The 47,029-nt window shown below is 61.6% G+C and carries 35 protein-coding genes; 8 read left to right on the top strand and 27 right to left on the bottom strand.

All coding sequences use genetic code 11. The features are described 5' to 3' along the window. Positions 1 to 202: EamA family transporter (locus tag OC610_RS01190; protein WP_264426149.1), on the top strand; the 202-nt coding region annotated here is incomplete at its 5' end. Positions 203 to 216: 14 nt separating this feature from the next. Here OC610_RS01190 and OC610_RS01185 read toward each other — a convergent pair. The 21 genes from OC610_RS01185 to OC610_RS01085 form a co-directional block, all read right to left on the bottom strand. Then, the gene (locus tag OC610_RS01185; RefSeq protein ID WP_264426148.1) at positions 217 to 1,842 is read right to left on the bottom strand and encodes an NADP-dependent glyceraldehyde-3-phosphate dehydrogenase; all 1,626 of its coding nucleotides are present in this window, start codon (positions 1,840 to 1,842) and stop codon (positions 217 to 219) included. Between the two features lie 156 nt (positions 1,843 to 1,998). Next, positions 1,999 to 2,901, bottom strand: coding sequence for an autotransporter domain-containing protein (locus tag OC610_RS01180; protein ID WP_264426147.1), 903 nt, complete (start codon positions 2,899 to 2,901; stop codon positions 1,999 to 2,001). 291 nt (positions 2,902 to 3,192) lie between these two features. Then, positions 3,193 to 5,613, bottom strand: coding sequence for an autotransporter family protein (locus tag OC610_RS01175; RefSeq protein ID WP_264426146.1), 2,421 nt, complete (start codon positions 5,611 to 5,613; stop codon positions 3,193 to 3,195). 168 nt (positions 5,614 to 5,781) lie between these two features. Further along, positions 5,782 to 6,582: an endonuclease/exonuclease/phosphatase family protein gene (locus OC610_RS01170; protein ID WP_264426145.1), complete on the bottom strand. Its 801-nt coding sequence runs from the start codon at positions 6,580 to 6,582 to the stop codon at positions 5,782 to 5,784. A 194-nt stretch (positions 6,583 to 6,776) separates the two neighbouring features. Further along, positions 6,777 to 7,541 (bottom strand): PIG-L deacetylase family protein, encoded by a 765-nt coding sequence (locus OC610_RS01165; RefSeq protein WP_264426144.1) that lies wholly within the window; start codon positions 7,539 to 7,541, stop codon positions 6,777 to 6,779. Positions 7,542 to 7,800: 259 nt separating this feature from the next. Beyond that, positions 7,801 to 9,960 carry a glycogen debranching protein GlgX gene (glgX, locus tag OC610_RS01160; RefSeq protein ID WP_264426143.1) on the bottom strand — a complete coding sequence of 720 codons (2,160 nt, stop codon included), beginning with the start codon at positions 9,958 to 9,960 and terminating at the stop codon, positions 7,801 to 7,803. Positions 9,961 to 10,109: 149 nt separating this feature from the next. Then, complete coding sequence (locus OC610_RS01155) at positions 10,110 to 10,463, bottom strand: DUF2934 domain-containing protein (RefSeq protein WP_264426141.1); 354 nt, start codon at positions 10,461 to 10,463, stop codon at positions 10,110 to 10,112. Positions 10,464 to 10,483: 20 nt separating this feature from the next. Beyond that, positions 10,484 to 13,270, bottom strand: a complete 2,787-nt coding sequence (locus OC610_RS01150) for a malto-oligosyltrehalose synthase (protein ID WP_264426140.1) — start codon at positions 13,268 to 13,270, stop codon at positions 10,484 to 10,486. Then, positions 13,267 to 15,345: a 4-alpha-glucanotransferase gene (malQ, locus tag OC610_RS01145; protein ID WP_264426139.1), complete on the bottom strand. Its 2,079-nt coding sequence runs from the start codon at positions 15,343 to 15,345 to the stop codon at positions 13,267 to 13,269. The genes OC610_RS01150 and malQ overlap by 4 nt, the downstream gene beginning before the upstream one ends. Then, positions 15,342 to 17,144 (bottom strand): malto-oligosyltrehalose trehalohydrolase, encoded by a 1,803-nt coding sequence (gene treZ / locus OC610_RS01140; protein ID WP_264426138.1) that lies wholly within the window; start codon positions 17,142 to 17,144, stop codon positions 15,342 to 15,344. The genes malQ and treZ overlap by 4 nt, the downstream gene beginning before the upstream one ends. A gap of 8 nt (positions 17,145 to 17,152) precedes the next feature. Further along, positions 17,153 to 18,724 carry a glycogen synthase GlgA gene (glgA, locus tag OC610_RS01135; RefSeq protein ID WP_264426137.1) on the bottom strand — a complete coding sequence of 524 codons (1,572 nt, stop codon included), beginning with the start codon at positions 18,722 to 18,724 and terminating at the stop codon, positions 17,153 to 17,155. A 619-nt stretch (positions 18,725 to 19,343) separates the two neighbouring features. Further along, positions 19,344 to 20,306 (bottom strand): D-2-hydroxyacid dehydrogenase family protein, encoded by a 963-nt coding sequence (locus tag OC610_RS01130; protein ID WP_264426136.1) that lies wholly within the window; start codon positions 20,304 to 20,306, stop codon positions 19,344 to 19,346. 11 nt (positions 20,307 to 20,317) lie between these two features. Continuing rightward, the gene (locus tag OC610_RS01125; RefSeq protein ID WP_264426135.1) at positions 20,318 to 21,349 is read right to left on the bottom strand and encodes an alpha/beta fold hydrolase; all 1,032 of its coding nucleotides are present in this window, start codon (positions 21,347 to 21,349) and stop codon (positions 20,318 to 20,320) included. An 86-nt stretch (positions 21,350 to 21,435) separates the two neighbouring features. Continuing rightward, positions 21,436 to 21,870 (bottom strand): YqaA family protein, encoded by a 435-nt coding sequence (locus OC610_RS01120; protein WP_264426134.1) that lies wholly within the window; start codon positions 21,868 to 21,870, stop codon positions 21,436 to 21,438. Further along, positions 21,870 to 22,316, bottom strand: a complete 447-nt coding sequence (locus tag OC610_RS01115; protein ID WP_264426132.1) for a DUF411 domain-containing protein — start codon at positions 22,314 to 22,316, stop codon at positions 21,870 to 21,872. Before OC610_RS01115 ends, OC610_RS01120 begins: the two co-directional genes overlap by 1 nt. A gap of 294 nt (positions 22,317 to 22,610) precedes the next feature. Next, positions 22,611 to 24,602, bottom strand: coding sequence for a methyl-accepting chemotaxis protein (locus OC610_RS01110; RefSeq protein ID WP_264426130.1), 1,992 nt, complete (start codon positions 24,600 to 24,602; stop codon positions 22,611 to 22,613). A gap of 105 nt (positions 24,603 to 24,707) precedes the next feature. Beyond that, positions 24,708 to 25,652: a GNAT family N-acetyltransferase gene (locus tag OC610_RS01105; RefSeq protein ID WP_264426129.1), complete on the bottom strand. Its 945-nt coding sequence runs from the start codon at positions 25,650 to 25,652 to the stop codon at positions 24,708 to 24,710. Beyond that, complete coding sequence (locus OC610_RS01100) at positions 25,649 to 26,923, bottom strand: phenylacetate--CoA ligase family protein (RefSeq protein WP_264426128.1); 1,275 nt, start codon at positions 26,921 to 26,923, stop codon at positions 25,649 to 25,651. Before OC610_RS01100 ends, OC610_RS01105 begins: the two co-directional genes overlap by 4 nt. A gap of 29 nt (positions 26,924 to 26,952) precedes the next feature. Then, positions 26,953 to 29,388 (bottom strand): acyl-CoA reductase, encoded by a 2,436-nt coding sequence (locus OC610_RS01095; protein ID WP_264426127.1) that lies wholly within the window; start codon positions 29,386 to 29,388, stop codon positions 26,953 to 26,955. Position 29,389: 1 nt separating this feature from the next. Beyond that, the gene (locus OC610_RS01090; RefSeq protein ID WP_264426126.1) at positions 29,390 to 30,517 is read right to left on the bottom strand and encodes a LuxE/PaaK family acyltransferase; all 1,128 of its coding nucleotides are present in this window, start codon (positions 30,515 to 30,517) and stop codon (positions 29,390 to 29,392) included. A gap of 25 nt (positions 30,518 to 30,542) precedes the next feature. After that, complete coding sequence (locus tag OC610_RS01085; RefSeq protein WP_264426125.1) at positions 30,543 to 31,778, bottom strand: MFS transporter; 1,236 nt, start codon at positions 31,776 to 31,778, stop codon at positions 30,543 to 30,545. Positions 31,779 to 32,105: 327 nt separating this feature from the next. Here OC610_RS01085 and OC610_RS01080 point away from each other — a divergent pair, with 327 nt between their 5' ends. After that, positions 32,106 to 32,294, top strand: coding sequence for a hypothetical protein (locus OC610_RS01080; protein WP_181290153.1), 189 nt, complete (start codon positions 32,106 to 32,108; stop codon positions 32,292 to 32,294). Between the two features lie 7 nt (positions 32,295 to 32,301). On the opposite strand, the gene OC610_RS01075 is transcribed toward OC610_RS01080, so the two are convergent. After that, entirely contained in the window at positions 32,302 to 32,679 is a 378-nt protein-coding gene (locus tag OC610_RS01075) for a fe2+ zn2+ uptake regulation protein (RefSeq protein ID WP_264426124.1), read from the bottom strand. A 281-nt stretch (positions 32,680 to 32,960) separates the two neighbouring features. On the opposite strand from OC610_RS01075, the gene pvdQ reads away from it, so the two are divergent. Next, positions 32,961 to 35,309 carry a bifunctional acylase PvdQ gene (pvdQ, locus tag OC610_RS01070; RefSeq protein WP_264426123.1) on the top strand — a complete coding sequence of 783 codons (2,349 nt, stop codon included), beginning with the start codon at positions 32,961 to 32,963 and terminating at the stop codon, positions 35,307 to 35,309. Between the two features lie 45 nt (positions 35,310 to 35,354). Here the strand turns inward: pvdQ and OC610_RS01065 are convergent, their stop codons facing one another. Continuing rightward, the gene (locus OC610_RS01065; protein ID WP_264426122.1) at positions 35,355 to 36,356 is read right to left on the bottom strand and encodes a FecR family protein; all 1,002 of its coding nucleotides are present in this window, start codon (positions 36,354 to 36,356) and stop codon (positions 35,355 to 35,357) included. A 158-nt stretch (positions 36,357 to 36,514) separates the two neighbouring features. Beyond that, the gene (locus tag OC610_RS01060; protein ID WP_264426121.1) at positions 36,515 to 41,326 is read right to left on the bottom strand and encodes a dermonecrotic toxin domain-containing protein; all 4,812 of its coding nucleotides are present in this window, start codon (positions 41,324 to 41,326) and stop codon (positions 36,515 to 36,517) included. 233 nt (positions 41,327 to 41,559) lie between these two features. Here OC610_RS01060 and OC610_RS01055 point away from each other — a divergent pair, with 233 nt between their 5' ends. Next, positions 41,560 to 42,591 (top strand): Ldh family oxidoreductase, encoded by a 1,032-nt coding sequence (locus OC610_RS01055; protein ID WP_264426120.1) that lies wholly within the window; start codon positions 41,560 to 41,562, stop codon positions 42,589 to 42,591. A gap of 54 nt (positions 42,592 to 42,645) precedes the next feature. On the opposite strand, the gene OC610_RS01050 is transcribed toward OC610_RS01055, so the two are convergent. Continuing rightward, positions 42,646 to 42,963: a DUF883 family protein gene (locus OC610_RS01050; protein ID WP_030142726.1), complete on the bottom strand. Its 318-nt coding sequence runs from the start codon at positions 42,961 to 42,963 to the stop codon at positions 42,646 to 42,648. A gap of 161 nt (positions 42,964 to 43,124) precedes the next feature. Between OC610_RS01050 and OC610_RS01045 the strand changes: the two genes are divergently transcribed. Further along, entirely contained in the window at positions 43,125 to 43,379 is a 255-nt protein-coding gene (locus OC610_RS01045) for a hypothetical protein (protein ID WP_030142725.1), read from the top strand. A 4-nt stretch (positions 43,380 to 43,383) separates the two neighbouring features. Here the strand turns inward: OC610_RS01045 and OC610_RS01040 are convergent, their stop codons facing one another. After that, positions 43,384 to 44,292 carry a LysR family transcriptional regulator gene (locus tag OC610_RS01040; protein WP_264426119.1) on the bottom strand — a complete coding sequence of 303 codons (909 nt, stop codon included), beginning with the start codon at positions 44,290 to 44,292 and terminating at the stop codon, positions 43,384 to 43,386. Positions 44,293 to 44,376: 84 nt separating this feature from the next. Here OC610_RS01040 and OC610_RS01035 point away from each other — a divergent pair, with 84 nt between their 5' ends. Beyond that, positions 44,377 to 45,300 (top strand): carbon-nitrogen hydrolase family protein, encoded by a 924-nt coding sequence (locus tag OC610_RS01035; RefSeq protein WP_264426118.1) that lies wholly within the window; start codon positions 44,377 to 44,379, stop codon positions 45,298 to 45,300. On the opposite strand, the gene OC610_RS01030 is transcribed toward OC610_RS01035, so the two are convergent. Beyond that, complete coding sequence (locus OC610_RS01030) at positions 45,301 to 45,771, bottom strand: LEA type 2 family protein (RefSeq protein WP_264426117.1); 471 nt, start codon at positions 45,769 to 45,771, stop codon at positions 45,301 to 45,303. A 142-nt stretch (positions 45,772 to 45,913) separates the two neighbouring features. Between OC610_RS01030 and OC610_RS01025 the strand changes: the two genes are divergently transcribed. Then, positions 45,914 to 46,630: a helix-turn-helix transcriptional regulator gene (locus OC610_RS01025; protein WP_264426116.1), complete on the top strand. Its 717-nt coding sequence runs from the start codon at positions 45,914 to 45,916 to the stop codon at positions 46,628 to 46,630. Positions 46,631 to 46,681: 51 nt separating this feature from the next. Beyond that, entirely contained in the window at positions 46,682 to 47,023 is a 342-nt protein-coding gene (locus OC610_RS01020; RefSeq protein ID WP_264426115.1) for a nuclear transport factor 2 family protein, read from the top strand. Positions 47,024 to 47,029 lie beyond the last annotated feature (6 nt).

The following is a 47,029-nucleotide window of genomic DNA, read 5'->3' as shown; positions in this document are numbered from 1 at the left end:
CAGCGCGATCCAACGGTTGCCGACTGCCGTGACGGGCGCGCTGTCCTTTATCTACCCGATCGCGGCGATCTTCGTCGACTGGTTCGCCTTCGGCCATCGTCTCGAATCGCTGCAATGGCTGGGCGTGGCGGCGATCCTGCTGGCGGCTGCCGGCATGCAGCAGGGCTGGGGCCTCAAGTGGCGCCGCGCAGCCCTGTCCTGAACAACGGAGGCGGGTCAGAAGATGTAATCGGTGGTCAGGAAGTTTGAATCCCGTTCCCGGATGATGTCGCTGATCAATGCCTTGTTGTTCTCCTGGAACTTGGTCGCCACCAGCGTACGGATCGAAAAGGTGCGCAGGGCATCGTGTACCGACAACGTGCCTTCGGCGGAGTTTTTCCGGCCATTGAACGGGAAGGTGTCGGGGCCGCGCTGGCACTGGGCGTTGATGTTGATGCGCCCGACCTGGTTGGCAAAGGTGTCCACCAGCTTGCCGACTTCGGCCGGGTTGGTGCCGAAAATGCTCAATTGCTGGCCGAAGTCCGACTCCAGTACGTAGTCGACCACGGTGTCGAGGTCGCGATACGGCACGATGGGCACCACCGGGCCGAACTGTTCTTCGTGATAGACCCGCATCGCCGTGTTCACCGGGTAGAGCACGGCCGGATAGAAGAACGAAGCCCTGGATTCTCCGCCGTGCTGGTTCATGACACCCGCGCCTTTGGCGATCGCATCGGCCACCAGCGAATGCAGATAATCGACCTTGCCGGCTTCCGGCAACGGCGTCAGGGCCACGCCGTCCTCCCAGGGCATCCCAGGTTTTAGGGCGGCGAGCTTGGCATTGAATTTCTCGATGAACGCCGGGGCGACGTCTTCGTGAACAAACAGAATCTTCAGTGCCGTGCAGCGTTGGCCGTTGAATGACAGCGAACCGGTCAGCGCCTCGCTGACGGCGTTATCCAGGTCGACATCACGCAGCACCAGGCCGGGATTCTTTGCATCCAGCCCAAGGGCGGCACGCAGGCGATGTGGGCGCGGATGAAGTTTCTTGAGGTCGCTGGCGGCTTTGTTGGTGCCGATGAACGCGAAGATGTCGATCTTGCCACTGGCCATCAGCGCGCTGACGGTTTCTCGCCCACTGCCGTAGATCACATTGATGACCCCGGCCGGAAAGCTGTCGCGAAAGGCTTCCAGCAACGGACGGATCAGCAGCACGCCAAGCTTGGCGGGCTTGAATACCACGGTGTTGCCCATGATCAGGGCGGGAATCAGCGTGGTGAAGGTTTCGTTCAGCGGATAGTTGTAAGGGCCCATGCACAGGGCGACGCCCAAGGGGACGCGGCGGATTTGCCCGAGGGTGTCCTGCTCCAGTTCGAAGCGGCTGGAGCGACGGTCCAGTTCCTTTAGGGCATTGATGGTGTCGACGATGTAGTCGCAGGTACGGTCGAATTCCTTCTGGGAGTCCTTCAGGTTCTTGCCGATTTCCCACATCAGCAGCTTGACCACGGCTTCACGTTGTTCGCGCATGCGCGCCAGGAAGGTTTCGACATGACGGATGCGTTCGGCGACGCGCATCGTCGGCCATGTGCCCTGGCCGCGATCATAGGCCCGGACGGCGGCGTCGAGCGCGGTGAGTGCTGTCTCGGCATCCAGCAGCGGGGTGCTGCCGAGGATTACCTGTTCATCGCCATTGGAGCCTGCCAGGTAAACCGGGCTGCGCACGGTGGCAAGGGGGCCTTGCCAGGTTCTCAGGACGCCATCGACCAGGTATTCCCGTTGTTCGACCGGGTCACCGAGACGGTAGGCCTCTGGAACGTCAGCGGCGCTGGGAAACAAATGGGCGAAGAGGTTGGCTGTGGTCATATCGTTACTCCATCAATGAAATGAGCCGTGGGCTGACAGTCTGCAGCGCTTTTAGCGTTATACGCCTTAATGGAGGTGTTTTCGAAGCGGCAAGGGGCGGGCGGCCAGGCTGCCTGCTCCCTCGCAGGGAATGCATCGAAGAGAAAGGCGGACGTTTTACCAACGCATCCGCACGCCCAGGCTGGCGATGACTCCGTTGAGGTCGTTGTCATCGACGTCACTGCTGTAGTCGGCGCTGACATACAGGCTTACCACCGGCGTCACCCGGGCGACCAGGCCCAAGCCGACTTCAACGGTGGAAGATTTGCGGCTGCTGCTGATCTTGTCGACCTTGTCCAGGGTCAGGGTGTCGGCGCTCTGGACCGTGTGCCAGAGGTTCGTGCGCACGTAGGGCTCGACGCCCAGGCCGTTGACCTGATAGTTGCCTTTGAGCCGGGCGCCGACGCGACCGCTCCAGGTGCTCAATTCATTGCTGTCACTCTTTTCACTGGAGGGCGTATCCAGGCTGACGCGTTGATTGATCAACTGTGCCTGGGGCTCGACCACCCAGTTGTCACTGATGCCGATGGGAAATCCACCTTCGACCGACAGTGTGACGGCACTGCCCTCGGTGGCTTGGCGCAGGCCCTGTTCGTTCAGGCTGAAGCCATTGACCCGTCCACCGCTTGCGCTCAGGTCGACGTGCCAGCCGGCGGGTCCGGTCAGGCTCCAATAAGCGCCAAGGTTTTCACCCTTCAGACTCAGGGAATCCTGGCCCGGCTCGGCCAGCGCAGGGGGCACAAGCATCCCGCTGCTATTGGCTGTGAGCTGGCTCTGGCCACTGATCAGACCCATGCGTTGGGTGTGGCCGCTGACGTTTCGCAAGGTGAACAGCGCGGGGCTTTTGCCCGGGACGGGGTCATTGCTCGCCTGGCTGCCGGTGGGTGTCCGGCCATACCAGGGGGCTGAGAGGGGATCTTCCAGTTCTGCCTGTACTTGCATCGACGAGCATAGCAACAAGGAAGTCGAGACGGTGCAGAAGGTGGTTTTGAATTCCTTTGGGCGGGGGGACGTTTTCATGGGGGTCTGCCTTGCAATCGCATGCATTTCTCGCTTAGGGCGTCTCTCCTACCCCGAATGAGGGGCGACCGAATGGGATGAGGCAAACCTCTGGCGGCCCGCGATGGCGGGTTCCAGAGGCCTGCCCCTGACTGTATTCCGGGGGGTAGTACGTTGTAGTCAAGAGGACCGTTGCGGTCACGTCAAGAAATTGGCCGACAAATGGCAGAGTGAAATCACCTAGGGCTAACTAAATGATTTTACAGCTATAAAATTGACCTGTTCTGGGCGTCAAGTCTTCGTCGTCTCGTCCTACCAACTAATCCGCACACCCACATTCCCAGCCACGCTGCGTTGTTGGTTGCTGTCCAGATTGTTGCTGTAGTCCACACCCGCATAGGCGCTGACTGAGGTTGCCAGGCTCACGTTAACGCCGACGCCCAGATCCGCCGTGGAGGCCCGCTGTTCGGTCTCGATGCGTTGGGTGTCGTCGAAGGTCACCGAATCGGTGCCGGAAAACGTATGCCAGAGATTGGCTCGCAGGTACGGCTCCACCGGTAAGCCACTGACCAGGTAACTGCCCTTGAGCCGTGCGCCGAGGCGGCCGGTCCAGGCGCTGTCCGAATCGAATTCGACCTTGGAAATCCCATCGTCCTGGCTGTCGAGGGAGATTCTCTGATGAATGACCTGGGCCTGGGGCTCGAAGACCCAGTCGCGAGTAACCGCGAACGGATAGCCAGCCTCCATCGACAGGGTCAAGGCTCGCCCGCGATTGTCGATTTTCATCCCGCGTTCGGATCGGTTATCGCCATTCAAGCGAGTGCCCATCACCACCGCATCGAGGTAGCCACCGGATGGGGCGATCAACGTCCAATAGAGCCCGTAGCTGTCGCCGTCGAGTTCGACCTTGCCGGCGCGTCGACCTTTGAAGCCGAGGTTGAAGCCGTCGACGTTCCCGTTCAACTCCGTATGCCCGACAAGGAAGCCGATGCGCTGGGTCTGGCCGTCGGAGGTCGGCGCAGCGTATAGGTCATTACCCACCTGAAAGCCCTTGATGGAGCCGTCGAAGCGCGGTGTCACCGTGCCGGCCCAGGTCTGGTCGAGGTCCTTTCCATAGGCTCGGCCCCAACCTGCGCCAAACGCGCCAGTTTCCGTCAGCAGGCGTTGATCGCCCTGGCGATCGTGGAACGTGCCCAGGGCCATCAGGGTCAGTTGCGCCGCCGCCGGAGGCAATACCGACCAGGTCGGTACTTCCGGACGGTACAGGGGAATGGGCGCGGCGCCTGGTACGGCAACCGGCAAGGGCGGCAGCCTTGGGCTGGGCGCGGCCACCGGGCCGGCCACTACCGTTGAGCGCAGGTACCAATTGTTGGCGTTGCCGGTCACGCCACCCTTGAACAGACGATAATCGAATGCCCCCGCCGAGACTGATTGCGCCAAGGAGAAGGCACTGCTGTTGCTGACGGCACCGCCCTGGGCCCGGACGAGCTCGATGCCGTCCCGGGCAGTCACGGCGCCGGCGCCCCCCAGGTTCGTGACGGTAATGGCCGTGCTGCCGGTGAGCGTGCCACCGTTGACGATCAGTTTGTCACTGGGTGAGTCATCGGCCCCGAGCACCGTTTGCAGGCGTAACTGGCCGCCGTTGCCTGCGTAATTGCCTTGCACCGTGAGGGTATCGTCAGCGCGGGTGTTGCCGTCGGCAAGGTCGATTGTCCCGGCGTTGTCGAGTGCGGCCATCTGCCCAGCGGTGAACGGCGCGACGACGCCTTGAGTCGCTGTCAGCACACTGCTGCTGTCGATATCGAGCACGCCTGTGCCGCTCGTGCTGTCGCCCAGGACAAGCGTATCGCTGAGGTCCAGGCGCGAGCCCTGGGAAAGCTTGATGGTTTCAAAATTGACATAGCGGGCGCCCATGCTCGTAGTGCTGCCCTCGAACGCAAGAGCGTCCTGGCCCAACCCGCCGTCTACCCGTGGCGTGACGCTCAACGCTGCCTCATGGAGGACACGCAACGTCGCTGTGTCGTTACCGTCGCCCATTAAAATGGCCGAGCGGATCAGACCGCCGCTCCACTCCAATCGGTCATCGCCAAGGCTGGTGCGGACTTCCCCATCGATCTCGCCGCCGCTTATGCTGATGCGGTCGTTGCCATCGCTGACGCTGACGTTGCCGCCAATGCGTCCTCCCGACACGATGATGGTGTCCTGGCCGAAACCCGTCACCAAGTTGCCAATGATCGTTCCGCCCGACATGTCGAAGACGTTGTCATCCAGCTTCATGTTCACTCGCCCGATGGTGCCACCGGTCATCTTGGCAATGTCGCCGTCTTCGAAGGCGTTGGTGATAGTACCGCCCGTCATCAGGAACCTGTCGATGCCATCACCCTGCGACAGCGACAGAATTTGGCCGCCGTTCATTTCGAACACATCTTCTTGGGAACCTTGCTCGACGTCACCGTTGATCACGCCGTTGGCATTGACCAGGATGCGGTCGGTTCCGGCATCGAAAGTGACATTGCCCTGGATAAGCCCCGTGCCGGAGACGGTCAGGGTATTGTTGCCGGACAGGTCTGTAAGCCCGGCTGCTTGGGTGCCGCTGTCACACACATAGGCGTCATTGCCTGCCGTGGGCGTCAACGTGCAAGCCGCCATGGTGGAGGGAACCGGCAACAGGAAGGGAGCCGCTCCCCACAAGAGCTTGAACAAAAGATGGGAACCCTGATCGCGCCGAATCATGTGCTATCCCTCTGCATGGGCATCCCTGGCATGCCGGTTCCAGCATGGGTTGCACGACAGATGGCACACAGGACCCGGCAACGCTCGCTGTATGCAAAGCACGCTAACAACGAATGAAAAGGGTCGCTACTGTCAGATCTTACAGGTGGATGCGCTCAGGCCTGGCCGCTACAGATGGACTTCCACCGACAGTGGAAGGTGATCGCTCAGGTGCGTCCAGGGTTTGTTGCCAAGTATCTGCGGGGCGTGGCTGGTGGCGTTGCGCAGGTAGATCCGGTCCAGGCGCAGCAGGGGGAATCGGGCCGGGTAGGTCCGGGCGGGGCGCCCGTGGTGCTGTTCGAAGGCCTCATGCAGGTATTGGCGACGGGCGAGGGTGACGTTGCCGCGCAATTGCCAGTCGTTGAAATCGCCAGCGATGATGACCGGAGCGTCTTCCGGCAGGGAGTCGAGGAGCTTGCAGAGCAAACTGAGCTGCAATTGGCGATGACTCTCCAGCAGGCTCAGGTGCACGCAGATGCCGTGGACTTCGGCGTGGCCCGGTACGTCCAGCACGCAATGCAGCAGCCCACGCCGCTCGGGGCCTGTGATCGACACGTCGAGGTTGCGGAACTGGCGGATCGGGTACTTGGAAAGCAACGCATTGCCATGGTGGCCGTCCGGATACACGGCGTTCCGACCGTAGGCGAAGTCGCTCCACATGCTGTCGGCCAGGAATTCGTATTGGGATGTCTGGGGCCAATTGTCATAACGCGTGGCATGACGATCATGTTCGCCCAGCACCTCCTGCAGGAACACCAGGTCAGCGCCTGTGCTGCGCACCGCTTCGCGCAGCTCGGGCAGGATGAAGCGGCGGTTCAGGGCAGTAAAGCCCTTGTGTGTATTCACCGTCAGAACACGCAGTCGATGAATCGCCGCGGGCGGTCCCAGCGGTACTGATTCTTCGGCCCGCCAGTCGGGATCGCGAGTCACGTTCACTCCTGAATCAGACGTCTCTGTTCATGCGACTGACGGCGGCTGCGGCAGTTCCGGAATTCTTGATGGGCAGGACCCTCGCAGGCAACAAAACTGTGTGGGAGCGAGCTTGCTCGCGATAGCGGTAGATCAGTCGAATGAGAGGCTGGCTGGGCTATCGCGAGCAAGCTCGCTCCCACAGGCCCTGGGGTTCAGATAAAGACGATTTCATAGGGCATGCCCATGCGGTCGAGGATGACCCGCGGCACGAGCGGTGCAATGCCGTTGGCGGGCTCGCCGTTCAGTTGGCTGGTGTAGGCATGCATGGCGTGACGCTTGCGGGCGGTGGTCCAGACGTCCAGGCGTAACTTGCGCGCTCGGTGCCAAGGAATCTTGTTCTGCTCGCGAACGGGCCAATGCCAGGCCCATACGGGTAGCTCGTTGAAAGCTGCACCGACAATTTCGGCGGCCTGGGCGCCTGCGCGACCGACCGTCTCGTGGTCGCTGTCGCCATCCATGCGCCAGGTGCTGAATACCACGTCGCCGGGTCGCAGGTGATGACGAATAAGGGCGGTCAGTTGCGCTTCATGTTCGGCCAGGCCTTTCTCCGGGAAACCGCCGCGCACCCATTGCAGACCGTGGGACGGCACGCCCAGGCGATGCAGGGCATCCACGCTTTCCTGGGGATGCGGACGGAATGTACGCAGTCGTTCATCGGACCATAATGGCGAGCCGGGATGGCTTGGGACGCCGTCAGTGACCGAGATCAACAGCATGGGTTGGTCCAGGTTGCTCAATAACTGGAGCAGGCCGCCGCACGCACCGACCTCATCGCCGGGGTGAGGGGCCAGGATGACCGCGCGGGCGCCTGGTGGAATCAGGGTCTGGGTACTGATGATGGGAATGTCGGCCAGTTGCGGCGAGCTGTTCCATATCTGCGGATGCTGTCGGCCTTGCGAATGAGAGGCTGGTTTCATCGAAGTACGTCCTTGTGGTGTTCAATCCTGCAGTCACACAGTGGGCCGACCGCCCATTGCTGCCCCTAAGGGCCTGACTGTGAGTTGCGCTGATCCGAGTCCTGGAGCTTCGCGCAGGGAAAGTATTGACCATGCCGGCGGTTTCGTCGCGTCGGAATGTGTATCTGAACCGCATTTTTTGCATTCGAACTGCGCTGCATTGCGACAGAAATCGCGTCCTTGCGGTTTCCGCCGTCTTGTCGCCGCCTATCGCATGCGCTTATTCCTCTTCTTCGCGTTGCAATTCGAACAACAATAGCGAACGTCCGGTCACTGAATATTCGCAATCAAATTCAAAACGTTCCTGGCCGCGCACCAAGGGTTGGTTGGTGTCCACCATGCAGGTCCAGAAACTGCCTTCAGGTACCTCCGGCAGGCGGAAATTGACGATGTCATGGTGCGCATTGACCACCAGCAGCAACGTGGCGTCGCCCCCTTTGCGGCGGATGCCGGTTTCCTGGGCGCGTCCGTCCATCAGCATGCCCAGGCAGCGACCGTGGCTGTCCTGCCATTGCTCGATGGTCATCTCGCTGCCATCCGGGGCCAGCCAGGTGACGTCCTTGACGCCGATGTCCTCGTTGTAATTGCCAACGAGGAAGCGTCCGCGCCGCAGGATCGGATAGGTCAGGCGCAGCTTGATCAAGCGCTTGACGAACTTGAGCAGCGCCTCGCCATCCTGGCTCAGGTCCCAGTTGACCCAGCCGATCTCGCTGTCCTGGCAATAAGCGTTGTTGTTACCGTGTTGGGTACGGGCAAATTCGTCGCCCGCGACAATCATCGGTGTGCCTTGGGCCAGCAGCAAGGTCGAGAAGAAATTGCGCATCTGCCGATGGCGCAGGGCGTTGATCTGCGGATCGTCCGTCGGGCCCTCCACGCCGTGGTTCCAGGACAGGTTGTTGTTGCTGCCGTCCTGGTTGTTCTCGTCGTTGGCCTCGTTGTGTTTATCGTTGTAGGAAACCAGGTCATGCAGCGTGAAGCCGTCGTGGGCGGTCACGAAGTTCACCGAGGCGTACGGACGACGCCCGCGCTGGTTGAACATCTCGCCCGAAGCAGTCATGCGGCTGGCGAAGTCGGCGAGTTGGCCGTCGTCGCCTTTCCAGAAGGCGCGCACGGTGTCGCGGAACTTGTCGTTCCACTCGACCCAGCCCGGCGGGAAACGCCCTACCTGATAGCCGCCAGGACCACAGTCCCAAGGCTCGGCGATCATTTTCACCTGGCGCAGCACGGGGTCCTGTCGACAGGCGACAAGGAAGCTGTGGCGTTCGTCAAAGCCGTCATGGTAACGGCCAAGGATGGTCGCCAGGTCGAAGCGGAAACCGTCTACATGCATTTCCGTGGCCCAATAGCGCAGGGAGTCGGTGACCATCTGCAACACGCAGGGGTGACTCAGGTCCAGCGTGTTGCCTGTGCCGGAATCGTTGATGTAATAGCGTTTGTCGTCGGGCATCAGCCGGTAGTACGAGGCATTGTCGATGCCGCGCATGGACAGGGTCGGGCCCTGTTCATTGCCCTCGGCGGTGTGGTTGTAGACCACGTCGAGAATGACTTCCAGGTTGGCCTCGTGCATGTGCGCGACCAGTTCCTTGAACTCGGCGATCTTGCCGCTGGCCAGGTAGCGCGGGTCCGGGGCAAAGAAGGCAATGCTGTTGTAGCCCCAATAGTTGGTCATGCCTTTGTGCAGCAGGTGCTGGTCGTTGACGAAGGCGTGGATGGGCAACAGCTCCACCGAGGAAACGCCCAGCTTGCGAATGTGTTCGAGCACATCGTCGACCATCAGGCCGGCGAACGTGCCTCGCAAGTTCTCCGGCACCGAAGGGTGGCGCATGGTGAAGCCGCGCACGTGGGTTTCATAGAGGATGGTCTTGTCCCACGGCACGGTGACCCGGTGATCATGGCCCCAGGTATGGGCCGGGTCGATGACCTTGCATTTGGGCACGAACGGGGCACTGTCGCGCTCATCGAAACTGAGGTCGCCGTCCGGGTGGCCGATGGTGTAGCCGAACAGTGCTTCAGACCACTTCAGCTCCCCGACCAGTTGTTTGGCATAAGGGTCGATCAGCAATTTGTTGGGATTGAAGCGATGGCCATTCTCTGGGTCGTAAGGGCCATAGACCCGGTAACCGTAGATAAGCCCGGGGTGCGCGTCGGGTAGATACCCATGGTAGATTTCATCGGTGTATTCCGGCAGTTCGATACGTTCGAGCTCGACTTCGCCGGTGTCATCGAAAATACACAGTTCCACCTTGGTCGCATTGGCTGAGAACAACGCGAAATTGACCCCCAGGCCATCCCAGGTCGCGCCGAGCGGAAACGGCAGCCCTTCACGAATCCGCGAGGCCTCGATAACGGGCGGCGGCGTGGTTTTCTTTGGACGGGTCATAGTTGCTCCTGCAAAAGACAGATTCGGTAATGCGGTTCACGCGGGGCAGGGTGGTGCCCGATGCTTGTGGCGAGGAGACAAATCCCCAGGCCACAAGCGAACCCCTTCGCTGAAAGAAGGACAGGATTGAGAACGATGAGTTCGGTGGATCAGACCGCTGGTGGCTTGCGCGCCGCTCGTGGCTTTTTAGCGGTGGCCTTGTCGGCAGGCGGCACCACCGCAGCGGTCGCCGCGGAAGGCTTCGCAGCAGGCTTGGCCTTGGGCGTCGTGCTTTTCGTGGCGGCCTTGGCAGCGGGGCTCTTGGCCGTGGCGGGCTTGGCGCCATCCGTTTTGCTGGCGGCGGACTTGCTCGCAGCCTTGGGCGGTTTGCTCGGTGCCAGGGCTTCGGCTTCCGCCAGTTTGCGCGCCATCTCCCAGTGACGCTTTTCCTCCCCGGCGGGCTTACCCTCGGACTCCCAGATCTGATAGGCAAATTCACGAATGCGTTTATCGTCGGTACTCATCGCAGTGCTCCTGACTTGACTCAAGATTGGATAAAGACATTGACCGGGAAATCCCCCAGCGCGGCGCTGACCATCAGCTCCCTTTGGGGTGTGACTGTTGCGCTTGCAAAAAGTCCCTTCAGTTTTTCGTCCTCGGCGGCAAACGGTAACGACACGCGGGTATCGCCCCAGTCCGATGCAGTGACCTGGGGCAGGGCACTGTTTTCCAGCAGGCTGGCCGCGTGAATCGGTACCACCACGATCGCCCGTTGCTGCTGGTGCTCGCGCATGAAGGCCAATACTCGCCCGGCTTGTTCGCCTTGCACCGACAGTGGCTGATAGCTGCCCTGGCGGAACAGTTGCGAGTACTCGGACCGCAGGGCCAGCGTGCGTGCGATCAGCGTTTGCTTGATCCGACCATCGCGCCAGTCGCGCAGCAGCGCCACGGGCGAGCTGTCGGCCTGCATTGCCTCGCGGCGGGCCGTGAAGTCCACCGGACGACGGTTGTCGGGATCCACCAGGCTGAAATCCCAGAACTCGTTGCCCTGGTACAGGTCCGGCACGCCGGGCACGGTCATGCGCAGCAAAGTTTGCGCCAGACTGTTGAGGGCGCCTGCCGGAGCAATGGCCTGGACGGCTTCGGCGATGGCGCAACGCAACGGCAGGCCTTCGTCGCACAGCAACAGCCGTTCAAGGAACATCTGGGTGGCTTGCTCATAGGCATCGTTGACCGCCGCCCAACTGCTTTGCAGCTTGGCCTCGCGCAGTGCCTTGCGTTGCCATTGCCACAGGCGTTCGGCGTAGTCGCTCAAGGCCTTGTGATCCTGCATGTCGAGGTCCAGGGGCCAACTGCCGAGCAGCGCCTGGTAGAGGATCAATTCGTCACCGGCCGATGGCGCCGCGGGGTCGCTGTGCAGCGATGGCGAGAGGATGCGCCATTGCTCCACGCACGTCGTGTACCAGTCCGGGCGTTCGCTGATTATCGCCAGCCGGGCACGAGTGTCCTCGCCGCGCTTGTGGTCGTGGGTGGCGGTGGTGATCAGGTTGTCAGGAAAATGCTTCAGCCGCTCGATGCACGCGTCGTGGAATTCCTGCGCCGGCGCGCTGAACCGTTCGGTGTTGTAGCCCACGTCGTTGCGTGAAAGCAGCACCGCCGAGCGATAGAGCGCGGTGTCCTCGACCGCCTTGGCGGCGGCTGGCGAGGTGAGTTGCTGGAAACGCACGCAGGCATGCCGCAAGCGTTTACGCTGGCTCCCTCTCGGGCGTTGGCGCCAAGGCATGCCGCCGAGCCAGTCGGCCAGGCAATCGAGCACCGGCCAGTCGGCTTCGCTGAGGGTTTGCCGGGCGCCTTCAAGGGCCTTCTGGAAAAATACCTCGTCCTCGGCGGAGCGACCCAAGGGGCTGATGTACGTGCGATACACCGGGAAATGCACGATCAATTCCTGCAATGCCCGGCGAATCGCGCCGAGGGTCAGGTCGCGGGTCATCACGTCGTCCCGGGCGACTTGCAACAGGGCCTGGGCGACGCTTTCGAAATCCCCCGCCAGGGATCCGTTGAGAATCTGCTGGCGGGCCAGGCGGGCTTCATCGATGAAATGCGCGGGCCGTTCGCTGTGTCGGCTCCAGAATTCGGCGAGGCGCTCGGCTCCGGCCGGGTCATGCTGCAACAGCGAAATCTGGTTCATGAACTCATAACCGGTGCTGCCGTCGACCTTCCAGTCGCGGCGCAGCGTTTCGTCATCGCCGAGGATCTTCTCGACGAAAATCGGCAGGTGCCGCGACGGTGAAAGCGAGTCGACGCGACGGCGCAGCTTGCGGCAGTAACCGCGAGGATCGGCCAGGCCGTCGATGTGGTCGATTCGCAGGCCGTCCACCAGTCCCTCGGCGATCAACTCGAAGATTTTCGCATGGGTCGCCTCGAACACTGCCGGGCGTTCGACCCGCAGGCCACCCAGTTCGTTGACATCGAAAAAGCGCCGCCAATTGATGTCGTCCGCCGCCGTGCGCCAACTGGCGAGGCGGTAGCTCTGGCGTTCCAGTAGCTGATGCAGGCGTTCGAAGCCGTCGGGCTCCAACGAATCATAACCGCGCAGGTTGTCTTCGATCGCGCCAAGGATGCCCGGCTGGGAAGCCAGGTCTCGCAGTTCCTGTTGCAGGGGCTGGGCCAGGGAATGGGCGTCGGTCTGGTAGTTCAGCGTGGTGAAACGCTCGGCCAGTGCCCTGAGCGAGTCGACCTGTTCCGGTGGCAGGTTATCCGAGGGTTTGAGCAGCTCGCCGTACTGCATCGGGCAAATGGGAAAGTGGTGCTCATAGTGCTCGACAAAGAAGCTGCCTTGAGCGGCGTCGAAGCGCAGTTTCAGCGTGCCTTCCTGCAAGGCCACGCCATAATCACTGCCCAGGAAAGGCAACAGCAACTGGCCTTCCATCAGCGGGTCCGGCGAGTGCCACTGGATGTCGAAGAATTCGCCATAAGGGCTCAGGCGCCCCCACTCCAGCAGGTCCAGCCACCAAGGGTTGTCATTGCCGCCGACGGCCATGTGATTGGACACGATGTCGAGAATCAGGCCCATCCGATGCTCGCGCAAGGTGGCCACCAGGCGCCGGAGCGCGGCCTCGCCACCGAGTTCCGGGTTGACCTGGGTCGGATCGACCACGTCGTAGCCGTGCATGGACCCGGCCCGGGCCTTGAGCAGCGGCGAAGCATAGATATGGCTGATGCCCAGGGAGGCGAAGTACGGCACTTGGGCGATGGCATCGTCCAGGGTGAAGCCTTTGTGAAATTGCAGGCGCAAGGTCGCCCGCAGCGGTTGTATCAATGTCTGGTTCATCGGTCACGCTCGTTCGCCTGAAGTCTCGCGCAGGCGAGTATTTCCAGACGCCGCGCGGCGTCCGGGTCGTCCAGCAGCGCCCGGCTGTCCAAAGCCAGGCGCCGCCGCCAATTGGGGTGGGTGTCGGTGGTGCCGGGCAGGTTGGCCTGTTCTTCGACGCCCAGGGCATCTTCGAGCGGCAGCAACACCAGCGGCGCACGGGTATGCCCGAGGAAGCGCACGCTGGCGTCCAGCACCTGGTCGGTCTCGCGGTGTTCCTCACGAAAATTCTGCGGATCCTGGTTCAGCGCGGTGCGCAGTCCGTCGCGTTCACGCTCGCGGTGCCGGCGCCAATCCATCTCGGTGTGGGAGTCGATCAAGTCCAGCCGGGCGTTCCAATCGATGTCATGGCCGTGCCACCAGCCATTGAGCGTTGGCAGGTCATGGGTGCTGGTGGTCGCCAGGGCGTTGTCCGGCCAATCGAGGATGGGCTTGAAGTGGGTGTTGTCCTGTTCGAACAGCAGCACGCGCATGCCCAGGATGGAGCGGGCGATGAGCTTGTCCCGCAGGCCGTCGGGCACGGTGCCAAGGTCCTCGCCCAGCACGATGGCCTGGTGACGATGGGACTCCAGGGCCAACAGGCGCAGCAGGTCATCGATGGGGTAATAGAGGTAGGCACCGTCGGTGGGGGGGGCGTCGTTGGGGATCACCCACAACCGCTGCAGGCCCATGATGTGGTCGATGCGCAAGCCACCCGCGTGGGCGAAGTTGGCCCGCAACATCTCGATGAACGCGCGAAAACCGTTGCGTACCAAACCTTCCGGAGAGAAGGCCGAGATGCCCCAGCCCTGGCCCGAGCGATTGAGGATGTCGGGCGGTGCGCCGACGGTGAGCGAAGCGAGCAATTCATCTTGCCGGCTCCAGGCCTGGCTGCCGCCACCGTCGGCGCCCACGGCCAGGTCGGCGATCAGGCCGACGCCCATGCCGCTGGACTTGGCGGCGCTCTGGGCGCGCTCCAGGCAGCGGGCGATCAACCATTGGCAGAACGCGTAGAAGCCGATTTCATCGGCGTTCTCCTCGGCGAAACGGGCGATCGCGGCGCTGCGCGGATCGCGCCATTCTTCGGGCCATTGGCGCCAGTCGAGGCTTTCGCCCCGGGCGGCGCGTTCGGCCTGCAGGGCTTCGAAGCGGCAATGGTTTTCCAGGGCTTCGCCACTGCTGTGGCGAAAGCTGCTGAAATCCTCGTGCAGCGGATGCTCACCCTGGCTGAAACCGTCGTATAGGGCACGAAGGATGCGTTGCTTGGCCTCGGCGGCCACCGGCCAATCGATCAGTGGCTGTTGTTCAAGATTTTGCAGCTGGTTGGCCAGGCCCGTGGCGTCGATGGCGGTGCGCAGTGCACGTTCGCCCAGGATAGTGCCCGGCGCGGCGTACAGGCTGTTGAGGAACAGTCGGCTGGACGGTGAATAGGGGCTGTAGCGTCCGGTGTCACTGCTGAACATGGCGTGCATCGGGCTGATGGCCAGCGCGTCGGCACCCCGTTCGCCGGCCACCCGCGCCAATTCTTCCAAGGCCTGGGTATCGCCGAAGCCGCCGTCACCCGGGCGGCGCAGCGAATACAGCTGGGCACTCAGGCCCCATGCCCGAGGTGTCGGGTCATCGACCGCATCCGCCACGCTGTAGCAGCGGGCAGGGGCCACGGCCAAGGTGAAATGCTGGCCCTGGATGCTGACATGTTGGTAACCCACCGGCACGATCCCCGGCAGGGCAGCAGCGGCATCGAGTTTGGAATTCAGTGTCGCGCCGTCCTCAAGCTGGATTTCGCAAGGCGTGCCGGGTTCGAAATAGCGGCTCAAGTCGACATTGACCCCGACATCCGCCGTGATCAGCGGTGGCAAGCGATGGTTCTGTTGGTCTTCCTGCAATTGCAAAAGGCTGGCATCGATTTCCTGGGCGCTGCCGGCGGGATGGCCCAGGCCGGTCAGGACCGAGCGCAACACGGCCGGTGATACTTTCTGGGCTCGGCCATTGGCATCGATCCAGTCCACCGCCAGGCCCGCTCGGCCGGCGAGGATTTCCAGTTGCGCATCGCTCATAGGCGCTCTCCAGTAATTGTGGGCAAGGTGGCCGCTTGCGTCAGACTGACCAGCGCGCTGTAGGGCGTGAGAGCCCCCTGTTGCAACAGACCCATGGCCTGCGGTGGATGTTCGAAAAGAATCTGTGCGTCATGAGGTGCGCTGTGTTCGACAGGCTGGTCGCTGAGGTTCAGGTCGATGCGCAAGACGCTGCCGTCGCCCAGTTGCCAGCGCGCGGTGACCGCGCCATGGCCAAGCACCTCGGCACCCAAGGCATGTGCCGCAGGCAGGCGCGGGACGATTTGTTCGCGACGAATTTTCAACAACTGGCGATAAAGCGCCTCGCAGGCCAGTTGTTCCGGCTGGTGCGCTTCGAGGTTCGGCCGTGAGGTTTCGAAGGTGCTGGCCGCGTTCGGATCAGGGATCCGCTCGCGCTTCTCGGGGTCGGCAAAGGCACTGAAAGCCTTGAATTCGTTGCGTCGCCCTTCGCGCACCAGTTCTGCCAGCGCGCCGTGGTGGCTGGTGAAGAACAGGAAAGGCTGTTCGGCGATGACTTCATCGCCCATGAACATCAACGGAATCATCGGTGACAGCAGCAACAACGCTGTCGCCGCTTGCAGCGCCTGGGGAGGGGCCAGTTGATGCAGGCGCTCGCCGAGGGCCCGGTTGCCGATCTGGTCGTGGTTCTGCAGGAACAGCACGAACGCGCTCGGGGGCAGGTGACCACTGGGTTCGCCACGGGATTCGCCATGGCGGTTGGTATGGCCCTGGAACACGAAACCCTGGCTCAGGCAGCGCGCGAGCTTTTCCGTTGGTTGCTCGGCGTAGTCGGCGTAATAGGCATCGGTCTCGCCCGTCAGCAGCACGTGCAAGGCGTTATGCCCATCATCGTTCCACTGGGCGTCGTAGCCTTGTTCCAGCAGGCTGGCCTGGTTGTGTTCGTTCTCTACGGTCAACCAGATATGCCGCGTCGGGTCCGCTTGCTGTCGCACCTCGGCGGCCAGTTCCTGCAGGAAATCGGGGTCCTCGATGGCGTGCACGGCGTCCAGGCGCAGGCCGTCGAAACGGTACTCCAGCAGCCACATCAGCGCATTGTCGATGAAGAAATCACGGACCTCGCGGCGCCGGAAATCGATCGCCGCGCCCCAGGGCGTGTGCTTGTCTTCGCGAAAGAACCCCTTGGCGTAGCGGTGCAGGTAATTGCCGTCGGGGCCGAAATGGTTGTAGACCACGTCCAGGATGACGGCCAGCCCATGGCCGTGGGCGCTGTCGATCAGGTGCTTGAGTTGGTCCGGCGTGCCGTAGGAGGCCTGGGGGGCGTAGGGCAGAACGCCGTCGTAGCCCCAATTGCGATCGCCGGGAAATTGCGCCAGCGGCATCAGTTCGATGGCCGTCACGCCAAGCCCGGCCAGGCGCGCCAGTTGTTGCTCGACACCTTCGAAGCCGCCAAGGGCGCCGACGTGCAGTTCGTAGATGACCGCATCGTACCAGGGGCGACCGCACCAACTGGTGTGGCGCCATTGGTAAGCGTGGGGGTCGACCACCACGCTGTGGCGGTCGATATCACCGTCCTGGGACCGAGAGGCCGGGTCAGGCACTTCCAGTTCACCGTCGATGTTGTAGCGGTAGCGAGTGCCGGCGGGACAACGGGCCTGGATCATGAACCAGCCATTGGCCTGGGGCAGCATCGGTATGGATTCTCCAGTGTCGAGTTCGACACTGACGTAAAACGCATCAGGGGCCCACAGGGCGAAACGGGTGTGCTCTGGATCAAGCAAGACCGCGCCGTGGGTCCGGGTTTCAGGCATCCTTGACGGCATCGGTTACCTCATTGTCTAGCCGATTTTCCCAATGATTTAGCGACCAGTTGTTCATAGAGTTCGGCGTAGGGTTCCACGGCCTTGCTCCAGTTGAAGGGGGCCGACATCGCGCGGCAGCGCATGGCATTGAGCAGTTCGGGGAATTCGAAAACCTTGAACGCGCGGCTCAAGGCCTGTTTGTAGCTCTCCACGGTCGACTCATCGAACAGGAAACCAGTGATGCCGTCCTCGATGGTGTCCGCCAACCCGCCCGTGTTGCGTGCAACGGGCAGCGAGCCGAAGCGTTGGGCGTACATCTGGCTCAAGCCGCAAGGTTCGTAGCGCGAAGGCATCAACAGGAAATCACTGCCGGCGAACATCCGCCGGGCGTCGGTTTCGTTGAAGCCGATGCGCACGCCGATGCGTCCGGGGAAGCGCAGCGCCAGTTCGCGCATGGCTTGTTCTTCTTCAGGTTCGCCGCGACCGATGATCGCGATCTGCCCGCCGGACTCGACGATGAACTCGGCAACGGCTTCGGTCAGGTCCAGGCCCTTCTGGTAGACCAGGCGCGACACCACGGCAAACAGGGGGCCGGTGGAATCCTCCAGGCCAAACAGGTCGCGGACGTGGGCGGCGTTGACGGCCTTGCCTTCCCAGTCACCGATGGCGAATTGACGGAACAGGTGTGAGTCGGTGGCCGCGTCCCAGCTTTCGTCGATGCCGTTGGGGATGCCGCTGAGCAAGCCTTGTTGAGTCTTGGAGGCGAGGAAACCGTCGAGGCCGCAGCCGAACGCCGGGGTGGTGATTTCCTGGGCGTAGGTGGCGCTGACCGTGGTGATGTGGCTCGAATACGCCATGCCGGCCTTGAGGAACGACAGCTTGCCGTAGAACTCCATGCCTTCCTGTTGCAGCGCATGTTCCGGGATACCCAATTCAGGGCAGGACGCCAGGCTGACCACGCCCTGGTACGCCAGGTTGTGGATGGTGAACAGGGTCGGGGTGCGTTGGCCGCGCCAGTGCATATAGGCCGGCGCCAGCCCGGCCGGCCAATCGTGGGCGTGGACCAGGTCGGGGCACCAGTGGATCTGCGCCAGGTTGGCGGCGATGTCGGCGGCGGCCAGGCCCAGGCGGGCGAAGCGGATGTGGTTGTCAGGCCAGTCGCGACCGTTGTTGGCGCCGTAAGGAGAACCTTCGCGAGCGTAGAGTTCGGGACAGATCAGGACGTAGATCACCAAGCCGTCGGCCATGTCCATGCGACCGATCTTGCAAGGAGGAAGCGCTGCATGGCCACCCAGTTCGCCGATAATATGGATAGGATTGCCGCTGTTCATGACTTGTGGGTAGCCGGGGATCAATATCCGCACATCGTGCAAACCGGCCATGGCGCGGGGCAGGGCGGAGGAGACGTCACCCAGGCCGCCGGTCTTGACCAGGTCGGCGATTTCCGACGTCACGAACAGGATTTTCTTGCGATTGGGATTCTGTCGAACGACAGGTAACAGTGCCTTGCCTCCGGTGGCCAACACCGGTGCCGTCGGCGATTCGGCCGCCGGCGGTAGTTGAGAACGGACTTGCTGTGGTTCCAAGGCAGCACTGATCATAAATAACTCCTATTTCTCGATCTGTTTCCGGCAAGCGCCAGAGCTGTTGTTTCATTGGCCGAATCCTGCGGCCAGGCGCACAAGCGCTACGCAAGGAGAGCAAAGCGCTGCCCAATGCGGCGAAGCGAATCAGGTAAGGGGGCCGTTGCAAGGAATGCTCCAGCCGTTGTTGCCCTTCCTCTAACCTGACCTGTCGCCGTTGCGAAAAGTTTCGACTTTTTTTCCTCCGGATGACCGGTCGGTTTTCCCCTCGGTTCGGCAGTCTAGGTCAGAAGCTAGAGCGGTGCGGTTCGCTTCGTCGAATTGTCGGACAATCACGCGAACTGTCGGCAATGTCTTACACGACGTAGGGGAATTCGAGCCGACGAAATGCAGCTTGTTTGAAATATGCGGGGTGTATGGGAAGGGCGACGGTTTAATCGCGTGCGCGGTTCGGCGGCGCTACGCACCATTAAGAGGCGGGCGAGATGGAGGCGTTTTGATGGCTTTCCGGACGAGCGCTTGCGTGCCCCATTGTGGGAGCGAGCTTGCTCGCGATAGCGGTGGACCAGTCGCACAATCATGCCCTGACACACCGCTATCGCGAGCAAGCTCGCTCCCACAGGGTACTAGCGGATTTTCAGATTGTGGGGGTCAACACCCGAATCGGCTTGCCAGCCGCCCAGGCCTGCAGATCCTCGATCATCTGGCCATAGAACTGCTGGTAGTTCTGTCTGCTGACATAACCCACGTGGGGTGTCGCCAGAACATTGTCCAGGGTCCGGAACGGGTGGCCGGCTGGCAACGGTTCCTCGGCGAAGACGTCCAGGGCTGCACCGGCCAGGCGCTTGTGCTCAAGTGCCTCGACCAGCGCGGCTTCATCGACGATCGGCCCGCGAGCGGTATTGACCAGCAGCGCCTCGGGCTTCATCCAGCCCAGCGCCTGAGCGTCCACCAGGCCCCGGGTGCGGTCGCTGAGCACCAGGTGAACCGAAAGAACGTCGGCCTGCTCGAACAGCGCCTGTTTGTCGACATAGGTCACACCGGCCGTGGCGGCTCGTTCGGTGGTCAGGTTCTCGCTCCAGGCGATGACCCGCATGCCGAACACCTGGCCGAACTGCGCCACGCGCGTGCCGATGCTGCCTAGGCCAAGGATCGCCAGGGTCTTGCCATGCAGGTCGCCGCCCAGGCCCTGCTGCCACAGCCCGGCACGCAACGCGTTGGCTTCCGGGACCAGGTTGCGCGTCAGGGCCATGATCAGCGCCCATGTCAGTTCGGGCGCGGCGTGCTTGTAGCTGTCGGTGCCGCAGACCTGGATACCCAGCGCGGCGGCGGCCTTGAGATCGAGCGCAGCGTTGCGCATGCCGCCGGTCAGCAACAGCTTGAGGTTGGGCAGGCGACGCAGCAGTGCTTCATCGAAACGGGTCCGTTCGCGCATCACGCAAATGACATCGAAGCCCTGCAGGCGTGAGACGAGGGTGTCGTGGTCGGCGGGGTAGTCGTGGAGAAAGGTCACTTGGCCGATGCCGTCCAGCGGCGACCAGTCCACCACGTCTTGGGCCACGCCTTGCCAATCATCGATGACCGCTATTTGCACCGCCATGGAACACCTCGTCAGGGAATGGGTTTGTCCAGCCAGCCGAGCAGGGCCTTGTGGAATCGATCCGGTTCCTCCATCTGGGGCGCGTGCCCCAAGTTGGGGAACTCCACCAGCGTCGACCGTGGGATCAATTGCGCGACCTGCTTGCCGAGCACCTCATAGTGGCCAAGCCTGGCTTTTACGGCTGGCGGGGCAATGTCACTGCCGATGGCCGTGGTATCGGAAGTGCCGATCAGCAGCAGCGTTGGCGCCTTGAGGTTCTTGAATTCGTAGTAGACCGGCTGGGTGAAGATCATGTCGTAGATCAGCGCCGAGTTCCAGGCGACTTGCGTGTGCCCCGGTCCCTTGTTGAGCCCGGCGAGCATGTCTACCCAACGGTCGAACTCCGGCTTCCAGCGTCCGCCGTAGTAGGTGTTGCGTTCGTAGGTGCGAATGCCCTCGGCGTTGAGTTTCAACTCGCGTTCATACCATTGGTCCACGGTGCGGTAGGGCACGCCGAGGGCTTTCCAGTCTTCAAGGCCGATCGGGTTGACCATCGCCAGGCGCTCGACCTGGTCGGGGAACTGCAAGGCGTAGCGGGTGGCAAGCATGCCGCCGGTGGAGTGGCCGACAACGATCGCCTTCTGCACGCCAAGCGCCTTGAGCAGGGTGTTGGTGTTGGTCGCCAATTGCTGGAAGCTGTACTGATAATGGTCCGGTTTGCTGGAGGTGCAGAAGCCGATCTGGTCCGGGGCGATGACCCGGTAACCGGCTTCGCTGAGGGCCTTGATCGAGTCGCCCCAGGTGGCGGCGCAGAAGTTCTTGCCATGCATCAGCACGACGCTGCGCCCGTTGGCCTTGCCTTGGGCAGGCACGTCCATATAGCCCATCTGCAACGGTTTGCCTTGGGACTGGAGGGAAAAATGCTTGAGCGTGTAGGGATACTCGAAACCTTCGAGCTGCGGCCCATAGGCGGGGCCTTGGGGTGGCGTCTCGGCCTGGGCGAACATCGGCAAGGCAGCGAGCAAGAACAGGCTGGGCAGCCAGCGGGTGGTCAAACGCGGCATGATCAATCTCCTTGAGGCAACCGGCCGATCGTGGAACGGCTCGATTATGGCGACATTAATCACAGGCAATCGAACCATCGGAACGTTCAACCCATCCAGCCCAGGGTTGCCAGCACGAGCACGCCATAACGCAGGCCCTTGGCGAGGGTGACGATCAACAGGAAACGTCGCCATGGCTCACCCATCACGCCCGCCACCAGTGTCAGGGGATCGCCAATGATCGGCAGCCAACTGAGCAGCAGGGACCCGTACCCGTAGCGTTGATAATGCCGACGAGCCTTGTCCAGGTGGGAAGGGCTGACGGGAAACCAGCGGCGATCCTTGAACTGTTCGAGGCGGGTCCCCAGCCACCAGTTCACCAGCGAACCCAGGACATTGCCCAAGGTCGCGATCCCCATCAGAAGCCAGGCTGCTTGACGCTCGCTGAGCACCAGGCCGACCAACAGCGCTTCCGATTGCAGTGGCAGCAGGGTCGCTGCGCCAAACGCGGTCAGGAAAAGCCCGACATAAGCGCCAGCCATCAGTGGGCTGGATAATCCGCCACGACGGTTTGCGTGCCGTCCTTCTTCAGGCCGATCACTTGATAGGCGTCGCTCATGCCATCCATTTCCATGCCGGGCGAGCCCATCGGCATGCCCGGCGCGGCCACGCCCAGCAAGTCATCGCGTTTGCTCATCGCCAGTACCTGGTCAGCCGGCACGTGGCCCTCGACAAATTTGCCGTTGATCTCGGCGGTGTGGCAGGAGCGCAGGTTCGGCGCGACGCCCAGGCGCTGCTTGACCGAACTCATGTCGGCCTCGACATGGTCGTTGACCTTGAAACCGTTGGCTTGCAGATGGGAGATCCATTTCTTGCAGCAGCCGCAATTGGCGTCGCGGTGCACGTCGATGGTGACGGGTTCGGCGGCCTGGGCCAAGGTGGAAATGAGCAGGGCGCTCAAGGCGAGCAGATGCAGTGGGTTGGCCATGGAGGAAGTCTCGTGTCGAACGGATTGGCGGAAGGATAACAGAGTAGCGAGCACGAGCTGACAGGGGGCTGAGGCGGGGATTACAGAGTTGTCACGTTGGCGGCGGAACAAACCCAGCGGGAGCAAACTCCCTCCCGCCGGGCCTGTAAGAGCTGCCGAGTGCAACGAGGCTGCGATCTTTCCGCGACACTTGAATCCCAAGCGAAAGGTCAAAAGATCGCAGGCTCCGCCAGCTCCTACGATGCAGCCCTGTGGGAGCAAGCTTCCTCGCCACGGGAATTTGTCTGGAGGGGATCAGCGAACCTTGAACCGCCCCATGATTGCATTCACCCGGCCATTGGCCTCCAGCAACTGCCGGGTATTGCGCTCACTGGCCAAGCCGCTTTCCACCAGTTCCTCCACCATGTGACGAATCTGCACCATGCTGCGGTTGATCTCCTCGGTCACCGCGCTTTGTTGCTCGGCGGCGGTGGCGATCTGCGTGCTGAGGCTGTTGATCTGGCTGACCGAGCCGGCCATTTCGTCCAGGCCCGAGTTCACCCGGGACGTGGCGTCGGCGGCCGATTGGCAACTGGCCTGGGTGTTTTCCATGGCCGACACGGAGGAGCTGACGCCCTGGGTCAGGCGCGTCAGCATTTCGTTGATTTCCGAGGTGCTGGCCTGGGTGCGGGCGGCGAGGGCGCGGACTTCGTCGGCGACCACCGCGAAGCCACGGCCCTGTTCACCGGCCCGAGCGGCTTCGATGGCGGCGTTGAGGGCCAGCAAGTTGGTTTGCCCGGCGATGGCGCCAATCACGCCGAGGATCTCGGTGATGCGTTGTGCATCCTGCTGCATGTTCTCGACTTTGCGCGTGGCGCTGGCGACTTCATCGATCAGCGCCACGACGCTGTTGGACGCTTCGCCGACCACTACGCGAGAACGATCGGCGTGCTCGTTGGCCCGCTGGGTGAAGGCTGCCGTCTCCGCCGCGTTTTGCGCGACGCTTTCAGCCGTGGAGCTCATCTCGGTGATCGCCGTCACGGTCTGGTCGGTTTCCGAGGCGTGACGCATGAGGATTTCACTGGTGTGGGCCGATGTCTGCTGCAGGTTGTCCAGGCTCGAGGCCATGGCGCCGGTGGCCTGGGTGACTTCGCCGATCATGTCTTGCAGGTAGGCGATGAACTTGTTGACCGAGTGACCGATGGCGCCCAGTTCGTCTTCGGCACGGATGGTGATGCGGCGGGTCAGGTCGGCGTCGCCGGTGGACAGCGCATCGATGTTGCCCTTGAGGATCTTCATGCGGTTAGTCAGTTGCCGGATCGCATAAAGCTGCATCAGCACCAGCAGGATCACCATGGGAATCTGCAGCAGGCTCAGCGTGTTCAATACGTCATCACGCTGAGCGGTGATCAGGCGGGTCGGCAGTGCGGTGGCGAGAAACCAGGGCGAGCCTTCGATGGGTCGCATGAAGAACGTGCTGGCTTCGCCCTTGTTGTCGAATTCGATACGCTGAAGTTGGTCACGGTTGGCCAGGCCAGCCTTGACCTGGGCCGCAAACGGTGAGGTCGCCGCCAGCTCGCTGATGTTCTTGAGCACGATCGGGCCGCTGATCCGCGAGCTGTTGCTGATGATCTTGCCGTCGCCTTCGACGATCAGCATCTCGGCGCTCAGTTCGGCTTCCTTGCGGGCAATCAGGTCGTTGAAGAAGCCCAGGGTGACGTCGATGGTGGAAACGCCATAAGGCGCGCCGTTCTTCTGGATCGCCATCGCGCAGTTGGTGCGCGGCTCGGCGCTGGCGTCGTCCTTATAGGCGGCAGCCCAGGCGCATTTGCCGGGTGGCGTGGCCATGCCGCCCTTGTGCCAGGGTTGCTCGTAATAATTGGGCGCGGCGTCGCTGTTCCAGAACGTGTTGACGATCAGTTTGCCGGAGGCGTCGCGGTGCCAGAATGTGCTGAATTTGCTACGACCTTCCGCCCGTTGGTTGGGCAACGGCCAGATCCCGCCGCCAAACACTTTCAGCTCGCCGTATTGGTCCACCAGACCTGGCAATACCTTGTCGATGGCGTCGCTGTCGAGCAATGGAATGGTCTGGGTGATGCTGCGTTGTTGGGCTTGGACTTTGTTCAGTTCGCCCTGGATCTGCTCGGCGACTTCGGCAATGCGGTTCAGTGCCACTTGCTCCTCGGTATGGCGCAGCTTGGGTGCGACCAGGTAGCTGATGCCAACAACGGTGAGGATGGACAACACCAGGATGAACAGAACCAGGAACAGCGTGTAGCGGGCCTGAATGGTGCGCAATGAGGGCATGTGGGTGTTCCTTGCACGAGGGCGTCTTTCAGAAACAGTTGGTATGGGCGTACCAGGTTGTATCGGCTTCCATGCCGATAGCTTGAGTGGGGAGGGGACGTGACGTCAGGCGGCCGAGCTGGCCTGCGTGGTTTTCCAGGCTTGGGCGTGGGCCTGCCATTCATCGTGGAGGCGTTGCATGGAGGCCGATTGCAGATGGAGCTGGCGCGGCTCTGCAAGGCGATGGAACAGCGCCTGCCAACCTTGTGCGGTGTCGGTGGGCATTATCCCGGTGAAGAAGAACCCGGCGGTCATCAGCAGGCGATGGTCCGTGGCAAAGTGTCGACCGAGGCCGAGCCGTACCGACAATGGCCAATGGAGCGGCAGGCGTTGCAACTGCCCGACGAGGCAGGCGTCCACCCGTTCTGCCACGATGTCGACTCGGCCGGGTAGATGGCTGATCCGCAACGGTTGTATCCCGGCAGGTTCCTCGTCGAGGCGGGTCCCGAACCGTGATGCCAGCGGCTCCATCAGCCATTGGCAGGGTGCTGGCCATTGGAGCCGCGGCAGCGGTGGGAGGCCGCCGCTGACCCGTTGGCAGCCGATCACAATGGTTTCGGCCTGGTCCGTGGCGAACGGCGAGGGCACGAAATCGGGTAGCAGGCCGACGTCATGAAATCCCAGCCGTTGGGACAATCGTTGGCTGAAGGGATGGCTCGTGACCTGTTTGATCGATAGCCGGGCGAGCCCGAGCGCCCGGGCGCCATCCAGCAATTGTTGCCCCAGCCGCGAGGCAATTTTTCTGCCCTGCAGGTCGGGGTCCACCGCAACCAGCGCCAGTTCCGCGTCCAGACTGGCTTTGGCGTGGCGGCACAGTGCGGCATGACCGACCACGCGGTCGCCTGTCACGGCGACCAGCGAATGCCAGCGCTCCTGCAAATTATGTTGGCAAATCATCTGCGGCATGTAGACGTCAGGGGAAACGTAGTGATCGCCATATACCCGGCGGAACAGCTCGCAGGTGCTGACACTGTCCGCTGGCTGGAACGGTCGGATGAGCAGATTGCTCATACTGCGTCCCCCGTTGCCTTCGGACCGTACACCCGACGATCGATGATCGACAGATGCTTGCCGGAACGGGGATGGCGGTCCAGCGCCTTCGTGTGGCAGATCTGCACGTCGACATGGAGTCGTTCGAGGCCTGGATATTGCTCGATCAGCGCGGCTTTCAATGCATGCGAGCGAGTCTGGCCTGCGTTTGCGTGTGCGTCGGCTACCCACTTGAGTAGCAAGCGGTCATCGCCCTGTGTGTGCTCGATGATCAGTTGCCATTGCGAACCACCGGCCACGCGCCGCGTGATGTCGCTGATCTCTTCGGGAAACAGCGACAGCACGCCAACGCGCACGCGACGGCTTTCTGCGCTGCGCCCCCGGAGGGCGAACTTGCGCTGGGGCGTGCCGGCAGGTTCGCACCAGCTGGCGCGGTCTCCCACCGGATATTTGATGATTGGCATCAGGCTTCGGGTGAGGTTCGTCACCACCAGGTTCCCCGTTTGGCCGCACGCCTCGATCACCTTGCCACTCAGGTCGTCGATAATCTCCACGCGTGTCTGGTGGTCGAACACCCGGTGCTCGCCCAAGCCGCAATCAAGCGTGCTGGCGCCCACCAGGCCGGCGTCGACGCTGGCGTAGCCGATGGACGCGAAGCGCGCATTGGGGAGGACGCGCTTCAATGTCGGCATTTGGCTTTCAAAGAGGTTCTCGCCACCGAACAGGACGGTGGTGATCTGCGGCAGCGCGCGGCCTTGTGCGATGAGATGGCTGGCGAAGGCCAGCAAATGCGCAGGAACACCTACCAGCACGTTGATGCGGTGCGCGGTCACGGCCTCGGCCAGCACATCAAGTTCCACCGAGCCGGTGAAAGGAAACTCGGTGATCGCAACGTCGACGCTGCACAGGGCGCCGTGGATAAACAGGAAGCTGGCGTAGAGGTCGCCGGAAAAAAACAGATTGGCGATGCGATCCCCAGCAGTCAGTTGGGCAGACAGGCTCTGGCCAAAACAATCGAGCATCAGTTGCCATTCTGCGTGGGTGTACACCGACAGCTTGCCTTGGCTGGTCGTACCCCCGGTCTTGAAAACCAGTGCGTCCTTCACGCGATCGGTCAGCACTGGCCAGGTATCCAGATCGTCACTGCCTTTCCAATATTCGCCGAGATTGACGATCGGCAATTGGTTGAACCCACAACCCTGCATGGGTAGGTGACGCAGTAGAGCGTTATAGAACGCCGAATGCGTGCGGATATGGTCGAGCCATGGCTCGTAGGGTAAAGACGCGCTCATCAGGATTTTCTCAAGGCTTTAAGGTCGGCTTATTGATTGGGGGGCGAGATCGACGGGTCGGGCATTCTGCTGTCGATCACCAGCGGGACCTTGCCGCTGTGTTTGTTGCGCTCGAAACGTTCGACCGGGCAATGCTGGACGTCCAGGACCAGCAGCGTGGCATTGACTGACGTGCGTAGCGGTGCGATTGCCAATACGTTGCGTCGCACCGTGTCGGGGTCGCCATCGGTGCGGATCAGCAACCGCTCGCAACCGCTGCTTTCATGGTCGAGCACGATCTGGACGGCCGCTTGCGCCCGCTCGGCGAGTTTGCGGCTATTGATGAATTCCGTGGCAATGCGTATCAGCCGGTCGTGACGTTCGCGCAGCTCGAACCTCGGCGACTCCAGGCCGCACGCGCACGGGCCGGATAGCCAGCGTCCAAGATCGCCAACCTCATACCGCTGGAGCGGGCGTGCCTGGCATATGCGGGAACTGAACAGCAGGCGACCGGTTTCCCCCGGACCGACGGGCGCGTCTTGTTCGACATGGACGATTTCCAGGGACTGGATGCCATCCATGAGGTGGAACACGCCGTCAGCGCTGCTGACGCAGGCATGGCCGAGCGGCCCTGCATCCACGGTGCCGTAGATCGCCGAACGAATGCAGGTGACGCCGCACTGCTGGAACAACGTGCGGCTGTGTTGCCCCAGGTGCTCGCCGCCCAGCAGGATTTTTCGAACGCCGCCGTAGTCCTGGAGTGCCGCACGCTGGGAAGAGAACAGCCGATGCAAGGTACTCGGCATGCCGACAAGCGTGTTGATCCGGTGGGCAACGATCAGCGCTGCGATTTCCTCAAAGTGATCGTCCGGCGGGGCGCTCATGGGGTAATGCACGACGTTCATCTGTTCCAGGATCTTGCTGAAACTGAGGAATCCGCCGTACAGGCTGCCGCCGTAGAACAGGTTCATGACTCGATCCTGTGCCGGGTCAAGGCCCGCCGCGCGCAGCCCGTCGGCGGCGGCGCGCATATGGCGATCGAAATCGCGGTAGGTGTAGGGCGACAGCACAGGGGCGCCGCTGCTGCCGCCCGAGCGGAAGAACAGTTGCGCTTCAGGGGCCGGGGGCAGGGCGAGGAACGCGGCCTTGTCCATGATCGGCGTGCCGGCGTCTGGCGATAAAGCTGCCGCAGGCGCATCCAGCGTGACACGGTGACTCGCTGCATGGGCTTCAAGGCCGACCGATACCCGACGACTCAATCGCTGCAATCCATAGACCCCGTCGTGGGGCTCGCCGTCATAGCCCTGCTGGATCTCGGCCGTGGAGGTGATTCGGGACACGCCGGCGCTTATCAGGCGGCGCGCCAACGCAGGTGCTCGCTCTGGCTCACAGACGAGGGCGCAGCTCTGCAGCACATTGCGCCATGGCAGCAAGGTTTCAGCGAGCAGCGCTTCGGGCACTGGCCGTAGCAGCAATGTCCGAAACAGCGGAGAGGGTTGCAGGTCGCGATGGTGTTCCCAGAGGATGCGCCAGCCCTCACCGGCCCAGACCTGACCGGTTTCGTTCGCGAAGCTGTAATCCAGGCGGGCCAGTGCCGTTCGGGTGGTGATTTCGCACGCTTCTGCGGCGGTGGCTTCCAGAATGGGCCAGTGCCCGGTCCGTCGTGCGAAGGCGTCTGCCAGGGCGCTGCCCAATGCCTGTAGCTGCGCAGGCTCATCGCTGTCCACCAACAGCCATTGCGGGCTGGAACAGGCTTGTTGATCGAGGCGGCAGACTTCATCAACCAGGGCGTCCAGGCTCTGCGTTGTTGCAGCGAACGGCGTGATGTAGGCGAAGCTGATCCGGTGACCCCAGTCAATCCAGCGGCAGCCGCTTGGTATCTGTTCGCGCAGCGCCTTCAGGGCTGTTTCACCGCCCCATGCGCTGACGCCCTGGGCCAGTGCGAAGATACGGCCGACCTCCCGGGAGGGGACGGGCAATACCGCCAGATAATCGCGCAATCGCCCGCTCGCATCGCACCCGACGAATGCTGCCAGCAGCCGCGCCGTAAGGTCGCCATCACGGGTGCTGGGGCGCAACCAGTTCACGTTGCCCGCCAACAGGCCTTCCAGCGCTGCGCAGAAGCCCAGCAAGGGTGAGTTGCCCGGCGTCACGTGCACCACCAGGCCCAGGGGCTGCCAGCTTTCGAAGGGGCCGTCGCAGTAATCGATGCGCCGTAGCGAGCGCGCGTCGGCGCCCAATTCTCGCTCCAGTTTGAGCTCTAGCGGGCGCCGTCCGCAGAAGGCAACCAGGGCCTGGCGCTGATCCTCGTCGAGCAGTGGCCCCGCGGCTGCCGTGTGCAGCCATTGTACGAACGCCTCTGCACAGTCCAGCACCTCTTCGCTGCGAGGCGGGGCTTCCAGCAGGGCGGGGAGTTGGGCTTGCAAGCGCTCGAGCGCGGCGTCGAGTGTCAGCTCGGCGGTCAATCGACCGTTGATGAGGTACATATCAGTTTTCCTTGATCATTTCGGCAGCGGCCATGGCGCAGCTTCGGCTCGCACGGGTGCCGGCCCGGCCATGCAGCTCGAACCATTGGGTTTCCAGGCCGCACTCGCAGTTGGCCGGGTGCAGGGTCGCCAGATCGCTCATCACCACGGCGTGGGCGGGACTTGACGAGATGTAGGGCGAGACGAACGACAGCAGCCCTGGTTCGCCAAACGGCTGGACGCTGAAATCCGAAGGGTGACGCACGAAGACTTTCGAATAGACCGGCACATGGAATCGATGGTGGGCGCATTCGATATAGGGCACCGCGTGTTCGACTGCACCGTAACCGTCGCGGCATCGTCGGGGCTCGATACCCAATTGGCGGGTAATGCGTGCATAGACCTGTTGACGAGGCATCTCTTCGGCTGCCTGTTTCTTCCAGCCGCCGCCCAGGAAGACCAGCGAGCCGGGCGCGAGCCTGAGGTCCTGCATGCCGGTTTCACGCATCCGTTCGAGGACGTGCCAGAGCAGCGCCGGGAAGCCGAAAATCCGCACAGGCAATCCTTCTTCGGCGAATGATTGCAGGGCTCTGATAACGCCGAACACGTCGAATTCATGGCTTTTTCCGGTGCGTCGCAACGCGTAGGCAACGCGGTTGGTCGGGGCGAAGCGGCACAGGAACTGATCCGTATAGGCGGTGCCGAGCCGATTGGCCGCTTCGGGCTCATGACTGAACAGCAGGTAATTGCATGGCGCGTCCGGCGTGGACCAGCCGTAATGTTCGAAGATGTTGGCGACCATGCCTTGGGCTGCGGCCATGCTGCGCTCGTCATAGCGCATGCGACTTTTCTGGCCGCTGGTGCCCGAGGAAGTCAGCTCCAGTGCGTCTTCGGCGGTGGGGCTGAGCAGCATCCTCTGTTTGAAGTAGCTGGCGTAGATCGGTGGCAGGCGCGACCAGTCGGTCAAGTGTTCGAGGTCATCGACCGTGAGCCCGTTGGCATTGAGCCAGTGTTCATAACCCGGCGTGTGATGGCTGTGAAACAGGCTGATCTCAGCCATGGCTTTGTCGAACAGTCCCGTGGGAACCGAATCGAGGGCATACGGATGGGGTAATGCACACAGGGCATCGGCGTGTGGGAAATGAATCATCGGATGTTCCTCTGAAGCAGCGAATTCAGACTTGGGCGGTTGGCCGCGAGGCGAAGAGGCGCAAGGCAAGCAGGCAGCCAAGACCGGCGATGCCGACCATCAGCGCGAAGGATTCCAGGCTCGCTCCGGCGCCCAGCAGGGCCAGCAGCGAGCCCGCTGCACTCATGACTGCGATGGAAATCATCCCGACCATCGCCGATACCAGGCCTTTGCTGTCATCGCTGGCGAACAGGGCCAGCCGATACAGCGCGGCATTGCCCATGCCGAGCCCGATGGCGTACAGCGACAGGCCACCGACCAACACGGGCAGCGAAAGGGTGAATGGGCTGGCGACGATCAACGCGATCAGACCGGCACAGAAGGGCCACAGGCTGTAACGGAGCACCCGGCGCACACCGACCCGATCCACCAGCGCGTTGAGGATGAAGTTGCCGAGGATGACCGCTGAGAAAACCGGAACCTGCCAGATTCCGTACGCCAGGGGAGACAGCCCCTGACCCTGGATCAGCAACAGGGGGGACAGGCCGATCCAGGCAATCAGCGGCAGGCTCATCAGCCCCAGCGCGACGCTGGCCGACATGAACCCCACATGGCCGAGCAGGGCGCCGTATCGCCGGACCAGCGAACGCAAGTCGAACGCTTCGACACTGGAGGCTTGAGCATGGGCGGGCACTCCATGGATCGTCCGAGGCATGAACCACCACAAGGCCAGCCAGCTCACCAGCCCGAGCCCGGCAAGCAACATGAACAATTCGCGCCAGGACAACCATTGCAACAGCAGCCCGCCTGCCAAGGGCCCAAGCAGGGGCGAGAGCAGGGCGAGATTGCCGAGCAAGGCCATGACTTTCACGGCAGCGGATTCAGGGAATATTTCCTGGATGGCGGGATAGCTGACTGCAATGACGAAGCCCAGGCCCATTCCCTGGATCAGGCGAAGCCCATTGAAGCCGTGCATGCTGCTGACCTGGGTGATCGCCACGCAAGCCAGCACGAACCCGGCACAGCCGACGAGCATGAAGGGGCGTCGGCCATGACGATCCGACAAAGGGCCGATCAACCACGGCAACAGGACGCCGCCCAGCAGATACAAATTGAATGCGTAGGGAATCTGGTCCGGGGACGCATCGAGGTCCTGGGTGACCATGAGCATGGCGGGCATGACCAGGTCGCTGGCCATATAGGTGAGGCATTCAAAAAGGGCGATCGCCAGGCAGAAGCCTGCCACGCGGATAGATGAAAGGGTGCTTGGCTGAGTTTGCATGGGTTCCCAACGTTGGTTTCAAAAAGAACGTATCAGTTCTTTTTCGAGGGTACGTTGGCGCTATCCCGGGTCGAAAGGCGTCTTTCCTTCTATTGCCATGGGAAAGTGCGCACGTGCTTGTAGGAGATTTCCTTCAGACGAAGATTACGCAGGGAGATGGTAAATATTCTGGCGGCCGATGAAGCCATCGATTGATTCCCAGCAGCCGCAGTCGCGCGCGTCACCCGGGCGGCGGTACCATAGGGCACTGCATCGCGCCGTGGCACCGGCGAGAAGGTGTCCGGAAAACAGATGAAGGCAGAACGAATCACTTCAGGAAGCTGGCAAATGACTCATTCGCAACGTTTGAAATACTCGATTCTGGTGGTTGTCGTCGTCCTGGCGATCATGCTCGGACTGTCCTGGATGCAAGGCAAGGGCATGATCAGCGAGCAGCTGTTTCAATACATCGCCATTGCCGTGGCAGTTATCGTCGTGGTGATCAACGGCGTGATGCGGCGCAAGGTCAAGCCTTGAGCGCAGCTCATTCCCCGGCACTGAGCCGGGCCATGGCCTGGTGATGCAAGCTGTAGCTTTTATCGAGATTGAGCGTGACCACGCCCTCGCTGCACAGGCGCTTCAGGACTTCGCGCACGCTCAGGAAGGACAAGGGAATGTCCAACCCCAACAACTGGCTGTGAACACCTCGCACGCCCAGTCGACGGTTTTCATCGGCGGCCTTGAGCAAGGCGTCGATGACCTTCAGGCGAATCAGGCTTGTCCTGAGTCCGTAGCTCTTGAGCAGGCGCTTGATCTGCTCGTTGCTGCCTCGCTCCGCTGACCCGAAGACGCCATTGGACGCGGTCGGCGTGACACGGGACGAACCTGGCTTACCCTCCATGGGTACTTGCGCGTTATGCATGTAAAAGACTCCATACCAGCCTGACAGAAAAGATCGGATGCTCTCCTGTAATAGGACGAACGAGAGCGGCCAATCATGAAGGGCACGATGTGAAAAAATTGCCTGGATACGCTCAATTCCCTGTAAAGGCGGGTCGCCGGGCCGTTAATTTTTTTTCATCCGGTTCGTTCTCAAGGAAGGTGCTTTTTGCGTTCAAGCACGTCGCCGTTGTATTTCAGGCCAGGCCGCCGGTTTCTACGGCCCTGGTTCTTGAGCGCTTTTGATCAGGAGTGAATGTGGGAATGTCCGGGCAGTTATCGAGGTTTTGTCTCGCCGGTGCCTTGCTGGGGATGACCCTGGGCTTGAGTACCGTCGTCAGCGCGCGAGGCGAGGTCGGGCAGGCCGCTGCCGAAATTCGTCGCACCAGTTTTGGCGTGCCGCATATTCGCGCCCAGGATGAGCGGGGGTTGGGATACGGCATCGGGTATGCGTACGCGCAGGACAACCTGTGCCTGCTGGCCAACGAGATCGTGACGGTCAATGGGCAACGCTCGCGCTATTTCGGCCCGGAGCAGATGACTGTCGAGCAGCGGGAAAACCGTGCCAGCGATCTGTTCTTCACCTGGCTCAATACGCCACAAGCGGTGTCCGGTTTCTGGCAGGCCCAAACGCCCCAGGTCCAGCAACTGGTCGAAGGTTACGCCGCCGGCTACAACCGCGCGCTGGCCGAACGCAAGGCGAAGGGCCTGCCCGAACAATGCGCAAGCGAGTGGGTTCGGCCGATCACCGCGCTGGATCTCGTCAAGCTGACCCGGCGCCTGCTGGTGGAGGGCGGCGTCGGCCAGTTCGCCGAGGCCTTGGCCGGCGCGCAGCCGCCCAAGGCCACCGCGCAGGCCGCCGTTTCGACGTCCGGCTTCGCGGTTGCGGCGACACACCAGCAGCGCTTTGCCCTGGAGCGCGGCAGTAACGCCCTGGCGATCGGTAGCGAACTGTCATTCAACGGGCGCGGCATGTTGCTGGCGAACCCGCATTTCCCTTGGTCGGGAGGCATGCGGTTCTATCAGATGCACCTGACGATACCGGGCAAGCTGGACGTCATGGGTGCAGCGTTGCCGGGCCTGCCGATGATCAACATCGGATTCAGCCAGCACCTGGCCTGGACCCATACCGTCGACACGTCCAAGCATTTCACGCTGTACCGCCTGCAACTGGATCCCAAGGATCCAACCCACTATCTGCTGGACGGCAAGTCCGTGCCGATGAGCCAACAGACGGTCACAGTGGACGCCAGGCAAGCCGATGGGCAGGTCAAGCCGGTTTCCCGTGTGGTCTACGGTTCGCAGTTCGGGCCGATCGTGCAATGGCCCGGGAAATTGGATTGGGACAACCGGTTCGCCTACAGCCTGCGCGATGCCAACCTGGAAAACGACCGGGTGCTGGCGCAGTGGTACGCGATGAATCGAGCGGTCACCCTCAAGGATTTGCAGGACTCGGTCCACAAGGTCCAAGGCATTCCCTGGGTCAACACATTGGCGGTGGACGACCAGGGGCAGACGCTTTACATGAACCTGTCGGTGGTGCCGAACGTCGACGCGGGCAAACTGGCCCGGTGCAGCGATCCCAGGGCTGGACAGAAACTGATCGTATTGGATGGCTCGCGCAGCGAATGTGACTGGGGCATCGACGCCGATGCCGTACAGAAGGGCACTTTCGCGGCCGGCAAGCTGCCGCAACTGTTGCGCCGCGATTATGTGCAAAATTCCAACGACTCGGCGTGGCAGGTCAATCCGGCGCAACCCTTGTCCGGCTATTCGCCGGTCATCAGCCAGCAAGACCAGCCGCTGGGCCTGCGCTCGCGCTTCGCGTTGGACAGGCTCACACAACTGGCCAAGCGTGGGCCGGTGACCGCAGATGATTTACGGCGCATGGTCATGGACGACCAGGTTTACCTGGCCGATCAGGTCATGCCGGATCTGCTGGCTTTTTGCTCCGCCGACTTGGGGCCCGATGCGTTGCCATTGACCGAGGTATGCGCGCGTCTCAAGCGTTGGAGTCGCACCGCGAACCTGGACAGCGGCGTTGGTTTCGTTCATTTCCAACAGATCATGCAGGCGCTGCAACCTGTGCCTGATCTATGGCGCGTCGCATTCGATCCGAAGGATCCGCAACATACGCCTCGCGGCTTGGCAGTCGAGCGGCCCGCGGTGGCTGTGGCGTTGCGCCAAGCCATGCGCGCATCGATGGAGCGGGTCAACGCAGCCGGACTGCCGGCGGACAGTCAATGGCGCGATGTACAGGTTGCCAGCAACGGCGGTCGCCAGATCCCCATTCCTGGCGGACCTGGGGAGTTGGGCATCTACAACGCGATCCAGAGCGTGCCGGGGGCGAACGGCAAGCGGGAGGTGGTCAGCGGCACCAGTTATCTGCAAGTGGTGACGTTTGATGGCAACGGTCCCAAGGCCGAGGGATTGCTGGCGTTCTCGCTTTCCAGCGATCCTTCATCGCCTTATGCGGTAGATCAGACCCAGGCATTTTCAAAGCGACAGTTGAGTGCGTTGCCGTTCACCGAGCAGCAGATCAAGACCGATCCGCATTATCAGGCAGTGACCATTCGAGAGGATGAGCCAGTGAGCAGGGTCGTGACGCACTAATTGCGGCCATGAACAAAAGCCGCGACCCGAAGGGGCCGCGGCTTTTCAGTTTTTGCTCGGGCGGGGGCCGATAGCGTTCAGCACCAGGTTGCCGTCCTTGTTCTGGGTCAGATAGACCGGCAACACCTTGGGCAGCGATGGCACGAGGTTCTTCACCTCGTTGAGGTTGTAGATCCCGCCGATGCGCAGGGTGCCGGTGTTGTTGTCGGCCAGCATGACCGGATGATCGAGGTAGCGGTTGATCAGCGGCAACGCGTCGGACAAGGCCAGGTTGTCGAGGACCAGTTTGCCGTTGCGCCACGCCAGCGAGTTATCGTCGGCGGAAACCTCACGGACCTGCGGCTGGTAGTCGCCAGCTTTGTAGCTCGCCTGCATGCCGGGCGACAGTTGCGCCCCGTTGGCATTGGAGGCCTTGTTGCTGATCACCCACACCGAACCTTCCAGCAGCGTGACCTTGACCTGATCCTGATACAACCAAACGTTGAAGCGGGTACCGGTCACGCGCACCTGGCCCTGGCCTGCCCGAACGATAAACGGATGCTGCTTGTCGTGGCTCACGTCAAAAAAAGCTTCGCCCTTTTTCAGCGTCACGCGACGTTCGTGCTTGTAATTGGCAAACACCAGTTCGCTGCCCAGGTTGAGTTCCACCTGGCTGCCATCGTCCAGCGTGACCTGCCGTCCGGTCGCGCCCGCCTCGAATCGTTGATAGGTGTTCGGCACCCAGCCCAGGTTCCAACCGGTGAAAGCCGCCAAGGGCACGCCCAGCGCGAGCACCGTGGCGGCGACGGCCAGTTGGCTCCAACGCGTGCGAGGGCGACGGTTCGAAGCAGCAGGCGCGGGCTCGCCGCGCGGCAGGTGTTCAGCCGTGCCCCAGATCTCCAGCATGGCTTCGTATTCGAAAGCGTGCAGGGGATCAGCGTCGTGCCAATGCTTGAACGCCAGCCGTTCGGCATCGGTGCAGTCGTCCGCATGCAGACGCATGCACCAATGCGCAGCCGCATCGGTGATGGCGTCGTATTCGGCTTCCGAGAGTGTACGTTCGGTCATTGACTCTTCCTGGTTTGCCGCATTCTAACCCTCGGGAGCCATTGTCGAGAACAGCGATGATGGCGTTTGCGCAGTAACTGTCCGGTTTTTCTCATGTTTGAAAGGTATGCGCATTCGCTCCTGCATCGGACTGTCTCATACGCGTCGTGAAAAAAAGATCAACGAGAAGGGGCCGGATCGAGCTGGCGCCCCATTTCACAGATGAGCAAGGTCAGAGAGTCGGCGTTGCGAAGTATCAGATCGATGCGCTGGTCCGGCACTATCGGATTCAGAAAGGCATCACGTGCTTCGTCCATGTTCCGGGCTCCGCTGATCTTCAGGATTTCTTTGGCCACATTTTTCATTTTGGGCAGCCGCTCAAAGCCTTTCTGGGTGTTATCGGCACTGTCCCATTGGGTGAACAATTTCGATTTGGGCGTGGTGAGTGAAAACCCGTTGAGTTGCAGGTCTTTCTGCGTTTCGTACCGTTCGCGTCCGTAATGCGTCGTGGTCGGTATCAGGTCCAGAAAGGGACACATCACATCCAGGTAACTGAAATCGAAAGTGTCGAAGAGCTGGTGGGACGTTTCATGGATGAAGACCGATGCCTGGGCATGGGCGTCGACATCGAAAAAATCAGGCACGGCAGATTTGTACCAATCCAGCTCCGGTTCGAAGAAGCGTTGGGTGAGATAAATTCTCCCAGCGGGCGAAGGTTCCATCACGAAAGCGGTAGCTCTGTCGTCGAGGAATCGAAGATGCCCAACAACGACACGGTTTGTGTTGAGCTGTTCCCAGTAGGGATCGGCCAATGCGGTGCACGTCGGTGAAATGGCCGCCTCGATCTTGGCAAGCAACTGACTGTCAACGCGTACGACGCCAAAGAACGACCTGAGGAAGGTATCCAGCCGAGAGCCCGGCGCAACGTTTCGTTTAAGTCGAGCGAAATTGTGCAGAGCGTTATGGCAATAGAACCTCGCCGTTTCCAGGGCCTGGATGATTACAGTGGCGCGGTGGGGATATTTCCTGCGTATCTCCATCATGCCCCGGGCCTCGATATTCAATGTCCCTTTGGCGAAGTAATCGCTACAGCCCATGGCTATTGTCGACCCCGCCTGGCCAAAGCGAATCGTCTGTCGTTGAGGATCGATCTCCCAGGTGCGGCCAGGCGAGCGCGTCACCAAAGGCCCCTGGCCGTCGTCGTGGATGATGCGCCAGGCCCGGTTGTATTTTGCGACTTGAAAGACTTTCCCGGCGAGGGGGATATAAAGCCTGCCGTTTTCCACCGCCTCGTACATTCCGTCGGCCAGCTTCTTCAGTCTCGAGAGACTGATGCCCGCGGCTTCGAAGGGTTGCAGATCGGTACGAGGTGCCGCGGTGCTCGTGATATTTCTCCAGTCGGACATAGACGGGGTGCTGGACGATGCAGGCTCGATGGGATCGAGAAGTCCGAAGGTATCGTCGCGATTCAAAAAGCCCAATGAGACCATCTCCGCAGCGCCGGCGATGAAGTTCTGCAGCCCCGCTTTCCAGTCACCCTCTTGGAAGGCCTCCGAAGAGGCCTTGAAGTCATCGAAGCTGTCCCAAAGGGTGCCTATGATCGACAGTCTGCCCGGCAGATGCCTGCCCACGAATCGGGCCCCGGCGCTGAACACATGGAGAACGGTTGACCAGTCAATGTGACGTCCTTTCAGGGTTCGGGCGCCCACCATGTCTGTCAGCATTTTTGCGTTGTCGTCGTACAGCGTGTCGAGCAGGTTTGCGGTGATGGGGTTGGCCGCCAGGGTAATTTCCGACACTTTTCCAAGGGTGGAAGCCAACAGATGCTTGAACGTGGCTTGCTGGTCCTCGGGAAGCCGGCGAATCAGCAAGTCCTGAAGCGCGCCGGGTCCGTTGAACGCGGCAATGATGCTCGCTTCATCCTTGAACTCGGTGAGTTGATGGCCGTCGTGGTAGGGCGCGTACAGGATGTGCGGGCTTGCGGTATCGGCGCTTGAACTGATGAGGTAAAGCCCCGTGGCCCTGACCGCGGCAGCGCCGCCGGTCTTGATCAGTTCCAATGGACGAAAGATCGCGTTGGCGTTCTGGACGGCTTCTCGGGCGATCGCGTCCGGCATGTCCAGTACCTGGTGGATCAGGTCGAATGCTGTCGCACTAAGGTGCTGTTGCAGATGAAGTGCATGGGCGTATTGCAACAGCTGCCAGGGCAGTTGTTGGCAAAAGCGTTGTCTTCTTGGAAGGACGTCCGCAGCGACGCCAGACAGTCCCTGCGTCAAGGCTTGCTTGAAGGTGGTTTGCACGTCCAGGGACGACAATATCTGCCTGACAGCCGTCTCGTTCAAACCGTCTGGTAAAGGTCGTGTTGAGGTTAACGAGACCTGGAAGCTCTTCTCGGTTACATCGACGTGGCACAAGGCAAAATCGGTCAGGGAACTGGCCGCACCCACCACCGCCAGAGTAGGCGTGATCTGAACCGTCTCGGGGTTCAGTTGTTTTTGCGGAAAGCGCGCCGCCAATATTGTTTGCAGTTTTTTTTGCACATGGCTGCGCACGGGCTCTATTCCGTCCAGATAATCCTTGCCCTCACTCGCGCTGTTTTTATATTGCTCCAGGAGCTCGATATGAAAGCGCTGCTCATCAAGAGCGGCCATGCCGAGCCAGGCGGGAAGCGTGTGTCGCAGTTTGTCTGCCCGGGCGATGCGCGTGGCACGTTCGAGGTTGTTGGGCGCGCCTTTGCCGAGCAGCGCTTCGAGGCTTTTGCGAAGCGCCGCCCCCGTCAGTTGCCAATCACCGGCGTTCAAGGTACTCAGGTAACCATGCTCCGCCTCGAAGTGCGTGATGAACGATTTCATCCGGTTCAGCAGCACGTTCTCTTCGATAAGCTCGTAGGATTCAAGCTGATACTGGGCATGAGGCTTGCGTTGCGCGCAAGGCAGATTCGCGAGGAAAGCAAAGCGCCTTCGAGAGTCGAGCAGGTATTGATTCAATCGCTGGGTAACGGCCTCCACGGAAGAAAAAGCCTGCAAACCTTCGGAGGGCGTCCAAAGAACGGCCATACCGGAATAGGGCGTGTCCAGTCCGCCGCGTTCAGTCAATAAAAAACAGTTCGCGAGGGGAAGCTGAACCGTCTCTTCTTTATCGCTGCGTTTGAGCTTCAATGAGTAGACGTCAGGTCGAAAGCCTTTGATACCGGTGCGCAGTGAGCGGTCCGGGTAATACGCGTCGAACGTGAAAACCGTGTTGATCAACTCATGGGCAATCGACGGAAGCGTTTCATTACGCGCTTTCAGCTCGGCCTCCGCGCGTATGCCGAGGGAAAAGACATTGGTCAGTTCAGACAGTAGGTTTCTGGGTCTGTTGTAGAGTGAACTGCCCCCCGATGCCGGTAGCTGGGTAAACAGCTTGCCGAAGGTCTGCGCGATATCGGTGTAACTCTTGATGCTTCTCGCCAACTGATCGGATCGCAGATTGGAGGAACGCAGCTTGCCGTAAAAGGCGGGACGAGAGCCCCAATGCCCGGCGGTGGGCTGACTCAACAGTTTTTTGTTGACGAACGCGCGGATGTCCAACGCCTTGTCGACGAGTGCGTGGGCGTCAATATCGTCCTGGCGGGACATCTCCAGTGCGTAACGAAGGTTTTTCTGCTGTTTTTCAAGCATCGCATCGGCCAGGGATTCGGCAATCGGCAAGTCCATCGGTTTTCCCGATATCTGAGGCTCATCAAAGCGCAGGAAACGATTGCATCCCTCCAGATCCAGGAGGCTATAGACGGCGTCCTTTGCCGTCGCCGCGGTGGGGTCAGTCAACAGGGCATCCCTGAAAGCAAAATAACTGGCGACCTTTCGAATGCCGTGAGTGGGCGTGTAAAGGTAATGATCTTTGCCACTGACCATCAGGGAACCTGCGAGCTCCACGTAGTCGGACGCACGTTCGCCCAGTCGGATCGTTTCGATAAAAAGGGGTGTCTTGTCCTGGGAAGAGGGTCTGAACATTCCAATGAGTTCATGACTTTGTGCTTGCGTGAGTTGTCCTTTTTCCCGTTCGGCCAGGATGCTTGCCCATAACCCGTCGTGAATGACCTGTTCCAGAAGCTTTCGGCGTGACAGGTAAAAAGAAGTGGTCATCTCTTTCCAGAAGCCCTCGATACAACGTGCGAGCGCTGGAATCAGCTGGGTGGCGGCGCGCGTGATCACGTCCAGCCATTGCACTGCGGTATAGGGCGAGTTGGCTGTGCCCGGAAAGGTGATATAGCCGTAATGCCCAGGCGGCCAACCCTGATGGTGGAAATAGGTCAGGACCGCGTCTGTGAGCGGCATGCTTTCGGTCACTCCGATATCCTCGGCACCTCCCGGACGAACGCCTTTGCCGAGGGCGAGGCGGGCCTGTCGGTAATCGAACTTCGGCAACATCTCGTTGAGGATCTGGTCAAGCATCGACGTTAGCGAAGGCAACTTGACCAGTTCCTTCACCATCGACGAAGCATTCAGAAATTGGGCACTTTCAATGGACGCGAGTTGGTCCTTGAAAATGTCTCCCTCGATAACGTGTCTGGTCTGGGTAATCTCGGAGGTGCTGAGCAATTCACTGCGCTGGGAAACGGACAGGAGGCTATAAAGGTCGTTGCGCCGTGCGGTGTCTTGGCGCATCTGACCAATTGCTGTTTCGAGCGATACGGGGTTGTCGAATTTCCTGATGCCTTCCATCGGCGTATAGAGAAACGTTGGCCCGGTATCGGGGCTGCCGCCGCCGGACGAGGTGCGCAGGGCAAAGCAGCCAGCCAGCGCGATCGGCGTTTTTTTCTCGGCTTGCAACAGGATCCTTTCGGCAGACATCGGAGGCGTCTTCGCGGCGCGCTGCGTGTGGCTGGGTAGCGAGACATGGTGCAGCCAGTCGAGGTCTTCCTGCGTCAACCCGTTGGGCGTGGTGAGTTGATCCGGGCGCACGGCGGCCAATATTTCCGGGAACAGCAGGGGGGCGGGTCTAGTCGTCATTGTCGTATCTCGTTTAAGGCACCGCTTGACGGTGCGAAGGTGAGAAACGACAGGTTAAGCAGTGGCGGACAGCCAAGGGCGGTACATAGTTACCGCACGCGCAGTTGCCTGAACTGTCAGGCTTGTGACCGACGCCAGGTCAATGATTGACAGAGCGCGTGCGAAGCGGTGTTTAATCACCCCGTAGGTCTCTCACGCTGTTGCTACCTCCAACAATCATCCTGGAGCTTCAGATGTCCGCGCCATCCGATCATGCTGCTTCCTGCACCCTGTCTTTCGACGCCTTGGTGAATCTGCTCGAGCAGATTTTCCTTCGCCATGACACGTCGCCCGATGTCGCCCGCACCCTGGCCCTGAACTGTGCCGCCGCCGAGCGTGACGGCGCCCACAGTCATGGCGTGTTCCGCATGCCCGGCTATGTCTCGACGTTGAACAGCGGTTGGGTCGATGGCCAGGCGGTGCCGGTGGTCGAAGACGTCGCCTCCGGGTTCGTCCGGGTGGACGCCGGCAACGGTTTTGCCCAGCCTGCCCTGGAAGCTGCCCGGCCACTGCTGGTGGAAAAAGCCCGCAGCGCGGGGATTGCGGTGCTGGCGATACGCAACTCCCATCACTTCGCGGCGCTCTGGCCGGATGTCGAACCGTTTGCCTATGAGGGACTGGTGGCGCTGAGCGTGGTCAACAGCATGACCTGCGTGGTGCCCCATGGCGCGGACCGCCCGCTGTTCGGTACCAATCCCATTGCGTTCGCCGCTCCACGCGCCGGGGGCGAGCCGATCGTCTTCGACCTGGCCACCAGCGCCATCGCCCACGGTGATGTACAGATTGCCGCGCGCAAAGGCGAGCGCTTGCCACCCGGCATGGGCGTCGACAGCCTTGGCCAGCCGACCTGTGACCCGAAGGCAATCCTGGAGGGTGGCGCGCTCCTGCCGTTCGGCGGGCACAAGGGTTCGGCGCTGTCGATGATGGTCGAGTTGCTGGCAGCAGCGTTGACCGGCGGGAATTTTTCTTTCGAATTCGATTGGCACAATCACCCGGGCGCCAAGACGCCATGGACGGGGCAACTGCTGATCGTGATCGATCCAGGCAAGGCCGCCGGGCAAGGTTTCGCCGAGCGTAGCCAGGAACTGGTCAGGCAAATGCACAGTGTGGGATTGCGCCGGTTGCCCGGTGACCGTCGACACCGTGAGCGCAGCAAGTCCAATGAGCAAGGGATCACGCTGGACGAGCAGACGCTGGCGCAGTTGCGCGAACTGGCGGGGCTGTAGCTGAAACAACTGTTTTTGTGGCGAGAGAGCAAGCTCCCTCGCCATGGACCGGTCTTAGCGGCGCCCGAGCAACAGCCCCACCACCAGCCCGAAGCCTGCGGAAATCGCGACGGTCTGCCACGGATGGCCGCCGATATAGACTTCGGTGGCGTCCACCATCGGGCGCGTGCGCTCCCGAGCGCTGGCGACTGCGTCCAGGGCCTGTTGCAGCTTCTGGGCGATCTGGCCGCGCAGGTCCTCGGCATCTTCACCCACCAGGGCGGCACTGCTCTTGAGTAACTTCTCCGACTCCTCGATCAACGCTTTCAGTTCGCTGAAGGCTTGATCCTTGATTTGCTCTCCGTTCGGTTGCGCGACGCTTCTACGAGCCATTGAGGTACTCCTTGAGGATGATGGCAGTGAACAGTGGAGTGTTGCGCTTGCTTGAAAGTTGCAGCACCGGGCATGCGTCACGCTGGCGCAGTTAAAATCGTGGTTAAGACGTTTCCGCTCAAGGTGTAAGATGGCGCCTATTTACGCAACAGGTAATTCCCATGAGTTTCAATCTGGCTGACAAGTCCCTGGCCGAGCGTGCAGCGCTGGAAGACGAAAAATCCCGGCTCTTCGAGCTGTGGCAAAACAACCTGGGCAAGGCCAAGGGCGATGCTGCCCGGTTGTTCGGCGAGCGTTCCAAGCGCAAGGGCAAATGGGCTGAATGGGTGCGTGCGGAATTGGACGGCATGTCGCCTCCGGAGTACGCCAACATGGTGCGCAGCGAGGTCAACCGCCTGATGGCCGCCAATAAATAAACATTCAAGCGAAGGTGGCGACGATCGCTTCGCGCACTTTGCTGGCCGCTGGGTCCATCGGCGTGTGGGTTCGCCATCCCAGTTCGATGGGGTAGCGGGGCAAGGCGAGCGGGCAGGGCAGCAATGCCAGGCCGCTGAGTGCCGCGATGGCCTTGGCGGCATGGCCTGGGATAGTCGCCACGGCCTGGCTGCCCTTGAGCAGGAACGGCAGCGCCGCGAAGTGAGTGGTCGAGGCACAGACTCGCCGGCGCAGGCCGAGTCCGGCCAGCCCTTCGTCGGTGATGCCGATGAAGCCGCCGGACGACACCAGCAGGTGCTCACGGGCTACGAAGTCTTCCAGGCTCAGGCCCTGCTCACCTTCCTCGAGGCTGGCCGGATCCACCAGGCAGGCGTAGTCGCCTTCTCCCAAGACCTGGCGACTGAGCAGCCGTTCGGTAAACCCTCCCGCCGTGATTGCCAGGTCGAGGCTGCGTTCCATCAAGGCGCGCCCGACGATCTGGCTGTGGGTCTGGCGAAAAATCAAGCGCAGCCCCGGCGCTCGCCGCGCCACTTCCTCGATCAGCCGCCGCCCATGGGCGATCTCGAAATCATCGGATAACCCGACGATGACCGAGCGGCCCTCATAGTGGCTGGCGCCTGGATCGACCATCGCCAGGCTTTGTCGGCATTTGTCCAGCGCATCGCTGATCACCGGCTTCAACTGATTGGCCCGAAGCGTCGGGGCCAGGCCGCGGCCCGTGCGCACGAACAATTGATCGTCGTATAGCCCGCGAAGCCTGCGCAGCGCGGCGCTTATGGCTGACTGAGTCACGCCCAGGCGCAGGGCCGCGCGGCTGGCGCTGGATTCGTCGTGCAAGGCTTCGAAAGTTTTCAGCAGGTTCAGGTCGACGTCGGTGATATTCATCTGGCTCATATCTTTTAGCAGCGTGCTGGGCTTTATTCATGATCCGTCGGCACTGGAGAATCGGCAACACCTGAAATCACGGAGTTCAAGACCATGCCTAGATCCATCGTCGCTGCCTTGCAGATCGGCTCGTTGCCGGGGGGCAAAGCCGAAACATTGGCGCAGATTCTTTCTTACGAAGAGGCCATTTCTGAAGCTGGCGCTCGTTTGGTGGTGATGCCCGAGGCGCTATTGGGTGGCTATCCCAAGGGCGAGGGGTTCGGCACCCAGTTGGGGTATCGGTTGCCGGAAGGGCGCGAGGCATTCGCGCGCTACTTCGCCAACGCCATCGACGTGCCGGGCGTCGAGACGGAGGCGTTGGCCGGCTTGTCGGCGCGCACCGGGGCCAGCCTGGTGCTGGGTGTCATTGAGCGTGCTGGCAGTACCTTGTACTGCACCGCGCTGTATTTCGAGCCGGACGCAGGCCTGGTGGCCAAGCATCGCAAGTTGATGCCCACCGGCACTGAACGGCTGATCTGGGGCAAGGGCGATGGCTCGACGTTGCCGGTGATCGACAGCCAGGTCGGGCGGGTGGGCGCGGCGGTGTGCTGGGAGAACATGATGCCGCTGCTGCGCACGGCCATGTACGCCAAAGGGGTGGACGTCTGGTGTGCGCCAACGGTGGATGAGCGGGAGATGTGGCAAGTGAGCATGCGTCATATCGCCCACGAAGGACGGTGTTTCGTGGTCAGTGCCTGCCAGGTCCAGGCGTCACCCCAGGCGTTGAGTATCGACGTGGCGAACTGGCCGGTGGAGCGGCCCCTGATCGCGGGCGGCAGCGTGATTGTCGGGCCGATGGGTGATGTGCTGGCAGGACCGTTGAAGGGCAGTGCCGGGTTGTTGACCGCAGAAATCGACACCGACGAGCTGGTGCGGGCGCGCTATGACTATGACGTGGTCGGCCACTACGCCAGGCCGGATGTGTTCGAACTGGTGGTGGATGAGCGGGCCAGGCCGGGGGTGCGTTTTACCAGGTAATCACCAAGTGGCCGTGGAACCCGGCAAGTCGAGGGTTCCGCGGTCGACGAAGCGCATCGTGCCGAACAGCCCGCCCGCGAGTTTGCCCTTGAGCACATAAGGCAGGTTGTCCAGGCTTTGGGTCTGGCTCAGGCCCAGCGTCTGGCGCAACACAGAAAAAGCCGAAATGCTCACCGGTATGCTCAGGATGCCTTCGGAAAAACGTGGTATCGAGCCGGTCTGGTCACTGACTCCTGTCGCCAATGTATGACCGTTGACCTCCAGGTCCAGCGCTACACCGTTGTAATCGATGGTGGTCTCGTTGGGGTTCTGCAGGCGCAGTTTAACCGCAAATCGCATCTCCAGGCCCTGGCTGGGCAATGGCTCGATGCCGACCACGTTGATGTTCAGTGGGTCCCGGTGCTGGAAGAGGGCGCAGGCGCTCAGGCTGAGTATCGCCAGGATGAGAGACAAGCCGAGGATTTTGCGCATGGATACTTTCCCATCAGAACTGTGGACACAACAATAACATTGGGTGGAACAATACTCCGTGGCGAGGGCGCCGCTCTCCTGACAGTTTCTGACACCAGGCTCTGCTAATCTGCTGCGAATTTCCTTTGGATCTTTTTCTATCGTGTCGCGAACCACTCGGCTGCTCACGTTGCTGCAAGTCTTGCGGGGCAAGCGATGCCCGGTCACCGCCGCGACATTGGCGACCGAGTTGAATGTATCCGAGCGAACACTGTATCGCGATATCGCCGAACTCACGGCGATGGGTGCGCCGATCCAGGGTGAGGCGGGCATCGGCTATGTGTTGCGCAGTGGGCTGTTCCTGCCACCCTTGATGTTCACCGCCGATGAAATCGAAGCCATCGTGCTGGGGTTGCGCTACGTCGACCAGCGCGGCGATGAGGTGCTGGGCAAGGCCGCCGCTGACGCCTTGGCGAAGGTCGATGCCGTGCTGGCGCCGGGTTTGCGGGACGCCTTGCACAACCCGACGGTTCTGCCGGGGCCTGCGGGTTATGGCTATCCCCAGAATATCGTCGACCTGAACGTCTATCGCCAGGCCATTCGCAGTCAGGCCAAGTTGCACATCGATTACGCCGACGTGAACAAGATACCGAGCCAGCGCTTGATCTGGCCCCTGGCCCTGGGTTTTTTCAACGAGGCCCGGGTGGTGGTGGCCTGGTGTGAATTGCGCGGCGCCTATCGGACCTTTCGCACCGACCGGATTGCGGCGGCCGCAGCCCAGGGGGAGCGTTATCCGGGCCGGCGCAGCGACTTGTTGCGGGCCTGGTTTGCACTGATGAACCTGGACGAAGCAGGGCGTTTCACTCCTGACAAAAACTGACATGACGCTGTTTTAGCATGGCTGTGGATCGATAAAACAAGGAGCCCTGACATGTCCAATCCCGCCTCTTCCCTGGCCCCGGCCATTGCCGGTTATATCGCCGCCGCCAACGCCCGCGACAGCTCGGCGGCGACGCGTTTCTTTGCCGAGAATGCCAACGTCTTCGACGAGGGCAATCACCGGGTCGGTACCCAGGCCATCGCCCAATGGATGGAAGACACCGCGCGACGTTACGAGCCACGGGTTGAAGTCCTCAACGTGCAGCAACGCACCGGAAAGGTGCTGGTCCACAACCTGATCTCGGGGACCTTCCCCGGCAGTCCGCTGGAGTTGCGCTACACCTTCCGGCTCGATGAGCAGGGCAAGATCAGCCGGTTGGATATTTCTGTGTGATAGGTC

It is taken from the genome of Pseudomonas agronomica (assembly GCF_025917275.1).
GTDB classification, from domain to species: Bacteria; Pseudomonadota; Gammaproteobacteria; order Pseudomonadales; family Pseudomonadaceae; genus Aquipseudomonas; species Aquipseudomonas agronomica.
This window is presented reverse-complemented; position numbering and strand designations above follow the sequence as displayed.

Coding starts and splice junctions, on each gene's coding strand:
- OC610_RS01185 (WP_264426148.1), bottom strand. CDS start 1,842: ATGACCACAGCCAACCTCTTCGCCCATTTGTTTCCCAGCGCCGCTGAC.
- OC610_RS01180 (WP_264426147.1), bottom strand. CDS start 2,901: ATGAAAACGTCCCCCCGCCCAAAGGAATTCAAAACCACCTTCTGCACC.
- OC610_RS01175 (WP_264426146.1), bottom strand. CDS start 5,613: ATGATTCGGCGCGATCAGGGTTCCCATCTTTTGTTCAAGCTCTTGTGG.
- OC610_RS01165 (WP_264426144.1), bottom strand. CDS start 7,541: ATGAAACCAGCCTCTCATTCGCAAGGCCGACAGCATCCGCAGATATGG.
- glgX (WP_264426143.1), bottom strand. CDS start 9,960: ATGACCCGTCCAAAGAAAACCACGCCGCCGCCCGTTATCGAGGCCTCG.
- OC610_RS01155 (WP_264426141.1), bottom strand. CDS start 10,463: ATGAGTACCGACGATAAACGCATTCGTGAATTTGCCTATCAGATCTGG.
- OC610_RS01150 (WP_264426140.1), bottom strand. CDS start 13,270: ATGAACCAGACATTGATACAACCGCTGCGGGCGACCTTGCGCCTGCAA.
- malQ (WP_264426139.1), bottom strand. CDS start 15,345: ATGAGCGATGCGCAACTGGAAATCCTCGCCGGCCGAGCGGGCCTGGCG.
- treZ (WP_264426138.1), bottom strand. CDS start 17,144: ATGCCGTCAAGGATGCCTGAAACCCGGACCCACGGCGCGGTCTTGCTT.
- glgA (WP_264426137.1), bottom strand. CDS start 18,724: ATGATCAGTGCTGCCTTGGAACCACAGCAAGTCCGTTCTCAACTACCG.
- OC610_RS01130 (WP_264426136.1), bottom strand. CDS start 20,306: ATGGCGGTGCAAATAGCGGTCATCGATGATTGGCAAGGCGTGGCCCAA.
- OC610_RS01125 (WP_264426135.1), bottom strand. CDS start 21,349: ATGCCGCGTTTGACCACCCGCTGGCTGCCCAGCCTGTTCTTGCTCGCT.
- OC610_RS01120 (WP_264426134.1), bottom strand. CDS start 21,870: ATGGCTGGCGCTTATGTCGGGCTTTTCCTGACCGCGTTTGGCGCAGCG.
- OC610_RS01115 (WP_264426132.1), bottom strand. CDS start 22,316: ATGGCCAACCCACTGCATCTGCTCGCCTTGAGCGCCCTGCTCATTTCC.
- OC610_RS01110 (WP_264426130.1), bottom strand. CDS start 24,602: ATGCCCTCATTGCGCACCATTCAGGCCCGCTACACGCTGTTCCTGGTT.
- OC610_RS01105 (WP_264426129.1), bottom strand. CDS start 25,652: ATGAGCAATCTGCTCATCCGACCGTTCCAGCCAGCGGACAGTGTCAGC.
- OC610_RS01100 (WP_264426128.1), bottom strand. CDS start 26,923: ATGAGCGCGTCTTTACCCTACGAGCCATGGCTCGACCATATCCGCACG.
- OC610_RS01095 (WP_264426127.1), bottom strand. CDS start 29,388: ATGTACCTCATCAACGGTCGATTGACCGCCGAGCTGACACTCGACGCC.
- OC610_RS01090 (WP_264426126.1), bottom strand. CDS start 30,517: ATGATTCATTTCCCACACGCCGATGCCCTGTGTGCATTACCCCATCCG.
- OC610_RS01085 (WP_264426125.1), bottom strand. CDS start 31,778: ATGCAAACTCAGCCAAGCACCCTTTCATCTATCCGCGTGGCAGGCTTC.
- OC610_RS01080 (WP_181290153.1), top strand. CDS start 32,106: ATGACTCATTCGCAACGTTTGAAATACTCGATTCTGGTGGTTGTCGTC.
- OC610_RS01075 (WP_264426124.1), bottom strand. CDS start 32,679: ATGCATAACGCGCAAGTACCCATGGAGGGTAAGCCAGGTTCGTCCCGT.
- pvdQ (WP_264426123.1), top strand. CDS start 32,961: ATGTCCGGGCAGTTATCGAGGTTTTGTCTCGCCGGTGCCTTGCTGGGG.
- OC610_RS01065 (WP_264426122.1), bottom strand. CDS start 36,356: ATGACCGAACGTACACTCTCGGAAGCCGAATACGACGCCATCACCGAT.
- OC610_RS01060 (WP_264426121.1), bottom strand. CDS start 41,326: ATGACGACTAGACCCGCCCCCCTGCTGTTCCCGGAAATATTGGCCGCC.
- OC610_RS01055 (WP_264426120.1), top strand. CDS start 41,560: ATGTCCGCGCCATCCGATCATGCTGCTTCCTGCACCCTGTCTTTCGAC.
- OC610_RS01050 (WP_030142726.1), bottom strand. CDS start 42,963: ATGGCTCGTAGAAGCGTCGCGCAACCGAACGGAGAGCAAATCAAGGAT.
- OC610_RS01045 (WP_030142725.1), top strand. CDS start 43,125: ATGAGTTTCAATCTGGCTGACAAGTCCCTGGCCGAGCGTGCAGCGCTG.
- OC610_RS01040 (WP_264426119.1), bottom strand. CDS start 44,292: ATGAGCCAGATGAATATCACCGACGTCGACCTGAACCTGCTGAAAACT.
- OC610_RS01035 (WP_264426118.1), top strand. CDS start 44,377: ATGCCTAGATCCATCGTCGCTGCCTTGCAGATCGGCTCGTTGCCGGGG.
- OC610_RS01030 (WP_264426117.1), bottom strand. CDS start 45,771: ATGCGCAAAATCCTCGGCTTGTCTCTCATCCTGGCGATACTCAGCCTG.
- OC610_RS01020 (WP_264426115.1), top strand. CDS start 46,682: ATGTCCAATCCCGCCTCTTCCCTGGCCCCGGCCATTGCCGGTTATATC.